Source organism: Microbacterium sp. GQ128 (assembly GCF_059758615.1).
The window spans coordinates 1,191,551-1,247,143 of record NZ_JCAXDY010000001.1; the positions used below are offsets into that span (position 1 = coordinate 1,191,551).

The 55,593-nt window shown below is 69.1% G+C and carries 52 protein-coding genes and 1 riboswitch (1 of these 53 running past the window's edge); of the genes, 29 read left to right on the forward strand and 23 right to left on the reverse strand.

The window, feature by feature from the left end; all coding sequences use genetic code 11:
- Window positions 1-322: the 5' portion of a GntR family transcriptional regulator gene (locus AC6CHX_RS05745; protein WP_498271963.1), read on the reverse strand. The gene continues 77 nt to the left of window position 1, outside the view; 322 of the gene's 399 nt are visible here — the first part of the coding sequence; the start codon lies at window positions 320-322; the stop codon falls past the left edge of the window.
- A gap of 108 nt (window positions 323-430) precedes the next feature.
- Here AC6CHX_RS05745 and AC6CHX_RS05750 point away from each other — a divergent pair, with 108 nt between their 5' ends.
- Window positions 431-904 carry a PaaI family thioesterase gene (locus AC6CHX_RS05750; RefSeq protein WP_498271964.1) on the forward strand — a complete coding sequence of 158 codons (474 nt, stop codon included), beginning with the start codon at window positions 431-433 and terminating at the stop codon, window positions 902-904.
- 31 nt (window positions 905-935) lie between these two features.
- Here the strand turns inward: AC6CHX_RS05750 and AC6CHX_RS05755 are convergent, their stop codons facing one another.
- The 4 genes from AC6CHX_RS05755 to AC6CHX_RS05770 form a co-directional block, all read right to left on the reverse strand.
- Window positions 936-1,442, reverse strand: coding sequence for a hypothetical protein (locus tag AC6CHX_RS05755; protein WP_498271965.1), 507 nt, complete (start codon window positions 1,440-1,442; stop codon window positions 936-938).
- Between the two features lie 160 nt (window positions 1,443-1,602).
- Window positions 1,603-2,010, reverse strand: a complete 408-nt coding sequence (locus AC6CHX_RS05760; protein WP_498271966.1) for a hypothetical protein — start codon at window positions 2,008-2,010, stop codon at window positions 1,603-1,605.
- 101 nt (window positions 2,011-2,111) lie between these two features.
- Window positions 2,112-3,770, reverse strand: a complete 1,659-nt coding sequence (locus AC6CHX_RS05765; RefSeq protein WP_498271967.1) for a hypothetical protein — start codon at window positions 3,768-3,770, stop codon at window positions 2,112-2,114.
- Window positions 3,767-4,099 (reverse strand): hypothetical protein, encoded by a 333-nt coding sequence (locus AC6CHX_RS05770; protein WP_498271968.1) that lies wholly within the window; start codon window positions 4,097-4,099, stop codon window positions 3,767-3,769. Before AC6CHX_RS05770 ends, AC6CHX_RS05765 begins: the two co-directional genes overlap by 4 nt.
- Before the next feature lie 98 nt (window positions 4,100-4,197).
- On the opposite strand from AC6CHX_RS05770, the gene AC6CHX_RS05775 reads away from it, so the two are divergent.
- Complete coding sequence (locus AC6CHX_RS05775; RefSeq protein ID WP_498271969.1) at window positions 4,198-5,427, forward strand: APC family permease; 1,230 nt, start codon at window positions 4,198-4,200, stop codon at window positions 5,425-5,427.
- Window positions 5,428-5,429: 2 nt separating this feature from the next.
- Here the strand turns inward: AC6CHX_RS05775 and AC6CHX_RS05780 are convergent, their stop codons facing one another.
- Window positions 5,430-6,224 carry an AraC family transcriptional regulator gene (locus AC6CHX_RS05780; RefSeq protein ID WP_498271970.1) on the reverse strand — a complete coding sequence of 265 codons (795 nt, stop codon included), beginning with the start codon at window positions 6,222-6,224 and terminating at the stop codon, window positions 5,430-5,432.
- Window positions 6,225-6,310: 86 nt separating this feature from the next.
- Here AC6CHX_RS05780 and AC6CHX_RS05785 point away from each other — a divergent pair, with 86 nt between their 5' ends.
- On the forward strand, window positions 6,311-6,853 hold the full coding sequence (locus tag AC6CHX_RS05785) for a VOC family protein (protein ID WP_498271971.1): 543 nt from the start codon (window positions 6,311-6,313) through the stop codon (window positions 6,851-6,853).
- On the opposite strand, the gene AC6CHX_RS05790 is transcribed toward AC6CHX_RS05785, so the two are convergent.
- The 4 genes from AC6CHX_RS05790 to nhaA form a co-directional block, all read right to left on the reverse strand.
- Entirely contained in the window at window positions 6,822-7,628 is an 807-nt protein-coding gene (locus AC6CHX_RS05790; RefSeq protein ID WP_498271972.1) for an SGNH/GDSL hydrolase family protein, read from the reverse strand. The two genes, AC6CHX_RS05785 and AC6CHX_RS05790, sit on opposite strands and share 32 nt — an antisense overlap.
- 202 nt (window positions 7,629-7,830) lie before the next feature.
- Window positions 7,831-9,081: a histidine--tRNA ligase gene (hisS, locus tag AC6CHX_RS05795; protein WP_498272035.1), complete on the reverse strand. Its 1,251-nt coding sequence runs from the start codon at window positions 9,079-9,081 to the stop codon at window positions 7,831-7,833.
- 64 nt (window positions 9,082-9,145) lie between these two features.
- Window positions 9,146-9,751, reverse strand: a complete 606-nt coding sequence (locus AC6CHX_RS05800; RefSeq protein ID WP_498272036.1) for a nucleoside triphosphate pyrophosphohydrolase — start codon at window positions 9,749-9,751, stop codon at window positions 9,146-9,148.
- 106 nt (window positions 9,752-9,857) lie between these two features.
- Complete coding sequence (nhaA, locus tag AC6CHX_RS05805) at window positions 9,858-11,027, reverse strand: Na+/H+ antiporter NhaA (RefSeq protein ID WP_498271973.1); 1,170 nt, start codon at window positions 11,025-11,027, stop codon at window positions 9,858-9,860.
- Between the two features lie 113 nt (window positions 11,028-11,140).
- Between nhaA and AC6CHX_RS05810 the strand changes: the two genes are divergently transcribed.
- On the forward strand, window positions 11,141-13,852 hold the full coding sequence (locus AC6CHX_RS05810) for a phosphoenolpyruvate carboxylase (protein ID WP_498271974.1): 2,712 nt from the start codon (window positions 11,141-11,143) through the stop codon (window positions 13,850-13,852).
- 133 nt (window positions 13,853-13,985) lie between these two features.
- Window positions 13,986-15,356, forward strand: coding sequence for an NADP-specific glutamate dehydrogenase (gene gdhA / locus AC6CHX_RS05815; RefSeq protein ID WP_498271975.1), 1,371 nt, complete (start codon window positions 13,986-13,988; stop codon window positions 15,354-15,356).
- 125 nt (window positions 15,357-15,481) lie between these two features.
- On the opposite strand, the gene AC6CHX_RS05820 is transcribed toward gdhA, so the two are convergent.
- Together AC6CHX_RS05820 and mfd are read right to left on the reverse strand one after the other, a co-directional pair.
- Window positions 15,482-16,096 carry a gamma carbonic anhydrase family protein gene (locus tag AC6CHX_RS05820; RefSeq protein WP_498271976.1) on the reverse strand — a complete coding sequence of 205 codons (615 nt, stop codon included), beginning with the start codon at window positions 16,094-16,096 and terminating at the stop codon, window positions 15,482-15,484.
- 46 nt (window positions 16,097-16,142) lie between these two features.
- Window positions 16,143-19,730 carry a transcription-repair coupling factor gene (gene mfd / locus AC6CHX_RS05825; RefSeq protein WP_498271977.1) on the reverse strand — a complete coding sequence of 1,196 codons (3,588 nt, stop codon included), beginning with the start codon at window positions 19,728-19,730 and terminating at the stop codon, window positions 16,143-16,145.
- A gap of 208 nt (window positions 19,731-19,938) precedes the next feature.
- Here mfd and AC6CHX_RS05830 point away from each other — a divergent pair, with 208 nt between their 5' ends.
- From AC6CHX_RS05830 to AC6CHX_RS05860, 7 genes are all read left to right on the forward strand, one after another.
- On the forward strand, window positions 19,939-20,502 hold the full coding sequence (locus AC6CHX_RS05830) for a GNAT family N-acetyltransferase (RefSeq protein WP_498271978.1): 564 nt from the start codon (window positions 19,939-19,941) through the stop codon (window positions 20,500-20,502).
- 70 nt (window positions 20,503-20,572) lie between these two features.
- On the forward strand, window positions 20,573-21,436 hold the full coding sequence (locus AC6CHX_RS05835; protein WP_498271979.1) for an Fpg/Nei family DNA glycosylase: 864 nt from the start codon (window positions 20,573-20,575) through the stop codon (window positions 21,434-21,436).
- Between the two features lie 68 nt (window positions 21,437-21,504).
- A riboswitch (FMN riboswitch) is annotated at window positions 21,505-21,649 on the forward strand.
- Between the two features lie 63 nt (window positions 21,650-21,712).
- The gene (gene ribD / locus AC6CHX_RS05840; protein WP_498271980.1) at window positions 21,713-22,756 is read left to right on the forward strand and encodes a bifunctional diaminohydroxyphosphoribosylaminopyrimidine deaminase/5-amino-6-(5-phosphoribosylamino)uracil reductase RibD; all 1,044 of its coding nucleotides are present in this window, start codon (window positions 21,713-21,715) and stop codon (window positions 22,754-22,756) included.
- Window positions 22,756-23,385 (forward strand): riboflavin synthase, encoded by a 630-nt coding sequence (locus AC6CHX_RS05845; protein WP_498271981.1) that lies wholly within the window; start codon window positions 22,756-22,758, stop codon window positions 23,383-23,385. Before ribD ends, AC6CHX_RS05845 begins: the two co-directional genes overlap by 1 nt.
- A complete protein-coding gene (gene ribA, locus AC6CHX_RS05850; RefSeq protein ID WP_376104289.1) occupies window positions 23,382-24,650 on the forward strand; it encodes a GTP cyclohydrolase II in 1,269 nt (422 codons plus the stop codon). The genes AC6CHX_RS05845 and ribA overlap by 4 nt, the downstream gene beginning before the upstream one ends.
- Window positions 24,647-25,120 (forward strand): 6,7-dimethyl-8-ribityllumazine synthase, encoded by a 474-nt coding sequence (ribH, locus tag AC6CHX_RS05855; protein WP_136043479.1) that lies wholly within the window; start codon window positions 24,647-24,649, stop codon window positions 25,118-25,120. Before ribA ends, ribH begins: the two co-directional genes overlap by 4 nt.
- Window positions 25,121-25,294: 174 nt before the next feature.
- A complete protein-coding gene (locus tag AC6CHX_RS05860) occupies window positions 25,295-25,648 on the forward strand; it encodes a Fe-S protein (RefSeq protein WP_452325891.1) in 354 nt (117 codons plus the stop codon).
- Window positions 25,649-25,707: 59 nt separating this feature from the next.
- Here the strand turns inward: AC6CHX_RS05860 and AC6CHX_RS05865 are convergent, their stop codons facing one another.
- Window positions 25,708-26,694 (reverse strand): LacI family DNA-binding transcriptional regulator, encoded by a 987-nt coding sequence (locus AC6CHX_RS05865; RefSeq protein ID WP_498272037.1) that lies wholly within the window; start codon window positions 26,692-26,694, stop codon window positions 25,708-25,710.
- Between the two features lie 159 nt (window positions 26,695-26,853).
- Between AC6CHX_RS05865 and AC6CHX_RS05870 the strand changes: the two genes are divergently transcribed.
- The 4 genes from AC6CHX_RS05870 to AC6CHX_RS05885 all read left to right on the forward strand — a co-directional run bounded on the left by AC6CHX_RS05870 (window position 26,854) and on the right by AC6CHX_RS05885 (window position 31,918).
- Window positions 26,854-27,771 carry a carbohydrate ABC transporter permease gene (locus tag AC6CHX_RS05870; protein ID WP_498271982.1) on the forward strand — a complete coding sequence of 306 codons (918 nt, stop codon included), beginning with the start codon at window positions 26,854-26,856 and terminating at the stop codon, window positions 27,769-27,771.
- A gap of 46 nt (window positions 27,772-27,817) precedes the next feature.
- The gene (locus AC6CHX_RS05875; RefSeq protein ID WP_498272038.1) at window positions 27,818-28,663 is read left to right on the forward strand and encodes a carbohydrate ABC transporter permease; all 846 of its coding nucleotides are present in this window, start codon (window positions 27,818-27,820) and stop codon (window positions 28,661-28,663) included.
- A gap of 66 nt (window positions 28,664-28,729) precedes the next feature.
- Window positions 28,730-30,103: an ABC transporter substrate-binding protein gene (locus AC6CHX_RS05880; protein WP_498271983.1), complete on the forward strand. Its 1,374-nt coding sequence runs from the start codon at window positions 28,730-28,732 to the stop codon at window positions 30,101-30,103.
- Between the two features lie 66 nt (window positions 30,104-30,169).
- Window positions 30,170-31,918 (forward strand): glycoside hydrolase family 35 protein, encoded by a 1,749-nt coding sequence (locus AC6CHX_RS05885; protein ID WP_498271984.1) that lies wholly within the window; start codon window positions 30,170-30,172, stop codon window positions 31,916-31,918.
- On the opposite strand, the gene AC6CHX_RS05890 is transcribed toward AC6CHX_RS05885, so the two are convergent.
- Together AC6CHX_RS05890 and AC6CHX_RS05895 are read right to left on the reverse strand one after the other, a co-directional pair.
- On the reverse strand, window positions 31,905-32,384 hold the full coding sequence (locus AC6CHX_RS05890) for a GAF domain-containing protein (RefSeq protein WP_498271985.1): 480 nt from the start codon (window positions 32,382-32,384) through the stop codon (window positions 31,905-31,907). The two genes, AC6CHX_RS05885 and AC6CHX_RS05890, sit on opposite strands and share 14 nt — an antisense overlap.
- Before the next feature lie 26 nt (window positions 32,385-32,410).
- Window positions 32,411-32,905 (reverse strand): metallophosphoesterase family protein, encoded by a 495-nt coding sequence (locus tag AC6CHX_RS05895; RefSeq protein WP_498271986.1) that lies wholly within the window; start codon window positions 32,903-32,905, stop codon window positions 32,411-32,413.
- A gap of 144 nt (window positions 32,906-33,049) precedes the next feature.
- Here AC6CHX_RS05895 and AC6CHX_RS05900 point away from each other — a divergent pair, with 144 nt between their 5' ends.
- Window positions 33,050-34,510: an MFS transporter gene (locus AC6CHX_RS05900; protein WP_136043472.1), complete on the forward strand. Its 1,461-nt coding sequence runs from the start codon at window positions 33,050-33,052 to the stop codon at window positions 34,508-34,510.
- An 83-nt stretch (window positions 34,511-34,593) separates the two neighbouring features.
- Here AC6CHX_RS05900 and AC6CHX_RS05905 read toward each other — a convergent pair whose 3' ends face one another.
- Complete coding sequence (locus tag AC6CHX_RS05905; RefSeq protein ID WP_498271987.1) at window positions 34,594-34,956, reverse strand: type II toxin-antitoxin system VapC family toxin; 363 nt, start codon at window positions 34,954-34,956, stop codon at window positions 34,594-34,596.
- Window positions 34,957-35,028: 72 nt separating this feature from the next.
- Between AC6CHX_RS05905 and AC6CHX_RS05910 the strand changes: the two genes are divergently transcribed.
- Complete coding sequence (locus AC6CHX_RS05910; protein WP_452325898.1) at window positions 35,029-35,235, forward strand: AsnC family protein; 207 nt, start codon at window positions 35,029-35,031, stop codon at window positions 35,233-35,235.
- A gap of 97 nt (window positions 35,236-35,332) precedes the next feature.
- On the forward strand, window positions 35,333-37,219 hold the full coding sequence (locus AC6CHX_RS05915) for an ABC transporter ATP-binding protein (protein ID WP_498271988.1): 1,887 nt from the start codon (window positions 35,333-35,335) through the stop codon (window positions 37,217-37,219).
- 224 nt (window positions 37,220-37,443) lie between these two features.
- Here the strand turns inward: AC6CHX_RS05915 and AC6CHX_RS05920 are convergent, their stop codons facing one another.
- Window positions 37,444-39,306, reverse strand: a complete 1,863-nt coding sequence (locus AC6CHX_RS05920) for a phosphoenolpyruvate carboxykinase (GTP) (protein ID WP_498271989.1) — start codon at window positions 39,304-39,306, stop codon at window positions 37,444-37,446.
- A 112-nt stretch (window positions 39,307-39,418) separates the two neighbouring features.
- On the opposite strand from AC6CHX_RS05920, the gene AC6CHX_RS05925 reads away from it, so the two are divergent.
- Window positions 39,419-40,861 (forward strand): helix-turn-helix domain-containing protein, encoded by a 1,443-nt coding sequence (locus tag AC6CHX_RS05925; protein WP_498271990.1) that lies wholly within the window; start codon window positions 39,419-39,421, stop codon window positions 40,859-40,861.
- 44 nt (window positions 40,862-40,905) lie between these two features.
- Here the strand turns inward: AC6CHX_RS05925 and AC6CHX_RS05930 are convergent, their stop codons facing one another.
- The 5 genes from AC6CHX_RS05930 to AC6CHX_RS05950 form a co-directional block, all read right to left on the reverse strand.
- The gene (locus AC6CHX_RS05930) at window positions 40,906-41,952 is read right to left on the reverse strand and encodes a winged helix DNA-binding domain-containing protein (protein ID WP_498271991.1); all 1,047 of its coding nucleotides are present in this window, start codon (window positions 41,950-41,952) and stop codon (window positions 40,906-40,908) included.
- A 336-nt stretch (window positions 41,953-42,288) separates the two neighbouring features.
- Complete coding sequence (locus AC6CHX_RS05935; protein WP_498271992.1) at window positions 42,289-43,737, reverse strand: glyceraldehyde-3-phosphate dehydrogenase; 1,449 nt, start codon at window positions 43,735-43,737, stop codon at window positions 42,289-42,291.
- A 150-nt stretch (window positions 43,738-43,887) separates the two neighbouring features.
- On the reverse strand, window positions 43,888-44,553 hold the full coding sequence (locus tag AC6CHX_RS05940) for an SDR family oxidoreductase (RefSeq protein WP_498271993.1): 666 nt from the start codon (window positions 44,551-44,553) through the stop codon (window positions 43,888-43,890).
- Window positions 44,554-44,640: 87 nt separating this feature from the next.
- The gene (gene murQ, locus AC6CHX_RS05945; protein WP_498271994.1) at window positions 44,641-45,576 is read right to left on the reverse strand and encodes an N-acetylmuramic acid 6-phosphate etherase; all 936 of its coding nucleotides are present in this window, start codon (window positions 45,574-45,576) and stop codon (window positions 44,641-44,643) included.
- Window positions 45,566-46,462, reverse strand: coding sequence for an N-acetylglucosamine kinase (locus AC6CHX_RS05950; RefSeq protein WP_498271995.1), 897 nt, complete (start codon window positions 46,460-46,462; stop codon window positions 45,566-45,568). Before AC6CHX_RS05950 ends, murQ begins: the two co-directional genes overlap by 11 nt.
- Window positions 46,463-46,596: 134 nt before the next feature.
- Here AC6CHX_RS05950 and AC6CHX_RS05955 point away from each other — a divergent pair, with 134 nt between their 5' ends.
- The 6 genes from AC6CHX_RS05955 (at window position 46,597) to AC6CHX_RS05980 (ending at window position 52,553) form a co-directional block, all read left to right on the forward strand.
- Window positions 46,597-47,454, forward strand: a complete 858-nt coding sequence (locus tag AC6CHX_RS05955; protein ID WP_498271996.1) for a MurR/RpiR family transcriptional regulator — start codon at window positions 46,597-46,599, stop codon at window positions 47,452-47,454.
- A gap of 158 nt (window positions 47,455-47,612) precedes the next feature.
- Complete coding sequence (locus AC6CHX_RS05960; protein ID WP_498271997.1) at window positions 47,613-48,602, forward strand: GNAT family N-acetyltransferase; 990 nt, start codon at window positions 47,613-47,615, stop codon at window positions 48,600-48,602.
- Window positions 48,595-49,287: a PIG-L deacetylase family protein gene (locus AC6CHX_RS05965; RefSeq protein ID WP_498271998.1), complete on the forward strand. Its 693-nt coding sequence runs from the start codon at window positions 48,595-48,597 to the stop codon at window positions 49,285-49,287. The genes AC6CHX_RS05960 and AC6CHX_RS05965 overlap by 8 nt, the downstream gene beginning before the upstream one ends.
- A gap of 40 nt (window positions 49,288-49,327) precedes the next feature.
- Window positions 49,328-50,644: an extracellular solute-binding protein gene (locus AC6CHX_RS05970; RefSeq protein WP_498271999.1), complete on the forward strand. Its 1,317-nt coding sequence runs from the start codon at window positions 49,328-49,330 to the stop codon at window positions 50,642-50,644.
- Between the two features lie 56 nt (window positions 50,645-50,700).
- Window positions 50,701-51,636: a carbohydrate ABC transporter permease gene (locus AC6CHX_RS05975; protein WP_498272000.1), complete on the forward strand. Its 936-nt coding sequence runs from the start codon at window positions 50,701-50,703 to the stop codon at window positions 51,634-51,636.
- A complete protein-coding gene (locus AC6CHX_RS05980; RefSeq protein ID WP_498272001.1) occupies window positions 51,633-52,553 on the forward strand; it encodes a carbohydrate ABC transporter permease in 921 nt (306 codons plus the stop codon). The genes AC6CHX_RS05975 and AC6CHX_RS05980 overlap by 4 nt, the downstream gene beginning before the upstream one ends.
- Window positions 52,554-52,556: 3 nt before the next feature.
- Here the strand turns inward: AC6CHX_RS05980 and AC6CHX_RS05985 are convergent, their stop codons facing one another.
- Window positions 52,557-53,699 carry a DUF998 domain-containing protein gene (locus AC6CHX_RS05985; RefSeq protein ID WP_498272002.1) on the reverse strand — a complete coding sequence of 381 codons (1,143 nt, stop codon included), beginning with the start codon at window positions 53,697-53,699 and terminating at the stop codon, window positions 52,557-52,559.
- 69 nt (window positions 53,700-53,768) lie between these two features.
- On the opposite strand from AC6CHX_RS05985, the gene AC6CHX_RS05990 reads away from it, so the two are divergent.
- The 3 genes from AC6CHX_RS05990 to AC6CHX_RS06000 are packed head-to-tail and all read left to right on the forward strand — an operon-like array spanning window position 53,769 to window position 55,225.
- Window positions 53,769-54,419 carry an HAD-IA family hydrolase gene (locus tag AC6CHX_RS05990; RefSeq protein ID WP_498272003.1) on the forward strand — a complete coding sequence of 217 codons (651 nt, stop codon included), beginning with the start codon at window positions 53,769-53,771 and terminating at the stop codon, window positions 54,417-54,419.
- A gap of 48 nt (window positions 54,420-54,467) precedes the next feature.
- Complete coding sequence (locus tag AC6CHX_RS05995; RefSeq protein WP_498272004.1) at window positions 54,468-54,824, forward strand: YidH family protein; 357 nt, start codon at window positions 54,468-54,470, stop codon at window positions 54,822-54,824.
- Window positions 54,821-55,225, forward strand: a complete 405-nt coding sequence (locus AC6CHX_RS06000; protein WP_498272005.1) for a DUF202 domain-containing protein — start codon at window positions 54,821-54,823, stop codon at window positions 55,223-55,225. The genes AC6CHX_RS05995 and AC6CHX_RS06000 overlap by 4 nt, the downstream gene beginning before the upstream one ends.
- The last annotated feature ends 368 nt before the right edge of the window (window positions 55,226-55,593 follow it).

The following is a 55,593-nucleotide window of genomic DNA, read 5'->3' on the forward strand; positions in this document are numbered from 1 at the left end:
CGAGCGTGTCGGCGGACACCCCGAGAGCTGCGGCACGACGCACCAGTTCATCGATGTCGTGCGCGAGCTCGGCGAGCGGCGCAGCCGAGCTCGCGATGACGGCCCCCCTACCTCGACGCAGGTCGACGAGACCTTCGTCGCGCAGCCGTTGGTAGGCGTGCAGAACGGTGTGCTGGTTGATGTCCAGCGCCTCGGCGACATCTCGCGCCGCGGGAAGGCGGTCTCCGGGCGCGAGGACTCCGGCGAGGATGTCGGAGCGCACGGACGCCGCCACCTGGTCGTACAGCGCGCGGGGGCTGTCGGGATCGACGCGGATGAGCATCCGACCCTCCTTCTCCGGTATCGCTAGTTATTCTATACGAACTAGAACAACTGTAGCTACCCTCCAGACGTCTTCGTCGCCCTCGCCCACGTCCGCCACACTGACGGAATGCGCATCACGCCCCGCCGCCTCGCCCTCGGTATGAGCCTGTGGATTCCGAACCTCTTCAGCGGCATCCGCGTCCGTCGCTTCAGTGAAGACTGGACGCACGCCACCGTCGAGCTGCACGTGAACGTCTTCACCCGCAACTACGTCAAGACCGCGTTCGGCGGCTCGATGTCGGCGATGACCGACCCGTACTTCTTCATGCTCGTCATCCATCAGCTCGGACGCGACCATGTGGTGTGGGACACCCGTGGCGAGATCGAGTTCCTGAAGCCCGGACGCGGCGTGCTCACCGCGGAGTTCGAGGTGTCGAAGGAGAAGGCGGAGGAGATCCGTGAGCGCGCCCGCGGCGGGGCCAAGGTGCTCGAGTGGTTCGAGACGGTGATCACGGACCGCGAGGGCGACGTGGTCGCGAAGGTCCGCCGCGAGGTGTACATCCGGGAGAAGAAGCGGGTCACGGCGTCGTCCCGGGGCTGACCGGGGCGTGGAGGCGCCGGCGGGTCGGCCGTCAGAACGTGCCGCCCTGGTAGACGCCCTCCGGCAGCGTGAAGCACTCCGAACCCGAAGCGATGCGGATCGTGTGCGGCTCTCCCTCGCTGAAGATGTAGTTCTCCACCGAACCAGGCAGCGTCAGTTGCACGCTGTACGTGTCAGTGACATCGACCCAAGACTCGACGGAGAACCGGCCTTCATCTCGCGCATCTGATTCCAACTGCTTCACCACCTCAGTCGCATCAGCCTCGGAGACGAGCACCACGGTCGTAGATCCTGCCCAATGGTGCCGCGCTTCGTCACAGGAGAACAGCGTTCCGTCCGGCTTCTGATCGACGCTGGCGACGACGTCATCAGGAATCAACGACGCGATCTCCAACTCCATCGCCTGCGCGTCGGCCTTTGCCTTATCTGCCGTCTCTTTGCTCTCCTGTCCGGGTCGCTCCGCCAGGAAAGCGCATCCACCCAAGATCGCCGAGCACACCGCAACGACGCCAATGGCCTGCCACCACGACGCTCTCATCCGCGCACCAGCTCTTCCATGTACTTCAGGGCTTTGTCGTTATCCATCAGCATCCCGATGTCATCGAGCGGCACGTACATCGCCTCGGCATCCCCGACCCGGACAGCGCGAGAAGGCCGCCGACTCGGAGCGATCTCAGGTCATGGATGTGAGACGGACATCAGAACGTCCCCCCGGGATACACGCCTTCCGGCAGCGTGAAGCACTTGGAACCTGAATCGATGTCGATAGTCCCCTCTTCAATACCTTCACCGAAGATGAAGTTCGCAGCGGTCTCGGGGGACGTCAGCTGCACGGTGTACTCGCCGGCAGGGTCGACCCAGCTCCTCATCTCGAAGCGGTCGTCGTCTGCCATTTGAGCCTCAACGCCCTTGACGACCATTTCGACGTCCGTGCCTGGCACCAGAGCAACCGTTGTGAGACCTTTCCACCGGTGTTGCGCATCCTCGCAAGAGAACAGCGTTCCTTCTGGCTTCTGGACGACATTTGCCACAACATCCGCAGGAATCAACGCCGCAATCTCAAGCTCCATCGCCTGCGCCTCAGATTTCGCTTCTTCCAACGTCACGGGACTCCCATCGTCAGCAGGCGTTTGAGCGGCGGGCGCACAACCTGAGAGCACCGTCGCGCAAAGCAACGCGACGGCAACAGCCCGCCACCCGCTGCCTCTCATCTGGCCACCAGCTTCTTCAGATACTTCAAGGCCTCATCATTGGCGTCACTGTTCGTCGCGATCAGGTTGTGATTGTCCATCAGCACCCCGATGTCATCGAGCGGCACATACACCGATGGATGTCCGCTGGATGGCACAGCTGCCGACTCTGCCAGTTCGTCATCATGCGGCCCTTCGTAGTATTCGCCGTGCTCGAAAGCCGGGTGCTCACGTGGATTGTTCCCGTCCCACACGATCCCAAGTCCCTGCCCGGACTGCAGGATGTCGCGATAGGAGAGGTCTGTGTACGTCGTGCCCTGCCCTGGCTTCCACGATTCGGGCATCCCCGCCCCGGAGAGCGAGATCACCTTGTCGTAGTCTGCCCCAGCGACCTCGGAGCTCGTGACGTTCGACAGCCCCCAGCTGTGTCCGAGAGCATCCTGCTCCGCCGCCACCAGGAGCGGATCCGCACGCATCCCCGCCTCGAACCGCGCAAGCTGTCGCCCTGCCGCGAGCGCGCGGTCCGCATCGTTCGCCTCGCCGATGCGGAACATGTCGATGCCGCCGACGTCGGTGTTCTCCCCCGGGAAAGGTCCGTCCTTATAGACGAACGCGACGGTGCCCGGCACCTGGCCAGCGAGGTATCCGGCGATCTGCTGCGCGCCACCCCGGTAGAAATCCCCAAGACTCGTGAAGGTTCCCGGCACGTACGTGATCACCTTCTCCGTCTCGGGCGAGGGTGTTCCGATCATCTCGACGATCCGTGAGGAATCACGATCGTAGAGGTAGAGCTGAACGGGGTCGTCGTCGCTCATCACCTGTCTCAGGTAGGCGATCTCGCTGCGCAGGAAAGCCGCGCGCTCGTCCGAGATCCCTTCGACGGCGAGATCCGCCTCGGCCTCCGCGATCCAGCCGGGCGCGTTGAGGCGGTTGGCGGCCACGCGGACGAGCGCGGGAATCCCGTCCATCGCGCCCACGATCTCCGAATGCGCGTTGATCACCTCGTCCTGCAATTCCGGCCGAGACAGCCACAGGCGCAGCACCTCCTCCGGCGTGTCGGCGGAGAGGAGCGCGTCGAGGAAGTCCCTCGCCTCGAGGGTGACCGGCGCGCTCTCCGACGGGACCAGTGCCCGCACGGCAGCGTCGTACGCCTCTTCCCAGGCCCCGAAGTGTCGTTCGTACTCGACCCAGAGCTCGTTCAACTCCTCCTCGGCTCGATCGCGTGCTCCGATCTGCTCCGTCGCCTCATCTTCCGCCTTTTCCAGGGCCGCGGGGTCGTCGAGCCTCGACGCGGCCACCGCACCGCGCCCGGCACTGTCAGCGGCCCTTCCCAGCGTTTCATGCTGGGCGTGCGCATTCTCGATCTCCTCGATCAGCGCGTTCGCCTTCGGGGCGTGCGCGTCGTGCGCCTTCGCATACGCCGTCAGGGCCTCGGCGAGCGTCTGAGCGAGCGCGACGTCCGGGCCGATCACCGACAGGATCGCCGCAGCGTCCTCGCGGGCGCCGGAGACGGCCTTTCCCACGCCGGCACACCCCGTCGTCCGCGCCGCCGCCCCGCGAAGCGCGCTGAGATGCTCGGCGACGACCTCGAACTGATCGACCCACCGAGACATCGTGCCCACATCGCCCTTGATCTTCTCGAGCGGGTATCCACGGTTCGGCGAACCAAGACTCATGGCTGTTCCTGACCGGTGAGCTCGACGTCGAGGTCGGAGTACCGGTCGGTGATGTTCGTAAGAGTCGTCCTCAGGGCCTCACTCGCGTCTTGATGTGCAAGCGTCGCCTCACGGAGTGCGTCTACCTGCCTGTCCATCGCAGACTTCAGCGAATAGCGGCCGAGCGGTGCGTCGACGCCGGTATCACCCGCCAGGTTCGAAGCATCCGTCTGCAAGACGAACACGGCGTCGGCGAGATCGAAAGCCGCCGCCCGCAATTCGTCATAGAACACCTGTACTTCCGACATGAAGACACCCCCCGGTATCCATCCAAAATCACCTTCCCCCATGGCTTCCCCGCCCGAGGGAGGACGTGGAAGCCAGCATAAGCGACCGGCCGCGGTGCGTCCGTCACCCGCCGTTCACCGCGGACTGTCACCATGGACGGATGCCCCTCGCTCGCCGGCTGACGCTCGGAGACGCCGTCGCCATCGGCCTCGGCTCCATGATCGGCGCCGGAGTGTTCGCCGTGTGGGCTCCGGCGATCGGGGCCGCCGGCAGCGGAATCCTCATCGCACTCGCGATAGCCGCGGTCGTCGCGTACTGCAACGCGACCGCATCGGCGCAGCTCGCCGCAGCACATCCCGTCGCGGGTGGCACGTATGCGTACGCCCGAGCCGAGATCGGCCCGTGGTGGGGATTCGTCGCCGGCTGGAGCTTCGTCATCGGCAAGATCGCGAGCTGCGCCGCCATGGCGATGACCTTCGCCGCCTACGCCGCACCCGCGGGGTGGCAGGTGCCGGTCGCCGTGGTCGCCGTCGCCGCGCTGGCCGTCGTGAACTGCTTCGGCGTGACCCGGACCGCGCTGCTCACGCGCATCCTGGTCGTCTGCTCGCTGCTCGGGATCGCCGTCGCGGTCGGATTCGGGCTCGGCGCCGCACCGACAGCCGCACCGAGCCCGCTGCCCGACGCCACCGTCTACGGCGTGCTGCAGGGGGCCGGGCTGCTGTTCTTCGCGTTCGCCGGATATGCACGCATCGCGACCATGGGTGAGGAGGTGGTCGACCCGGCGAAGACCATCCCGCGCGCGATCGTCCTCGCCCTCGGCGGAGCCGTCGTCGTCTACACCCTGGTCTGCGTCGCGGTCGTCCTGGTCCTCGGCGCCGATGCGAGCGGATCGACGGCGCCCCTGGTCGACCTGCTCGATGCGGCGGACGCCTCGGCGTGGGATCCGGTCATCCGCGTGGCGGCGGCCGCCGCGTCACTGGGTGCGCTGCTGGCGCTGCTGACCGGCATCGGGCGCACGACGCTGGCGATGGCCAGGGAGGGTGACGTCCCGAGGTTTCTCGCAAAGATCGACGAGCGCCATCACGTGCCGCAGCGCGCCGAGATCGCGATCGCCGTCATCGTGATCGTCATCGTGCTGCTCGCCGACCTTCGCGGCGCGATCGGCTTCTCGTCATTCGGAGTGCTGCTGTATTACCTCATCGCCAACGCGTCGGCCTTCCGGCAGCGGGGATCGGCACGCCGCCACCCCCGCGCGCTGCAGGTCGTCGGCGCGCTCGGGTGCCTCGTGCTGGTCGCAACCCTCCCCGTGTTGGCCTCCGCCATCGGAGCAGGGGTGGTCATGCTCGGCGTGGGATACCGGATGCTGCGGCTCCGACTCGCGCGCGTCTGAGGTCAGAGGCTCGACTCCGAGCGGTACGTGCGAGGCGCGATCCCGAGGACGGCCTGGAAGTCGCGCGTGAGATGGGCGTGATCCGCGTACCCGAGATCAGCGGCGATCGACGCGAGGTCGACGTCCGGCTGCTCCCGCACGCGCACGGCCGCCTCCTGCAGTCGCCGTCGTCGGACCATCGCGCCCGGGGAGAGGCCGACGTGACGATGGGTCATCCGCTGAAGAGTGCGGACCGACACCGCGAGGCGCGCGGCCGCCTCCTCCGGGGTGAGCGCGGCCCCCTCCCCCATCAGGATCTCCATGAGCGCGTTGGCCTGGCGGGCCGGCTCCTCGACCGGACTGACCCGCGCCGCGAGCCACCGGGCGAAGATCTCGACCGCCCGTTCGCGATGCCCGTCTCCGGAGCCCATCGCGACCACCACGGCGGCCTGCAGTTCGGCGACCTCGCCAACCCGGGCATCCAGGGCTCGCTCACCGTCGACCAGCGCGGTGGGGTCATCGATCAGGGCGGCGACGGCGGCGGGGCGCAGCAGGGCACCCACGGCCCAACCTTCTCCGCGCAGGTCGCGGTGCGACAGCCGCGTCGTCGCCCCCGACAGTGTCACGGCCTCGGCGTCGACGACGAGATTGAGCGCCGGATAGGCGACGACCTCTTGGCGCGACGATCGGCCGGGCTCGATGTCCCACTCCGGGATCCAGAACCAGGCGACCAGATCCGCCACCGCGGCCGGTGCCGGAAGGCGGTGGAACTCGGGCAGGCGGGCGGGGTAGAGCACGCCTCGGGTCGGGTTCACCATGCGCCCAGCGTAGGCGCCGGCACCGACGTCGGGAGGTTGTCGCGGATGTTCAAGTCGTGGGTGCTCCCCCGCCCTAGCGTGGCGGCATGAGCAACGACACCCCCCTGACAGATACCCCCATGACCGGCGCGACCGGGACGTACACGACCGACGGGCGCCCGAACAGCGCGACCTCCCTCACGCCGTTCCTGGCGATCCCCGATGCGAAACAGGCGATCGAGTTCTACCGCGACGTGTTCGGCGCCAGGGTCATCGACCTGACCGAGTTCGGCGGCGTGGTCGCACACGCAGACCTCGACTTCGGGCTCGGCATCCTCCAGCTCGGCGAACCGAACCCCGAGTACCACCTCGTCCGCTCCCCCGAAGGCGACGACGACTGCTACTCGATGGGCCTGTACGTGCCCGACGTCGATGCGGTCGTGGCGAAGGCCGTCGCCGCCGGAGCCACCGTGCGCGAGGCACCGGCACCGTTCGTCTCGGGCGACCGGTTCGCGAGCATCCGCGACCCGTTCGGCGTGCGCTGGTCCGTGATGACCCGTGTCGAGGACATCTCCGACGAGGAGAGCAGTCGACGGGTGGCCGAATGGGCCGCCTCGTTCAGCGCGGCGCCCGCCGACGGCGCGAGCTGAGCGACCCCTCCGCCGCACGGCATACGGCCGGAAGCAGGGCCTCGGCGGTGCGCCGGTAGCCGAGAGCACTCGGGTGGAAGCGGTCGAGGCTGAACATCGCCTCCGGCTCGTCGAAGAACATCGGCCCCACCGCGCGGCGCAGATCGACCGGCTCGGCGCCCGCCCGTCGCGCCGTCTCGTCCTGAATCTCGGCGAGACGGCGTGACAGGCTCGACGCGATCCGGCGGAGAGGCTGCGGAACGGCGCGGAGAGCACCGAGGTCGGGGCAGGTGCCGACGACGACCTCGGTACCGGTCTCCCGCAGTCGCCGGATCGCCTCGTGCAGATGCTGTGCCGACAGCGCCACGGGCAGCCGGTGCGTGACATCGTTCCCACCCACGACGATCACGGCCAGGTGCGGGCGGTAGTCGGCGGGGAGCGCGTCGAGCTGCGCGGGAAGGTCGGGCGACTCCGACCCGACGACCGCGGCGGTGCGCAACCGGACGGGACGGTGCATCCGGCGTCCCGTCGCCTTCGCCAGACGACCGCCGAGCGTCTCCTTGCGGTGCTCCGCGCCGAGGCCGGCGGCGATGGAGTCGCCGAGCATGAGCAGATCGAGGGGCTCACCGTCGAGTGCGCGCCGCCAGACGCGGTCCGCATCGAGCGACTCCTCCCCCAGCGGCTTCCCGATCCGCTTCCGCGCGATGGCGGCCTGCTGAACCAGGGCGAAACGGGTTCCGCCCAGCACGGCCGCGAGGACGAGCGTCACGAGGGCGAGGGTGCGGATACGGCTCACGCCCCGATTCCACCCCGCCGGAGTGAACGCGCCGTGAACGCGTCGCGGGGGCTTTCCGTCCGTCCGTGTTCATTCGTCGGGAGATCGCACGGATGTCGGACGGAACCTCGGCGATTCTCCCGACAACCGTGCATTCTCCTGACAGGTGGACCGGGTGGACCGGGTGGACCGGGTGCACCGGAGCGAGCGCGACAGGCCCGCGTCAGGAGAGCGGCTTGACCTCCAGCTCGCCGGCGCCCGCGGACACGGTCGCGAAGGCCGTGTATCCGTCGGCGGCCGAGCGCTCGAGCAGCGCCTTGACGTTCTTCGTGCGTCGCTCGAGCCGGACCCGGGCACCGCCCGCGATGAGCACTGCCTTGTGGCGGACGAGCTCGTGCACCGGCACGTCGGCATCGTGGATCAGCACGACCGCCTGCGCGGCGGCGTCGTCCTCATCGGCGATCAGGTCGACCAGGCGCTCGAAGCCCAGCGAGAACCCGACCGCGGGGACCTGCTGCCCGAGGAAACGCCCGATCATGCCGTCGTAGCGCCCGCCGCCGCCGAGCGAGTACCCGACGGAGGGGTGCGCGAGCTCGAAGATCGTGCCCGTGTAGTAGCCCATGCCGCGCACGAGGAACGGGTCGAAGACGAGCGGGATGTCGGACTGACCACGCCCCGCAGCCACCGCCTCGCCGATGCCGACCAGGTGCTCGACCAGCTCAGCCGGCGCACCATCGGGCAGCGCCTTGCGGATCTGGCGCTCCCCGAACGGGTTGTACTCCATCGTCTGCGGGCGACGCAGGAAGGCATCGAACGCGTCGGCGGCCGCGGTCGACGCACTGCGCTCGCGCAGCTCGGTCGCCACGCCCTCGGGGCCGATCTTGTCGAGCTTGTCGATCGTGATGAGCACCCCCGGGCGCTCCTCTGCGGTGAAACCGAAGCTGTCCAGCATCCAGTCCAGAACGCGGCGGTCGTTGATGCGCACCGTCGCACCCTCGAGGCCCAGCGCGTCCACCGCGTCCAGCGACGCGACCATCAGCTCGGCCTCGGCCCGCGCGGAGTCGTCGCCCATGATGTCGATGTCGCACTGGACGAACTGCCGGTAGCGGCCCTTCTGCGGGCGCTCCGCACGCCAGACCGGACCGATCTGGATCGAGCGGAAGACGGTGGGCAGCTGTCCGCGGTTGCTCGCGTAGAAACGAGCGAGCGGCACGGTGAGGTCGTAGCGGAGGCCGAGGTCCGAGAGCGCAGCCGGGTCGTCGGCGGCCGCGCGGATCGCGTCGGCGTCGAGGCCGCGCCGCAGGATGTTGTACGAGAGTTTCTCGTTGTCGCCGCCGATCCCGGCATGCAGGCGGTCGTAGTCCTCGACGACGGGCGTCTCGATCTCGTCGAATCCGTGCGCGAGGTAGCGGTCGCGGATGACGGAGAGCACACGCTCTCGGCGGGCCTTGTCGGCGGGGAGGATGTCGCGCATGCCGCGCGGCGGGTTCACAGTAGCCACGGCTCCATCTTCCCAGGTCGGGCACCCCGACCGTGCGTCAGGCGCCGGCTTCGGCCGCCCGCACCTCGTCTTCGAGCACGCGGAGCCGTTCGCGCAGTGCCCGTTCCGCGTCCCACCCCTCGGCGCGGGCTGTCGCCACGAGCGCGAGCAGCGCATCGCCGAGCTCGGCTTCGGATGCCGGGGGCACGGCGGTCGGAACCGGCGCGACCGTCACACCGACACCGGCCGCGCGCCCGGAGAGCTTCTGCGCGAGCGCGAGCGCCGGCATCCCCCGCGGCACCCCGTCGAGCACGCTGCGACGCGTGCGCTTCTCGGCAGCCTTCGCGGCGTTCCAGTGCACCAGCACCTGCTCGGGGGTCTCGGCCACCTCTCCCGCGAAGACGTGCGGATGCCGGCGGACCATCTTCTCGGTCAGGGTGCGTGCCACGTCGTCGATGTCGAACGGGTCTTCCGGGTCCTGCGCCGCGATCGCCGCGTGGAACAGCACCTGCCAGAGCAGATCGCCGAGCTCTTCACGGAGGTCGTCGCGGGTGCCCGACTCGACCGCATCGATCACCTCGTGCGACTCCTCGATCAGGTACGGCACGAGGTCGCGGTGCGTGATCTGCTGCGACCACACGCAGCGGTCGCGGACCGCGTGCATGGTGTCGGCGGCGGTACGGAGCGGGTCCGCCCCCTCGGCACGGGACTCAGACTCGGGCTGCGCGTTCACGCGTCCTCCTTCGATCGGTCCGGGTTCCGCGCCGCGTTCACGACGAGGCGGATGCGACCCGACGGTACCAGCGGGCACGCAGCGACACGATGAACGCGGAGAGCACGAGAGCGATCAGCGAGCCGACGAGCACACCGAGGATCGCCTGGTCACGGATGCCGCCGTCGCTCGCGAAGGCGAGGTTGGCCAGGAGCAGCGAGACCGTGAAGCCGATGCCGCCGAGGGCCCCGGCCGCGAGGATGTCGGCGAACGGCAGCGCCGGCTCCGCCCCCTTCGGGCGGATGCGCATCGCGATCCAGCCGAACAGCGAGATGCCGACGATCTTGCCGACCGGCAGTGCGACGACGATTGCCCAGAACGCCGGCGACAGTTGCGTGAGCGAGAGGGCGGGGATCACGACGAACGCAGCGACGAAGGCGAACACCGGGAGGATCACGCCGTTCACGGTCGGCTCCAGCGCGTGGCGGGTACGCCCCGCGGGGACCGGCGACATGACGAGCCCGAGCAGGACGCCGGCGATCGTGGCATGGATGCCGGAGGACGCCACGAGGCCCCAGGTGACGAGGCCGACCACGACCATGGCGATCGCGATCAGCGCGTGCCCCTTCGCGTGCAGGAGGCGGCTGAGCGCCCAGAACACGGCGACACCGACGACCGCGAGACCCAGCTGCAGCCACTGCACGTCGTCGGCGAACAGCACCGCGATGAAGATGATGCCGATGATGTCGTCGAGGATCGCCAGGGCGAGGAGGAAGACGCGCACCCGCGAGGGTAGGCCCTTGCCGAACATCGCCAGCACGCCGAGCGCGAAGGCGATGTCGGTCGCGGTCGGGATCGGCCACCCGGATGCGGTGGAGCTGTCGCCACCCGCGATCAGCAGGTACACCGCGATCGGCACGAGCACTCCACCGGCCGCGGCGATCGCGGGCTGCACGGCCTTGCGCGGCGAATCGAGCTCACCATGAGTGAGTTCATGACGCAGCTCGATGGCCACCACGAGGAAGAAGACCGCGAGAAGACCGTCGGACACCCAGTGCGAGATCGACAGGTCGAGATCGGTGCCCGGCACCGCGATGTGGAAGTCGAGGAACGCCGCCAACGCGTCGTGCGTCGGCAGGTTCGCGAGCAGCAGGCCGAGGCCGGCGGCGACGAGAAGGAGGACGGCGGGGAACTGCTGACCGCGGAGGGGGTTCGCTGAGATGCGCATCCCCTCCATCGTAGGTCGCCGGGATATCGCCGCGCTCGCGGTCTCGCTCCGCCCCTCCGGCTCCGGGCGTCATGCGTGCAGGACACCCCCACCGCCCGGGATACTCTCGAAGGGTGACCCCCGCACACTCTTTCTCCGAGCCCACGAACACCGAGGCGATCCGTGTGATCGGCCGATTCGAAGCCGGTCGCGGCACGCCGGACGCGATGCGCACCGATGTCAGGATGCTCGGGCAGCTGCTCGGGCAGGTCCTGCGCGAAGCCGGTGGCGACGGCCTCTTCGAAGACGTCGAGCGTCTGCGACTCGCGACGATCCAGGCGTACGACGAGGAGACGCCCGACGCGTTCGAGCGCGCCGCGGCCATCGCCGAATCGTTCACGATCGCCAGGGCCGACGAGGTCGCCCGCGCCTTCACCTGCTACTTCCACCTCGTGAACCTGGCCGAGGAGCATCAGCGCGTGCGAGTGCTGCGCGAGCGCGCCGGTCAGCCGGTCCCTTCGACGGGCTCAGGGACCCAGGGTCAGACGGCCGACACCGTCGCGACCGCCTACGCCCGACTGCGCAGCGAGGTCGGTGATGACGAAGCCCGCCGCCGCCTGGACGGCCTCCGCTTCCACCCGGTGTTCACCGCGCACCCGACCGAGGCCCGCCGCCGTGCAGTGTCCTCGAGCATCCGCCGCCTGTCCGAGCTGCTCACCCAGCACGACGCGGCGAGCGCCGGCGGGTCGGAGGAGCACCGCGCCCGCCGCCGGATGCTGGAGGAGATCGACACGCTCTGGCGCACCGCTCCGCTGCGGTCGCAGAAGCCCTCCCCGACGGACGAGGTCCGCACCGTGATGGGCGTGTTCGACGAGACGCTCTTCACGACGGTGCCCCACGTGTACCGCCGCATCGACGACGCCCTCCGCGGCGAGGAATCCGGATCCAGCGCCCCGGTGGTGCCCGCGTTCGTGCGCATCGGCTCCTGGGTCGGCGGCGACCGAGACGGCAACCCGTTCGTCACGGCATCCGTCACACGCGAGGCCTCGCAGATCGCGGCCGACCACGTCCTCCGCGGGCTCGAGCGTGCGCTCGACCGCATCGGCCGGACCCTCACTCTCTCCGCGGACGACACCCCGCCGAGCGCCGAGGTCACTGCACTCTGGGAGCGATTCGCGTCGGCCGAGCCGGAGCTCGCCGCCGAACTCGCGACCCGCTCCCCTGACGAGCCCCACCGGCGCGTGCTGCTCGTCCTCTCCCGCCGCGTCGCCGCGACCCGCCACGGAGATTCCACGCAGGGCTACGCCCGCCCCGAGGAGCTGCTCGAAGACCTGCGGACCGTGCAGTCCTCGCTCGCGGCCGCCGGCGCGAAGCGCCATGCCTTCGGTGGCGTGCAGCATCTGATCTGGCAGGTCGAGACGTACGGCTTCCACCTCACCGAGCTCGAGGTGCGTCAGCACTCGCAGGTGCACGCGAAGGCCCTGGCCGAGCTCGACGCGGGTGAGGCCATCAGCGCCCAGACCGAGGAGGTGCTGGAGGTCTTCCGCGCGATCGCGGACATCCAGCGCGACCGCGGCCTGCGGGCGGCCGGACGCTACGTCGTCTCCTTCACCCAGGCCGCTTCGGATCTTGCCAACGTGCACCGCCTCGCCCGGTACGCGCTCGGCGACGACGCTCCGGTGCTCGACGTCGTACCGCTGTTCGAGACGTTCGCCGACCTTCAGGCGGCACCCGGAATCCTGGCCGAGGCCGTGACGTTCCCCGAGTTCCGCGAGCGCATGGCCGCCACCGGCAACCGCCTCGAGGTCATGCTCGGGTACTCGGACTCGTCGAAGGATGTCGGTCCCGTCGCCGCGAACCTCGCGCTGTACGAGGCGCAGGAGAAGATCGCACGCTGGGCGCAGGAGTCCGAGATCGAGCTGACGCTCTTCCACGGTCGCGGCGGCGCCCTCGGACGCGGCGGCGGCCCCGCCAACTCCGCGATCCTCGCCCAGCCGCCGCATTCGGTCGACGGCCGGTTCAAGCTCACGGAGCAGGGTGAGGTCATCTTCGCGCGCTACGGCGAGCCGGCCATCGCGATGCGGCACATCGACCAGGTCGCCGCCGCCACTCTGCTCGCGTCGTCGCCCACCGAGGAGCAGCGCACCAGCCGCGCGGCCGAGCGCTACGCGGAGGTCGCCTCGATCATGGATGCCGCCTCCCGCGAGCGCTTCTTCTCGCTCGTGAAGGCCGACGGGTTCGCGCCCTGGTTCGCCACGGTCACCCCGATGGAGGAGATCGGCCTGCTCGCGCTCGGCTCGCGTCCCGCTCGTCGCGGACTGTCGGTCGAGTCCCTCGAGGATCTGCGGGCCATCCCGTGGGTGTTCGCGTGGACGCAGGCCCGCATCAACCTGGCCGGCTGGTTCGGTCTGGGCACCGCCCTGGACGCCGTGGGCGATGAGGAGCTGCTCATCGAGGCATACCGCGAGTGGCCGCTGCTTCGCACCATGATCGACAATGTCGCGATGAGCCTCGCCAAGACCGACGAGCGCATCGCCCGCCAGTACCTGGCACTCGGCGACCGCGATGACCTGGCACAGCTCGTCCTCGACGAGCTCGCCATCACGCGACGCTGGGTGATCCGTCTCACCGGCGGCGAGCGCCTGTTGGAGAACAAGCCTGTTCTCCAGCGTGCCGTGCAGCTGCGCAGCCCTTACGTCGACGCACTCTCGCTGCTGCAGCTGCGCGCTCTGCGGGCACTGCGCTCGGCCGAAGGCCCCACCGGGTCAGGCGCCGATGCCGAACAGCAGCGCCTGCTCCTGCTCTCGGTCAGCGGTGTCGCCGCCGGCCTGCAGAACACCGGGTGACCGATATGCCGTCTGGCCGGGTGCGCGATCCGCATTCGGCCGGCCGCTAGAGTGAAACCTCCGCCGACTCCGGCGACGCCTCACGCGACACGATCGCCTGCACCACAATCCCCCATCAGAAAGTCTCTTCCGCGTGACCGCTACGATTCCCGCCGACTTCCATCCGCTCGCCGCCTCCGTGCAGCCCGTGTTCGACACGGTGCTGTCCCGCAGCCCGCACGAGCCGGAGTTCCACCAGGCCGTCCACGAGGTGCTGCACTCGATCGCACCCGTTCTGGAGCGACGCCCGGAATACGTCGACGGCGGCATCCTCGAGCGCCTCGTCGAACCCGAACGACAGATCCTCTTCCGCGTGCCGTGGATCGACGACGCCGGCAAGCTGCAGGTCAATCGCGGCTACCGCATCCAGTTCTCCTCGGTCCTAGGCCCGTACAAGGGCGGACTGCGCTTCCACCCCTCGGTGAACCTGTCGATCATCAAGTTCCTCGGCTTCGAGCAGATCTTCAAGAACGCGCTCACCGGTCAGGGCATCGGCGGCGGCAAGGGCGGGTCCGACTTCGACCCGCACGGCCGCTCCGACGCCGAGGTCATGCGCTTCTGCCAGTCGTTCATGAATGAGCTCTACCGCCACCTGGGCGAGCACACCGACGTCCCCGCGGGCGACATCGGCGTCGGCGGCCGCGAGATCGGCTACCTCTTCGGCCAGTACCGCAAGGTCACCAACCGCCACGAGTCGGGCATGTTCACCGGCAAGGGCACCGGTTGGGGCGGCGCCGAGGTGCGCACCGAAGCGACCGGCTACGGGGCGGTGTTCTTCGCGCAGGAGATGCTCGCCGTGCACAACGACTCCCTCACCGGCAAGCGCGTCGGCATCTCGGGCTCGGGGAACGTCGCCATCTACGCGATCCAGAAGGCCACCCAGCTCGGAGCGACCGCCGTCACGGCCTCCGACTCGTCCGGCTACGTCATCGACGACGCCGGCATCGACGTCGACCTGCTCCGTCAGCTCAAGGAGGTCGAGCGCGCCCGCATCGTCGAGTACGCCAACCGTCGTCCGAGCGCGCGCTTCGTCGAGGGTGGCAGCGTCTGGGAGGTCCCTGTCGACATCGCCGTCCCCTCCGCCACACAGAACGAGGTGAGTCTCGCGGATGCCGAGGCACTGATCGCCAACGGCGTCCGTGCCGTGTCCGAGGGTGCGAACATGCCCTGTGTTCCCGACGCCGTCGAGGCCTTCCAGAAGGCGGGCGTGCTGTTCGCCCCGGGCAAGGCCGCGAACGCCGGCGGTGTCGCGACCTCGGCGCTCGAGATGAGCCAGAACGCCTCGCGGCAGCGCTGGACCTTCGCCGACAGCGAGAACAAGCTGCGCGAGATCATGGCCGACATCCACGACGCCGCCTTCGACGCGGCAGAGCGTCACGACGTCGGCGGCGACTACGTGGCCGGAGCCAACATCGCCGGCTTCGAGCGCGTCGCCGCCGCGATGCTCGCTCAGGGCGTCATCTGATCCGAACTCGACCTCTCCCTCACCCGCTCTCGCGCGCGCTCACTCCGTGAGGGGTCATGACACGCCGCGAGTCCGCACGAGGATGGGGCGTGTCTTGACCCCTCACGGAAGGACGGCGAGCGACCTCAGCGGGTGGGGGCGTCGGGGATAGGGCGATCGTTGGCATGCCGGGCGAGCGAGCTCCCGTAGCGCTCGGTGAGCTGCACCATCAGGTCGGGGGTGTCGCGGTCGACGCCGAACACATGACCGGGGAAGTCGAGCTCGGGCTGCGCCGCCGCGATCTCCTGATCCCGGTCGGGTGAGAGCAGCTGCACGGGGTCGCCGACGGCCACCCATCCGATCGGGACCACTGTTCCCTCGGGGAGCACGGCGCGACGATGCACGATCGCGTTGACCCGCACCTCGCAGCGGGCCCCCACGAGGGCGCCGTTGAAGACACGGGCGCCGGACGCGAAGAAGACCTCCTCGCCCACCGTCGCCCCGGCGATGCTCGCCAGCGTGCCGATCAGCGTGTGCGCGCCGATATGGACCGCATTGGCCGCGGTGGCGCGGATCAGCGCGTTCTCCATCACGATCACGTTCTCGCCGAGGGTGATCGGTCCGCCCTCGGCCGTGATCACGGCGCCGTGCAGCACCTGGCAGCCCGGCCCCACCTCCACGTCGCCGGAGATGACGGCGGTGGGGGCGATGACGGCGGTGTCATGGATGCGGGGGCGAGCCCCGAGGTGCTCGTACAACATGCGGCCAGACTAGTCCCGCCACAGCCGCGAAAGCAGCCGCCGCACGCTACTCGACTTTGACCGGCTCCGGGAAGATCGCGGTGAAAAGCTGCTCGACCCATTCGAGGAGCTGTGCGTCGGGCAACGGTTCGAGACCGACCCCGACCGCGGCGGGAACCGTCGGCATCGGCACGACCAGCGCCTCTCCCCCGGCCACGAGCTTCGCCTTCGGATACAGCCGCTGCAGCCGCACCTTGATCGAGTCCTCGAGCCGCGCCGGCGCGATGCGCAGGTTCGAGCCCATGACCACCACGTCCGTCAGTCCGGCCCGCGCGGCCCGACGACGCAGCCGTGAGATCGCCAGCAGTCCCTCGACCTCTTCCGGCGGCGTGCCGTAGCGGTCGACGAGCTCTTCGATCACGAGGTCGATGGCGCCGTCCTTCGCCGTGGCCGCCGAGGCCGCCGACAGCTTCTGGTACGCCTCGAGACGCAGCCGCTCGCTGTCGATGTAGTACTCGGGGATGCGCGCGTCCAGCGGCAGCTCGAGCCGCAGCTCCTGCCCCGTCTCGACCTCGTCGCCGCGGAACGTCGCCACGGCCTCGCCGATCATGCGGAGGTAGAGGTCGAAGCCGACGCCGGCGATGTGCCCGGCCTGCTCGGCGCCGAGCATGTTGCCCGCGCCGCGGAGCTCGAGGTCCTTCAGCGCGACCTGCATGCCCGAACCGAGCTCGTTGTTGACCGCGATGGTCTGCAGACGGTCGGCCGCGGTCTCGGAGAGCGGCTTCATCTCGTCGTACAGGAAGTACGCGTACGCCCGCTCACGCCCTCGCCCGACCCGACCGCGGAGCTGGTGCAGCTGGCTGAGCCCGTACTTGTCGGCACGGTCGATGATGATGGTGTTCGCGTTCGAGATGTCGAGGCCGGTCTCGATGATGGTGGTCGAGACGAGCACGTCGAACTTGCGCTCCCAGAAGTCGTCGACGACCTGCTCGAGCTGGTGCTCGCCCAGCTGCCCGTGCGCGACGGCGATGCGCGCCTCTGGCACGAGTTCCGCCAGCTGCGCCGCGACGCGCTGGATCGACTGCACGCGGTTGTGCACGAAGAAGACCTGACCCTCGCGCAGGATCTCCCGCCGGATGGCCGCGGCGATCTGCTTGTCGCTGCGGGGGCCGACGAACGAGAGGATCGGATGCCGGTCCTCGGGCGGCGTCGCGAGTGTGGACATCTCGCGGATACCCGTGACCGCCATCTCCAGCGTGCGCGGGATCGGGGTGGCGCTCATGGCGAGGATGTCGACGTTGGTCTTCAGCTTCTTCAGCGCGTCCTTGTGCTCGACGCCGAACCGCTGCTCCTCGTCGATGATCATCAGCCCGAGGTCCTTGAAGATGACTCCCTCCGTCAGGATGCGGTGGGTGCCGATGATCATGTCGACCGACCCCTCCAGCAGCCCCTGGAGGGTGAGGCGGACCTCCTTGTCGGTCTGGAACCGCGACAGCGCGCGCACCTTCACCGGGAAGCCGGCGAAGCGCTCGGTGAAGGTCTCCATGTGCTGCTTGACCAGGAGGGTCGTCGGCACGAGCATCGCGACCTGCTTGCCGTCCTGGATCGCCTTGAACGCCGCGCGCACGGCGACCTCGGTCTTTCCGAAGCCGACGTCGCCGGAGAGCAACCGGTCCATCGGGATCGGCCGCTCCATGTCGGCCTTGATCTCGTCGATCGTCTGCAGCTGGTCCTGCGTCTCGGCGAACGGGAACGCCTCTTCGAGCTCGCGCTGCCAGGGCGTGTCCGGGCCGAATGCGTGACCCTTGGCGCTCATGCGCGCCGAATACAGCTTGACGAGCTCGACGGCGATGTCGCGCACGGCCTTGCGGGCCTTGCCCTTGGCCTGCGACCAGTCGCTGCCGCCCATCTTCGAGAGGGTCGGGGCCTCACCGCCGACGTACTTCGAGAGGGAGTCGAGCTGATCCGTGGGGACGTACAGCTTGTCGCCCGGGTAACCGCGCTTGGACGGCGCGTATTCGAGGATGAGGTAGTCGCGCACGGACTTCGTGGCGTTGCGGCCGCCGGTGGACACCTCGCGCTGCGTCATCTCGACGAACCGCCCGATGCCGTGGGTGGCATGCACCACGAAGTCGCCCTGCTTCAGCTGCAGCGGGTCGACGACGTTCTTCCGCCGTGAGGCGAGCTTCTTGACGACCCGCTGGTCGCCACCGATCGTCCGCCCGTAGAACTCGTTGTCGGTGAGGACGGCGAGCTTCGCCTCCGGCACCTGGAATCCGGCTTCGACGGACCCCGTGACCAGGGTCGCGACACCCGCCTCCGGCGCATCGGTGAGACTCTCGACGACGCGAGCCGCGAGGCCCCGGTCGGACAGCACGTCGCGTGCGCGGTCGACCAGGCCGCTGCCGGCGGCGATCACCACCACGCGCCAGCCGTCGGTGACCTTGGCCTCGACGAACGAGATCGCCCCGTCGACGTTGCCGTGGAACGACGGGATGATGGCGGCGCCGAGGGTGGCGGCATCCGCATCGGAGGCCGCATCGCCGTCGCCGACGCTGATGCCGAAGGGGCTCAGCTGCCACCAGACACCACCCCGGTCGCGCACGACCTCGCGCAGTTCGGCGATCGTGAGGAAGTCGCCCGCCCCGAGGTCGATGGGCGCCGACGCACCGGACGTGGCCGCGCTCCAGGCGGCATCGAGGAACTCGCGGTTCGTGTCGCCCAGAGTGATCGCGCGCGCGGTGGAGCGGTCGGGGTCGACGACGGCCGTCGCCGCCCCCGCCGGCAAGTACTCGGCCAGGGACTTCAGCGGGCCCGCGACCGCGGGCAGGAGCGATTCCATGCCCTCGACCGGGATGCCCTCGGCCATCTTCTCGAGCATGCCCCTGATCGCGGGGAAGCCCTCGATCAGGCCACGCGCTCGGTCGCGGACGTCGGCGGTCAGCAGCAGTTCGCGGCTGGGCGGAAGGTCGACGCCGGCCACGTCGCCCGGGAGCGAGCGCTGATCGGCGACGGAAAAGGCGCGGATCTGGTCGATCTCGTCGCCGAAGAACTCGACGCGGAACGGGTGCTCCGAGACGGGAGGGAAGACGTCGAGGATGCCGCCGCGCACGGCGAACTCACCACGACGCGACACCATGTCGACGCGGGAATAGGCGCGCTCCACGAGCTGCTCGACCACGCGATCGAGTTCGTTGCCCCTGCTGCCGACGGAGAGCTCGAGCGGCGCGACCTCCCCGAGGTTGCCCGCGATCGGCTGCAGCGCCGCGCGCACCGAGGCGACGATCACGAGCGGGTGGTCGCCCGACCACTCGGCGATGCGGCGCAGGGTCTGCAGGCGCTGGCCGACCGTGTCGACGCTGGGGCTCAGGCGCTCGTGCGGCAGCGTCTCCCAGGCCGGGAAGGTCAGGATGTCGGCATCGGGAAGGTAGGCGTGCATCGCCAGCGCCAGGCTCTCGGCGCGGCGCCCCGTGGGGACGACGGCGAGGAGCGCCGGGGGGTGCCCGGCCGCCGCGCGCTTGCCGAGCAGACCGGCGAGCGTTGGCGCATCGAGACCGTCGACCAGGCCGAGGTCGGCATCGGTGTGCGCCCACTGCAGGGCGTCACGGTACAGAGACGCCTCTTCCAAGGCGCGCAGAATCCCCGGAACAGTCACCGGATAAGACTAGTCGCGCCCACGGACACTCCGGCCCGCCGCCCCTCCCTCCCTTCCCTCCCCCTCCCCCTTTCCCCCTCCCTCCCCTCTCGGATGCCGAGCCACCCCCTTGCGTCCGAGCCGCCCCCTTGTGTGAGCACACAAGGGGACGGTTCGCACCGAAAGGGGTGCTTCGCGGGACGAGAGGCGCGCTCAATAGGCTGTCGGGATGGAATCCGTCACTCTGACCACCGAACGCCTCGTCCTGCATGCACCGACCGAAGCGGACATCGATGCGATCACGGAGGCGTGCCAGGACCCGGAGATCGCGCGCTGGACGACGGTTCCGAGTCCCTACAACCGCGAGGATGCCGAGCACTTCGTGCGTCTCGTCGCGGGATCGTGGGCCGAAGGCTCAGAGGCCGTCTGGGGCATGTACGCCGACGACGAGCTCGTGGGCATGATCGGTCTGCACGGAATCGCAGCCCACTTCGCGGGCGCATCCGCCGAGCTCGGGTACTGGGTGACCCCGGCCGCTCGGGGCAAAGGCCATCTCTCCGAAGCAGCCCGCGCCGTGATCGACTGGGGATTCGCCGAGCTCGGGCTGGTCCGCATCCGCTGGCAGGCCGTCGCCGGAAACATCCCCTCGGCGCGTGCCGCCCGCGCGCTCGGCTTCCGCTACGAGGGCCTGCAGCGGCGCGCACTCACGAGCCCGCGCGGTCGCGACGACGGCTGGATCGCGGGCCTGCTGCACGATGACGACCGCGCACCGGTGGACTGGCCGATCCTCTGAGGCGCGATCGCCGCGACCCGGAGCGTCGGCGCCAGGTGACAGTGTCGGCGGCCGGTGACAGGATGAACGCATGCCGGAGATGCCGGAAGTCCAGGGCCTGACCACGTTCCTCGCCGACCGTGCCGTGGGGCGCACCATCACCCGCGCGACCGTGTCGGCGATCGCCGCGTTGAAGACGTACGATCCCCCGATCACCGCGTTGCAGGGCGCCACCATCACGGCGTCCGCTCGACTCGGCAAGTTCGTCGTGCTGTCCTGCGGCGACGAGCTGCACCTCGTGTTCCACCTCGCGAAGGCCGGGTGGCTCCGCTGGTACGAGGCACTCCCGACCACGCTCATCAAACCCGGCAAGTCGCCGATCGCCCTGCGGATCGCCCTCGACGACGGCAGCGGGTTCGATCTGACCGAGGCCGGAACGAAGAAGTCGCTGGCCGTGTACGTCGTCCGCGACCCGCAGGAGGTTCCCGGCATCGCACGGCTCGGCCCCGATCCGCTCGACGACTCGTTCACCCGTGACGCGTTCGCCGCGCTGCTGGAGGATCGGCGGATGCAGATCAAGGGGTTGCTGCGCGATCAGGCGGTGATCGCGGGGATCGGCAACGCCTACTCCGACGAGATCCTGCATGCCGCCCGGATGTCGCCGTATGCGATCGCCGGGAAGCTCGACGATGCGGAGATCGACCGCCTGTACGGGGCGATGCGCGAGACGCTCACCGAGGCGGTCGCCGAAGCATCGGGCAAGCCGCCGGCCGACCTCAAAGACGCCAAGCGCCGCGGGATGCAGGTGCACGCGCGCCGCGGCGAGACCTGTCCCGTGTGCGGTGACACGGTCCGCAGCGTGTTCTTCGCCGACCGCTCGCTGGAGTACTGCCCCACCTGCCAGACCGGCGGCAAGGTGCTCGCCGATCGGCGACTCTCTCGACTGCTGAAGTAATCGCGCCCCTGCCGGTCCATGTCTTGGAATGAAATGTGCGCAGATGCGTTGAGTACACTCAGAGCAACAACGTGCTCCGGGGTCGGTGGGAATCCGAACCGGCGGTGACAGTCCGCGAGCGTCTCGAGAGATCGGGATGCCGATCCGGTGGAATTCCGGGACCGACGGTGATGCGAGGGAGACCTCGCTAGTCCGGAAGGGAGGCAGCACGAGACGCATCCGTGCGTCCGTTCCGCCATCCCTGTCTGACCCCGAAGCCTCAGAGGAGGACGAGGGATGGCAGTCAACGCGGCAGAGCGCAGCGCGATGGATCGCGCGCTCCGGCTCGCCACGCGCGGACCCCGCGGGGCGAACCCGCAGGTCGGAGCGGTCATCCTCTCCCCCGACGGCACCGTCCTCGCCGAGGGCTGGCACCACGGAGCCGGCACCCCGCACGCCGAGGTCGACGCGCTGTCCAAGCTCGCGCCCGGCGATGCCCGTGGCGCCACGGCCGTCGTGACACTCGAGCCCTGCAACCACACCGGGCGCACCGGCCCGTGCGCCGTCGCCCTGATCGAGGCGGGGGTCACCCGGGTCGTGTACGCCCTCGACGATCCCGGCGCCGAATCGGGAGGCGGGGCGGAGCGCCTGCGCGCCGCCGGCGTCGACGTCGAATCGGGCGAGCAGGCGGACGCCGCTCACGCGCTCATCGACGGCTGGCTCACGGCGCAGCGGCTGGGACGCCCGCACATCACGGTCAAGTGGGCGCAGAGCCTCGACGGCCGCGCTGCTGCTGCCGACGGTTCGAGCCAGTGGATCACCGGCCCGACCGCCCGCGCCGACGTGCACCGCCGCCGTGCGGAGGCCGACGCGATCGTCGTCGGCACCGGCACCGTGCTCTCCGACGACCCCGCGCTCACCGCCCGCGACGGCGACGAGCTGCTGCCGCACCAGCCCATCCCGGTGGTCATCGGTGCGCGCCCGACACCGACGGATGCCGCCGTGCACCGGCATCCGCACTCCCCTCTCTTCTACGAGACCCATGATCTGCAGACGGTGACCGCCGATCTGCACGCGCGTGGTATCCAGCGCGTCTTCGTCGAGGGCGGGCCGACCCTGGCCAGCGCCTTCATCGAGGCGGGTCTGGCCGACCGGGTGCTCGCCTACATCGCGCCGGTGCTGCTCGGCGGTGACAAGCTCGCCCTCCGTGACATCGGCGTCGCGTCGATCGACCAGGCGCGCCGCCTCACGATCGACGAGTGGGTACCCCTCGGGTCCGATCTGCTCGCGATCGCACACCCCACAGCACCGACAGACCCTCAGAACGAAGGAGCCGCCTGATGTTCACCGGAATCATCGAGGAGATCGGCGAGATCACCGCGATCGCGCCCGCCGGCGACGGCTGGCGCCTGACCGTGCGCGCCCCCCGCGCGGCAGCGGACGCCGTGCACGGTGAGTCGATCGCCGTCTCGGGCGTGTGCCTCACGGTCGTCGGCTCCACCGCAGACACCTTCGACACCGACGTGATGAAGCAGACGCTCGACGTCGCCGCGATCGGGTCGGCGACGATCGGCACGCGCGTCAACATCGAGAAGGCCATGCCGGTCGGCGCGCGACTGGGCGGACACATCGTGCAGGGGCACGTCGACGGAGTCGGCGAGGTGCTCGAGGTGCGACCCGGTGCCCAGTGGAGCGTTCTGCGCATCAGCCTGCCGTCCGACCTCGCCCCGCTCGTGGTCGACAAGGGCTCCATCTCGGTCGACGGGACGTCTCTGACCGTGAGTGCCGTCAGCGAGCCCGCCGACGCCTCCCCCTGGTTCGAGGTCTCGCTCATCCCGGAGACCCTCGCCGCGACCACTCTGGGCAGCCGCGCGGTCGGCGACCGCGTGAACCTCGAGACCGACATCCTCGCCCGCCACGTCGAGCGCCTGCTCGCGTTCCGTGCCGCACCGGAAGGAGGCTCGCGATGAGCCTTTCCACCATCGCCGAGGCCCTGGAGGCGCTGCGCGCCGGGCGCCCCGTGCTCGTCGCCGACGACGAGAACCGCGAGAACGAGGGCGACGTGATCCTGTCGGCCGAACTCGCCACGCCCGAGTGGGTGGCGTGGACGGTGCGCTGGTCGTCCGGCTTCATCTGCGCCCCGATGCCGACCGATCTCGCCGATCACCTGAACCTGCCGCCGATGGTGGCCGCCAGCGAAGACGCCCGCTCCACCGCCTACACCGTGAGCGTGGACGCCGCCGAGGGCGTCACGACCGGCATCAGCGCCCACGACCGCGCGCACACGCTGAACGTGCTGGCGAACCCGGGCTCGACGGCGACCAGCATCATCCGTCCGGGCCATGTGCTGCCGCTGCGCGCAGTCGACGGCGGCGTGCGGGAGCGCAGCGGGCACACCGAGGCCGCCGTCGAGCTGATGAAGCTCGCGGGCCTGCGGCCGGTCGGCGCGATCGCCGAGGTGGTCGCCGAAGACGGCAGCATGATGCGCCTGCCCGGCCTGATCGACTTGGGCGCTCGCGACGGGGTGCCGGTCATCACGATCGAGCAGCTCATCGCGCACCTCAACGAGATCGACCCCGAAGGCGCCACGCCCTCGGCGCACCGCGGGCGCCGCGTGAGCCTGCGCGCCGACGCCACGGTCCCCACCACCCACGGGAGTTTCCGTTTCCTCGCCTACAAGGACCGGGTCACGGGCACCGACCACATCGCCGTCGTCTCGGGCGAGCTGGGCGAGACGGCTCTCGTGCGCGTGCACTCGGAGTGCCTGACCGGCGAGGCGTTCGGCTCGCTGAAGTGCGAGTGCGGACCGCAGCTGGATTCGGCGCTCGATGCGATCGAGAAGCAGGGCGGCGTCGTCATCTACATGCGCGGGCACGAGGGTCGCGGCATCGGCCTCATCAACAAGCTGCGGGCGTACAGCCTGCAGGAGGAGGGCCTCGACACGGTCGACGCGAACCTCGCCCTCGGGCTGCCGGCCGATGCGCGCGACTACGCCGCGGCGGCGGGCATCCTCGCCGATCTGGGCGTGTCGAAGGTGCGGCTGCTGACCAACAACACCGACAAGGTGGAGCAGCTGCGCGAGCTCGGGCTCGACGTCATCGAGCAGGTGCCCCTGATCGTGGGCGTCGGACCGAACAACCACCAGTACCTGGAGACCAAGCGTGACCGGATGGGTCACATCATCGGCGAAGCGGAACTCGCAGAGGCGCTCGCCCACGGGAAGGACGAGAAATGAGCGGCGCAGGAGCACCCGAGACCGGCAACATCGATGGACGCGGCCTGAACGTCGTGATCGTCGCCGGCACCTGGCATGAGACGATCTCGAACGGCCTGATCGCCGGTGCGGAGCGCGTGCTGAACGACGCTCAGGCCACGCACCGCCTCGTGCGGGTGCCCGGCTCCTTCGAGCTCGCCCTCGCCGCGCAGGCCGCATTCGCCGGCGGCGCCGATGCGGTCGTCGCACTCGGCGTCATCATCCGCGGCGGCACACCGCACTTCGAGTACGTGTCGGCCGCGACCACCGACGGCCTCACCCGTGTCGCGCTCGACGCCGGCAAGCCGGTCGGTTTCGGCGTGCTGACCCTCGACGACGAGCAGCAGGGTCTCGACCGGGCCGGGCTCGAGGGCTCCAAGGAAGACAAGGGTGCCGAGGCGGCCGACGCCGCACTGCGCACCGCGCTCGTGGTCCGGGAGCTGCGCGGCTGAGTCGGCCGTCCACCTGTCGGGAGAATGACCGGGCGTAGGGGCGAAATTGGCGTTTCCGCCCGACATCCGTGCAATCTCTCCCGACAGGTGGCCCCAGGCGAGCCCGCCGCACACCTGCGCAGGCCAGCCTGACCTTGCTAGCGCGGACCGACCCGCACCTCCTACGGTGAGGGCATGGAGACTCTGCGCCACATCGTGCTGTTCGTCCATCTCATCGGCTTCGCCGTGCTCTTCGGAGCGTGGGCGGCTCAGGCGTTCGGCGGCAAGCGCCAGATCACCAAGATCATGGACTACGGCCTGGCCATCGCCGGTGTCGCGGGCCTCGCGCTGGCTGCTCCGTGGGGCATCGAGTACGACCTCAACTACGTCAAGATCGGCGTGAAGCTCGTCGTGCTGCTCATCATCGGCGCCCTGCTGGGCATCGGCTCCGCACGCCAGAAGCGCGGCGCGACCGTGCCGCCCGCCGTGTTCTGGCTGATCGGCATCCTGGCCCTCCTGAATGCGGGCCTCGCCGTCATCTGGCGCTGAGCCTCCCGCGTCCGCTGAACGTCCGCGCCTCTGCTGAGGCCTCCCGAGTCCGCTGAGTCTCAGCGCTTCCGCGGCGCCGCCGTGCTCTCCCGGACGACGAGTTCGGTGCTCACCAGCGGCGTCTGCTGTCGCCCGGTGCCGTCGAGCTCGGCGAGCAGGGCGTCCACCGCGAGTGCGCCGACCCGTTCGGGGTGCTGCTGCACGGTCGTGAGGGGCGGCCACAGCTGCGCCGCGTCCGGCAATCCGTCGAATCCGACGAGGCTGACATCGCCGGGCACGTCGCGTCCGGCCTCACGGAATGCGCGGAGCACGCCGATCGCCATCTGGTCGTTCGCCGCGAACACCGCCGTGACGCCGTCGATCTCCCGGAGTGCGAGCCCCGCCGCATAGCCCGAGGCCGCCGACCAGTCGCCCTGCAGCGGCTCGGGCACGGATCGTCCGTGTTGCTCGAGGGTCTCCTGCCAGGCCTCACGACGTCGCTCCGCCGAGTACGACCGCGAGGGGCCGGTGACGTGCCACACCGTGTCGTGGCCGAGTTCGAGCAGATGCTCGGTGGCCAGTCGCGCCCCCTGAGCCTGGTCGGTGTCGACGAACGGATGCGTCTCACCGCGGTTCGAGTCGACGAACACCACGGGCAGCGCCTCAGGGATCTCGATGTCGGCCTCGTCGAGCTGGTGCGCCTCGATCACGATGATGATGCCGTCGACCGCGTGCTCCTCCAGTCGCCGGAACGCACCGGCCACGGTCTCGCCGGCACTCGACTCCACGGGGATGAGGGTCAGGGCATAGCCGAGTTGCGCGGCGCGCACGGCGATGGCGTCGAGCGTGCGCTGGTTGCCATAGGAGCTGAACGAGAACATCACGACGCCGATGGTGCGGAACCGCCCTGATCTCAGTGCACGAGCGGCGCTGTTGGGTCGATAGCCGAGGCTGTGCATCGCGGCTTCGACGCGCTCGCGGGTGGCGGCGCCGACGTAGCCCCTGGCATTCACGACGCGCGAGACCGTCTGCCCGGAGACACCTGCCTCCCGCGCGACGTCTTCCATCGAGGGCTCACGACGACGTGTCGACGTCTCCGTCGGTTGCGCTGGGATCACGATCACCCATCCCCTCATATGTTGACGTTGACACACTAGCAGCGCATCGAATATGTTGACGTTGACACACGGCGCACGCTGCGCCCGGAACGTAAGAAGGAATCGTCGATGACGACTGAAACCCCCGTAGCCCTGGGCGCCCCCGGCGTCCGGCGCCGCGACAAGCGCGACTGGAAGGGCTGGGCCTTCGTCGGCCCGTTCATGGTCGTCTTCGCCCTGGTGTTCCTGACACCGCTCGCCTACGCGCTGTACCTGAGCTTCTTCCAGGAGAAGCTCATCGGCGGCAACGCCTTCGTCGGGCTGGACAACTACGTCCGCGCGCTCACCGACCCGCAGTTCTGGGAGGCGTTCGGCCGCGTGCTGATCTTCCTCGTGGTGCAGGTGCCGATCATGCTGCTCCTCGCGCTCGGCGCCGCACTCGCCCTCGACAGCGCCCGTCTGCGCGGCGCATCGTTCTTCCGCATCCTGATCTTCCTGCCCTACGCCGTCCCCGCCGTCGTGGCGGTGCTGATGTGGGGCTACATCTACGGCGATCAGTTCGGCCTCACGAGCAACATCAACGACTTCCTCGGCGTCGACGCCATCACGCCGTTCGCCAAGGAATGGATGCTGCTCTCGATCGGCAACGTCGTGACGTGGGAGTTCGTCGGCTACAACATGCTGATCTTCTACTCATCGCTCAAGACCATCCCGACCGACATGTACGAGGCCGCCTCCCTCGACGGCGCGGGGGCATGGCGCACGATCTTCTCCATCAAGATCCCCTCCGTGCGCGGCGCGCTCGTGATCGCGACGATCTTCTCGATCATCGGCAGCTTCCAGCTCTTCAACGAGCCGAACATCCTGCGTCCCCTGGCTCCGAACGTGATCACCACGTTCTTCACGCCGAACATGTACGCCTACAACCTGTCGTTCGCCGGACAGCAGTTCAACTACGCCGCCACGATCGCCATCATCATGGGCATCATCACCGCGGTCATCGCCTACGTCGTGCAGCTGCGCGGCTCGAAGTCGGAGGTGCGCTGACATGGCTCTCCCCCTCGCCCGCCCCTCCCGCCGACGCCACGATCCGATGAATCCGCGCAAGTCCAACACGCTGTTGATCGTCATGATCGTCTACGCGCTGTACACGCTCGTGCCGCTGGTCTGGCTGCTGTTCAGCTCCACCAAGACCCAGGCCGGGCTCTTCAGCTCCTTCGGCCTCTGGTTCGCCGACGACTTCGCGTTCTTCGACAACCTCGTCGCCACGTTCTCGTACCGCGACGGCATCTTCCTCCGCTGGCTCGGCAACACGCTCCTGTACGTCGTGGTCGGCGCGGGCGGTGCGACGCTGCTCGCCACCATGGCCGGATACGGTCTCGCGAAGTTCCGCTTCCCCGGCAGGCGCGCGGTCTTCGCCATCGTCCTCGGCGCGGTGGCTGTGCCCGGCACGGCACTCGCCGTCCCGACGTTCCTGCTGTTCAGTGAGCTGGGCCTGACCAACACCCCCTGGGCCGTGATCATCCCCTCACTCATCAGCCCCTTCGGGCTGTACCTGATCTGGGTGTTCGCCACCGAGTCCGTGCCGACCGAGCTGCTGGAGGCCGCGCGCATCGACGGCGCCGGAGAGTTCCGCACCTTCTTCACGATCTCGATGCGGCTGCTCGCACCCGGCATCGTGACGGTCGCGCTGTTCACGGTCGTGGCGACCTGGAACAACTACTTCCTGCCCCTGATCATGCTCTCGGATCCGGCGTGGTACCCGCTCACGGTCGGCCTGAACCAGTGGAGCGCGCAGGCCATCGGCGCGGGCTCGCAGCCGATCTACAACCTCGTGATCATGGGCTCGCTCCTCACGATCATCCCGATCGTCATCGCCTTCCTGCTGCTGCAGCGCTTCTGGCAGTCAGGTCTCACCGCGGGAAGCGTCAAGCAGTAGCCCCGCACTCCTTCCTCACCCCCTCGCGATCCGATGCTGGATCGCACCTCCCGAAAGGACACAGCAATGAAGCACCTTCCCTCACCCGCACGGCGCGCCCTCGCGGTGCTCGCCGCAGGAACCGTGGCAGCGCTGACGCTGGCCGGCTGCAGCACCGGCAGCGACGCCGGCAGCGGTTCCGACGGCGGCTCCGGCTCCGACGGCGGCTCCGGCTCCTTCGACTCCGTCGAGGCCGCTCTCGAGAAGGGCGGCGAGATCACGTACTGGTCGTGGACCCCCTCTGCCGAGGCCCAGGTCAAGGCGTTCCAGAAGGAGTACCCGAACGTCAAGGTCAACCTGGTGAACGCCGGGACCAACAACGAGGAGTACACCAAGCTGCAGAACGCGATCAAGGCGGGCTCCGGCGCCCCCGACGTCGTGCAGGTGGAGTACTACGCCTTCCCCCAGTTCGCGCTGACCGACGCGTTCGCCGACCTGTCGAAGTACGGCTTCGCCGACTTCGAGGACGACTACACCGCGTCCACCTGGAACTCGGTCACCAGCGGCGACGCGATCTACGGCCTGCCGCAGGACTCCGGCCCCATGGCGCTGTTCTACAACAAGACCGTGTTCGACGCCGCGGGCGTCGAGGTGCCGACCACCTGGGACGAGTACTACGAGGCGGCGAAGAAGATCCACGCCGCGAACCCGGATGCCTACATCACCAACGACACCGGCGACGCCGGCTTCGCGACCTCCATGATCTGGCAGGCCGGAGGCAAGCCGTTCGAGACCTCGGGCACCGACGTCACGATCGACCTGCAGGACGAGGGATCGAAGAAGTGGACGGAGAACTGGAACCGCCTCGTCGAGGAGGATCTGGTCGCGCCCTACGGCAGCTGGAGCGACGAGTGGTTCCGCGGCCTCGGTGACGGCAGCCTCGCGACCCTCGTGATCGGCGCCTGGATGCCCGGCAACCTCATCACCGGCGCCCCCGACGGGGCCGGTGACTGGCGAGTCGCGCCGATGCCGACCTACGACGGCACCCCGGCGAGCGCCGAGAACGGCGGTGGCGGTCAGGCCGTCACGTCGCAGAGCAAGAACCCGGAACTCGCGGCCGGCTTCCTGTGGTGGCTGAACAACTCGGAGGAGAGCATCTCGATCTTCCTCGAGTCCGGCGGCTTCCCGTCGACGACCGCCGAGCTGTCCAGCGAGGAGTTCCTCGCCGATGCACCCGAGTACTTCGGCGGACAGAAGATCAACGAGGTCCTCGCGGCCGCGGCCGACGACGTCGTCGAGGACTGGAATTACCTGCCCTACCAGGTGTACGCGAACAGCATCTTCGGCGACACCGTCGGCCAGTCGTACCAGAACGGCACCGACCTGAACGAGGGCCTCACCGCCTGGCAGGACGCGCTGGTCGAGTACGGCAACGCACAGGGCTTCACCGTCAACAAGTAACACCCGCGGCTGAGCCGGCCCCCGGGCGGGGCCGGCTCAGCTCCTCGATCGAAAGCACTCCGACACGTGACCACGTTCTCTCTCGGCGACACCGACTTCCTCCGCGACGGTCAGCCGCATCAGGTGATCTCCGGCGCCATCCACTACTTCCGCGTGCACCCGGACCTGTGGCAGGACCGCATCCGCAAGGCACGGCTGATGGGCCTGAACACGATCGAGACGTATGTCGCCTGGAACGCGCATGAGCCCCGGCGCGGCGAGTGGGACGCGACCGGATGGCACGACCTCGGACGCTTCCTCGACCTCGTTCATGCCGAAGGCCTGGATGCGATCGTGCGCCCCGGTCCCTACATCTGCGCCGAGTGGCACAACGGCGGGCTGCCGGTGTGGCTGACGGGGAGCATGGATGATCTGCGTTCATCCGCGCCCGACTTCCTCGTCGAGGTGAGCGCCTATCTGCGCCGCGTGTACGACATCGTCGCGCCGCGCCAGATCGACCGGGGCGGCCCCGTCGTGCTCGTGCAGATCGAGAACGAGTACGGCGCCTACGGCTCGGACGAGGCCTACCTCGAAGCGCTGGTCGCCGTCACACGGGACGCCGGCATCACGGTGCCGCTGACCACCGTGGATCAGCCCGTCGATCAGATGCTGAGCGACGGCAGCCTTCCCGAGCTGCACAAGACCGGATCCTTCGGATCGCGCAGTGCAGAACGCCTCGCCACCCTGCGCCGCCATCAACCGACCGGGCCTCTGATGTGCTCGGAGTTCTGGGACGGCTGGTTCGACTGGTGGGGCGGAGTGCACCACACGACCGATGTCGCCGCTGCGGCAGCCGATCTCGATGCCCTCCTCGCGGCGGGGGCCTCGGTCAACATCTACATGTTCCACGGCGGAACGAACTTCGGTCTCAGCAACGGCGCGAACGACAAGGGCCGCTACCTGCCGCTCGTGACGTCCTACGACTACGACGCGCCGCTCGACGAGGCCGGCAACCCCACGGAGAAGTTCTTCGCCTTCCGAGAGGTGATCGCGAAGTACGCCCCGGTGCCGGACGACCTGCCGGCACCCGCGAGCACCGCACCCGCCTTCGACGTCCCGCTCTCCCCCGCCGGGGCGTGGACGGATGCCGCCGGATCCGGTGCGGTCGCGGGCCGGCCGCAGACCTTCGACGCCCTCGGACATCTGAGCGCCCTGGTGCGGTACGACGTAGACCTTCCGGACAGGAACGGCGGTCTCCTCCTCATCGACGAGGTGCGCGACCTCGCCTGGGTCAGCGTCGACGGTGTGGCCGTCGGCACGCTCTCCCGGACACGGCACGACCGTGCGCTCCGCATTCCGGCCGGCCGCACCTTGAGCGTCCTGGTCGAGGACCAGGGCCGGGTGAACTACGACCACCGGCTCGGCGAGGAGAAGGGACTGATCGGCGAGATCACTCTCGACGGCGTTGCCGTGACCGGGTGGCGCTCGACACCGATCGACGTCACCGCCATCGCCGACGCCATCGCCGACGCACTCACCTCGGATTCCGCGCGCGGCGAGCTGCCCGGTGGCCCCACCGCCTGGACCGCCGCGTTCGACCTGGACACCGCGAGCGACCTCTTTCTCGACACCGCGTCGTGGAGCAAGGGATACGCATTCGTCAACGGCTTCTTCCTCGGCCGCTACTGGCGCAACGGGCCGCAGCGCACGCTCTACGTGCCCGCTCCTGCGACGCGCCCCGGCGGCAACCGGCTCGTGGTCCTGGAGCTCGAGCAGATCCTGACGCCCACCGCCTGTTTCGTCGACGCACCGGCACTCGGCGTCACGGAGGAGTGAGTCGGGAGCGACCTCCGCTGCGAGACCAGAGCGCGATCGATTCCTCCCCGACATCGGCATCATTGATCCGCTGCCAGTTGCGCCCTCCCCTGGCGAAGGTCGCACGCACGGCGGAGGGGACGTCGGCGGGTGGCGTCGGTGCATCGAGCCATCGGCACGGCCTGACGTGCACGAGGTCGACGTCTCGCGCTGCCGGGTCGGTGTCGTAGCGCCACGGCCCGTCGAGCATGCCCAGCCACGCGAGCCCCTCGTCGTCACGTGTCCAGACGAACGCCCCATCCGGTGCCGCCGCGAATCGCTCGAGGCGTCGAGCCATCCGCTCGCCGTAGGCGGAATCGACCGAGACGAGCGCGTCCGCGAAGGAGGCGGGCGCTGCGTCCAGCACACCGCCCACGCCGCAGACGCCGACCGCGAGTGCGCGCTCGACGGCGGGTCCGTCGGGTACCCGGTCGTCCCGCGAGCGCATCGGAGCGCGGTAGACAGGCGGACGATTCACAGCGCCACCAGCATCGCATCCACGGCAGTGCCCTCGATCGTGACCCACATCATGGTGCACGCCGGCTGCCGACGGCGGTCCGTGGGCGACCCGGGGTTGAGCAGTCGCATGCCCGAGGGCGACACGGTGTCCCACGGGATGTGCGAGTGCCCGAAGACCAGGAGGTCGATCCCGGGGTACGCCTGATCCATCCGCTCCTCGCGCTTGCGGGACTCCCCCGTCTCGTGCACGACGGCGATCTCGACAGCCTCGACCGTGAACCGGGCGACCTCGGGCAGCCGCGCGCGCAGCTCGGGCCCGTCATTGTTACCGTACACACCGTGCAGCACCCGCGACCGCGCCGCGAGCAGATCGAGCGTGGCCTCGTCGACCCAGTCGCCCGCGTGCACGACCACGTCGGCCTCGTCGACCGCCTGCAGCACCGCGTCGGGCAGACGCCGGGCCCGTTTCGGCACGTGCGTGTCGGCCAGAAGCAGCATCCTCGTCGTCATCGTTCCCCCGCCTTTCGCCGCCTCCGACTCTATGCAACGGCATCGCTCGCCGGATGACACGCGAAACGCGTACACAGCCAACACTCAGGGAGGCGTAAACTCACCGAGTCCCCGGTATACCAAGGGGCTGAACGGAGGAGCCTCATGAGTACTGCCACTGCGCCCGCGAACCCGCGCTCGCGCGTCATCACGGCGAGCCTGGTCGGGACGACGATCGAGTTCTACGACTTCTACGCGTATGCGACAGCAGCCGTGCTCGTCTTCCCGGTGCTGTTCTTCCCGACCGGGGACGACACCACCTCGCTCCTCTCGTCGTTCGCGGTCTTCGGTGCCGCGATGGTCGCTCGTCCCATCGGCGCCGTCGTGTTCGGTCACTTCGGCGACAAGTTCGGTCGCAAAGCAACCCTGGTGGCATCGCTGCTGACGATGGGTATCGCGACCTTCGTGATCGGTCTGCTCCCCACCTACCAGGACATCGGCTGGTGGGCGGCGCTCCTGCTGCTGATCCTGCGTCTCGCCCAGGGCTTCGCACTCGGTGGCGAGTGGTCGGGCGCGGCTCTGGTGGCCACCGAGAACGCCCCGAAGGGCAAGCGCGCCTGGTACGGCACCTTCCCGCAGCTGGGCGCACCGCTCGGCTTCATCATCGCCAACTTCCTCTTCCTCTCGATCAACTGGCTGCTGCCGCACTCCGAGAATCCGGCGCTCAAGTCCGAGGCATTCCTCTCCTGGGGCTGGCGCATCCCGTTCCTGTTCTCGGCTGTCATGGTCATCATCGGTCTGTGGGTGCGACTCAAGCTCGTCGAGTCCGACACGTTCAAGAAGGCCGAGACGAAGGGCGTGATCCGCAAGCTCCCGCTCGCGACCGTGTTCCGTCACCACTGGAAGCAGCTCATCCTCGGCACGTTCATCATGCTGGCGACGTACGTGCTGTTCTATCTGATGACGAACTTCACGCTCGCCTACGGCACCAAGCCCGCGTCGCTCGAGACCGCCTCGGCCGCCGCGAAAGCCGCAGCCGAAGCGACGGGCGCCCCGTTCGACCCGACCAAGTTCGCCGCGCAGTTCTATCCCGGCCTCGGCTTCGGCTACACCGACTTCGTGCTGATGCAGATCATCGGCGTGGTGTTCTTCGGCATCTTCACGCTGCTCTCCGGCCCGATCGCCGACGCGGTCGGACGCCGGAAGCTGCTGCTCTGGGTCACCGGCGCCATCATCGTGTTCGGCTTCACGTTCAACACGTTCCTCCTCCCCGCCGTCGACCCGAAGTTCACCGGTGCACTCGCCCAGGCGTTCCTCGTGTTCGGGTTCATGCTCATGGGGGCGACATTCGGACCGATGGGCGCCCTGCTCCCCGAACTGTTCCCGACGAACGTGCGGTACACGGGGTCGGCGATCGCCTACAACGTGTCGTCGATCCTCGGCGCGGCCGTGGCACCTCTGATCGCGCTCTGGCTGTGGGCGCTCGGCGACGGCGCGCCGTGGCTGGTGGGCCTGTACCTGTCCGCGATGGGTGTGCTGACCTTCATCGCACTGCTCCTCTCCCCGGAGACGAAGGACCACGACTACGACGACGACCTCGGGGTCGCCGCCGCCGTCGAGCTCTGATCACGGAGAGCGGCAGCCGCCGGCGTCGGCGTCGGGGCTGCCGCTCCCGCAGGACTCAGATCAGCACGCGGGCGTGACGCCCGTCAGAGGACGATGACCTCGCAGTAGCGCGCCGCCGTCTTCGAGAGCTTCCGGTCGAGCGTGAGCAGCGGAATGCCGAGGGCCTCGGCAAGCGCGACATACCCGGCGTCGTAGGCGGTGAGATCGTCTCGCAGCATCCAGATCCGCGGTATCAGTCGACGCAGCGGGTGCCGCGTGATCTGCAGCTCACCGAAGAGGTCGAGCGCCTCCCGTGCACGGTGGGCGGGCAGACCGTCGTGGAGCGTCTGCCGCCGCAGCACCGACAGCACCTCGATGTCGAGTCCGGCGTGCGCGTGGAAGTCGTCACCGTGCACCCAGTCACTTGCGCCCAGCAGCGCATCGATCGCCGCGGAGGCATCGAGCACGACCGCGGTGCCGCGTCAACAAGTATTGACTTTCATGCCTCTGTCAACAAGTATTGACGCAGGAGGTCCATCATGAAGCTACCCACCGCGATCGCGCAGGACGATGGCAGCGAGCCGCTGGCCGCACTGCACAGGCTCGCAGAGACGCGCAAGGAGATCGCCCGCGCCGAAGAGGCGAACGTGCGCCGCGCCAGGAACCTCGGGTACTCCTGGCAGGCGATCGCGAGCGCGCTCGGCGTGAGCAAGCAGGCCGCGCACCGGCGGTTCGGTCGCTCCTGACGCCGACCCCGGCACCGCACACCCCTTACAGCCCGCCCATAGGATTCGGCCGCGCACGAAGTACGGTCGAAGTACCATCTCCAGATCGAGGTCCCGCATGTCCGGTTCGGCGACAGCACGCCGCCGCGGACGTGGCGCACAGCCCGAAGGCCCGCGCGCCACCTTCCGCCAGCTCCTCCCCTTCCTCTTCGAACACAAGCGCACCCTCATCGTGGTCGCCGTACTCAGCGTCGTCGGTGCCGCCACGTCTCTCGTGCAACCCCTGCTCGTGGGCCAGGTCATCGAGGCGGTGCAGTCCGACACCGGCATCGGAATCCTCGTGTGGCTGCTGGTCGGCTTCGTGATCGTGTCGTCCGTCATCTCCGGCTTCCAGCACTATCTGCTTCAGCGCACCGGCACCGCGGTCGTGTTCTCGAGTCGCCGCAAGCTGATCGCCCGCATCCTGCACCTGCCGACCTCCGAGTTCGACGCCCGCCGCACCGGCGACCTCGTCTCGCGCGTCGGCACCGACACGACCCTCCTCTACGCCGTGCTCACGCAGGGCCTCGCAGATGCCGTCGGCAGCGCCGTGCTGTTCCTCGGCGCACTGATCGCGATGCTCGTGATCGACCCGATCCTGCTGCTGCTCATCGTGGTCGTCATCGGCATCTCCGTCACGGTCGTCGTGCTGCTCAGCGGCCGCATCCGCACCGCCTCGACCGCCCAGCAGGAGAAGGTCGGCGAGCTCGCCTCCGGTGTGGAGCGCGCGGTCGGCTCGATCCGCACCATCCGCGCCTCGGGGGCCACCGAGCGCGAGACGGCCGCGGTGTCGGAGCTCGCCTCCGACGCATACGGCATCGGCGTGCGCATCGCCAAGATCTCGTCGATGGTCGTACCCGTCTCCGGCATCGCTCTGCAGCTGTCGCTGCTGGTGGTGCTCGGCGTCGGCGGGTTCCGGGTGGCCGCCGGCGCGATCACCATCGCGTCGCTGATCTCGTTCATCATGTTCCTGTTCCTGCTCGTGATGCCGCTCGCCACGACCTTCGGCGCCATCACCTCGGTGAACCAGGCACTCGGCGCGCTCGGGCGCATCCAGGAGGTGCTCGACCTGCCGACGGAGTCACAGGACGACGAGGCCATTGCCGCGGCGCTGCCTCGCGAGGACGCAGCATCCGGAGCACCGGCCATCGAGTTCCGCGACGTGCGCTTCCACTACCCCGCGAACGTCGTGGCAGCCCGCCAGGCCGCGGCCAAGGAAGCACGGAACCTGCTCGCCGACGCGCATCTGGAATCCGCCGAGGACGCGGCGCCGACGGTGCAGGACCACGAGGTGCTCCGCGGAGTCTCGTTCGCCGTTCCGCACGGTTCCCGCGTCGCCCTCGTCGGCCCCAGCGGTGCCGGCAAGAGCACGATCCTCTCGCTCATCGAGCGCTTCTACGACCCGACCGGCGGATCGATCCGCCTGCACGGTCACGATGCGCGTACCTACCCGCGCGACGACCTCCGCGCCAACTTCGGATACGTCGAGCAGGATGCGCCCACTCTTGCCGGCACACTCGCCGAGAACCTGCGTCTCGCCTCACCCGAAGCCTCCGACGCCGACTGCGAGCGCGTGCTGCGTGCCGTGAACCTCGGCGACGTGCTCGAGCGCAACCCGCTCGGCATCGAGGCACCCGTCGGCGAGGACGGAGTGATGCTCTCCGGCGGTGAGCGTCAGCGCCTCGCGATCGCCCGCGCCCTGCTCACCGACTCACCGATCCTGCTGCTCGACGAATCGACGTCATCGCTCGACGGTGTGAACGAGCAGCGGATGCGCGAGGCCATCGATGCCGTCTCCACCGACCGCACGCTCATCGTCATCGCGCACCGCCTTTCGACCGTCGTCGACAGCGATCTGATCGTGGTGCTGCAGGACGGCGTCGTGGTCGGTCAGGGCACGCACGCCGAGCTCGTCGAGACGACACCGCTCTATCGCGACCTGGCCCGGCACCAGCTGCTCACCTGACGCACGCCGTTCCCGCCGAAACCCCGGGTTCACGCCGACGCCCCGACCTACTCACCGCAGCAACACGGGGTCTCGGCGATAGAGCGGGGTCTCGGCGATGGGGCGGAGCACACGCAACACGAAGGCGGGACGTCGGAGACCACTCAGCCATGGGTTCGTCTCTGATGTCCCGCCTTCGCGGGTGTGAGGGTGCCGGCTCCCCCGAACCGGCACCGGTCTGGGGGCTACGCCTTCGCGAGGCGGTAGCGCAGCGATGCCAGCTCGGCGCGCAGCGCCGCCGGAACCTTGTCGCCGAAGGTGTCGTAGAACTCCTCGGTCAGGTCGACCTCGGTCTGCCACGCCTCGGCATCGACGGCGAACAGCTCGTCGAGGTCGGCGGCGGGGATGTCGAGCCCGTCGAGGTTGAGGTCTTCCACGCGCGGCAGGCGTCCGATCGGGCTGTCGACCGCGGGGACGTCACCCGCGATGCGGCGGATGATCCAGTCGACGACACGCGAGTTGTCGCCGAAGCCGGGCCACAGGAACCGGCCGTCGTCGCCGCGGCGGAACCAGTTCACCTGGAAGATGCGCGGCGCCCGGTCGAAGCGCAGACCGCGGCCGACCTTCAGCCAGTGACCGAAGTAGTCGGCCATGTTGTACCCGCAGAACGGGAGCATCGCGAACGGGTCGCGGCGGAGCTCACCGACCGTGCCCTCGGCGGCAGCCGTGCGCTCGGACGAGATGTTCGAGCCGAGGAAGACGCCGTGCGTCCAGTCGGTGGCCTCGACCACGAGCGGGACGTTGCTGGCGCGGCGTCCGCCGAACAGGATGACGTCGAGCGGCACGGCCTCTTCCCAGTCGTCGGAGATCTGCGGGCACTGCGCCGCCGACACCGTGAAGCGGGAGTTGGGGTGCGCCGCCGGCCGACCGGAGTCGGGCGTCCACTCGTTGCCCTCCCAGTCGACGAGGTTCGCGGGCGCCTCGTCGGTCAGACCCTCCCACCACACGTCGCCGTCCGGGCGGAGCGCGACGTTCGTGAAGATCGTGTTGCCCCACAGCGTCTCGACCGCCGTGACGTTGGTCGACTCGCCGGTGCCGGGTGCGACGCCGAAGAAGCCGGCCTCGGGGTTGATCGCCCACAGGCGACCGTCTTCGCCCGGACGGATCCAGGCGATGTCGTCGCCGAGGGTCTCGACCTTCCACCCGGGGATGGTGGGTCGGAGCATGGCGAGGTTCGTCTTGCCGCACGCCGACGGGAACGCGGCAGCGACGTGGTACGCCTTGCCCTGCGGGTCGATCACGCGGATGAGCAGCATGTGCTCGGCGAGCCAGCCCTCGTCACGGGCGATGACCGAGGCGATGCGCAGGGCGAAGCACTTCTTCGCGAGGATCGCGTTGCCGCCGTAGCCCGAACCGTAGGAGTACACCTCGAGCGTCTCGGGGAAGTGGACGATGTACTTGTCGTCGTTGCAGGGCCACTCGGCATCCTGCTCGCCCGGGCCGAGAGGGGCGCCGACCGTGTGCACCGTCTTGACCCAGGGCGCGCCCTCGGCGATCTGACGCGTGACGGCGTCGCCGACGCGGGTCATGATGCCGATCGAGGCGACCGCGTAGGCGCTGTCGGTGATCTGCACGCCGATGTGCGAGAGCGGTCCGCCGACGCGTCCCATCGAGAACGGCACGACGTACATCGTGCGCCCGCGCATCGAACCCTCGAAGATCTCGTCCATCTTGGTGTGCATCTCGGCGGGGTCCGCCCAGTTGTTCGTGGGGCCGGCATCCTCTTCGCGCTCGGAGGCGATGAAGGTGCGCCCCTCGGTGCGGGCCACGTCGCTGGGGTGCGAGCGGGCGAGGTAGGAGCCGGGACGCCACTCGGGGTTGAGCTTGATGAGCTTGCCCTCGTCGACCAGGCCGCGCAGCAGCCAGTCGTTCTCGGCGCGGGAGCCGTCGACCCAGTGCACGGAGTCGGGCTGGGTGAGCGCACGGATCTCCTCGACCCACGCGGCCAGCTCGGCCATGGCAGGGGTGTCATACGTCGGAGCCGCGCCGAACGTACGCGTCGGTGCGACGGGAGACGTGCGGGGGGTGAAGACTTCGGCGAAGGCCATGACGTGTGCTCCTTTGAACTGTGGGGCGTTGCACCTATCTTCTTCCGCTTCCAGCCGGACTTTCGGACAAATCGAGCGATAAGAACCGTAATTCTTTCGCTACACTCAAGGAATGGCGTCCTCCGGCATTCACCTCACGACTCTCGGCCACCGCATCCGACACCACCGGCTGGAGAAGGGGTTCACCCTCGACGAGCTCGGCGCACTGGTCGGCGTCGCCGGATCTCAGCTGAGCCTGATCGAGAACGGCAAGCGCGAACCCAAGCTGTCGCTGCTGCAGGCGATCGCGCACGCCACGAGCACCGAGGTGACCGACCTCATCTCGGGTGAGCCGCCGAACCGTCGCGCCGCCCTCGAGATCGAGCTCGAGCGCGCGCAGGAGAGTCCGGTCTTCCGCCAGCTCGGCGTCGCGCCGGTGCGCGTGACCAAGGGCATGAGCGACGAGACGATCGAGTCGGTCCTCGGACTGCACCGCGAATTGCAGCGCCGCGAGCGCGAAGCCATCGCCACCCCGGAGGAGGCGCGGCGCGCGAACACCGAGATGCGGCTGCGCATGCGCGCGCAGAACAACTACCTCCCCGAGATCGAGAAGCTGGCGGAGAAGCATCTGAAGGCCGCCGGTCACGTGCAGGGCGCGCTCACCCACCGCACGGTGAGCATCATGGCCGAGAAGCTCGGCTTCGAACTGATCTACGTGAACGACCTGCCGCATTCCACCCGATCGGTCACCGACCTCGAGAACGGGCGGATCTACCTTCCCCCGGCGTCGATCCCCGGCGGACACGGCCTGCGCTCGATGGCGCTGCAGGCCATGGCGCACCGCTACCTCGGGCACACGCCGCCGACCGACTACGCCGACTTCCTCCAGCAGCGGCTCGAGATCAACTACTTCGCCGCGTGCTGCCTGATGCCGGAGACGGCCGCCGTGGCGTTCCTGCAGCAGGCCAAGAAGGATCGCAACCTCGCGGTCGAGGACTTCCGCGACGCATTCGGAGTGACGCACGAGGGTGCGGGCATGCGCATGACGAACCTGCTCACGCAGCACCTCGGGATGTCCCTGCACTTCCTCCGCGTGGACGCCACGGGCGCGATCACCCGCGTCTACGAGAACGACGACCTGCCGCTGCCGATGGACGTGACCGGCGCGGTGGAGGGACAGCGGGTGTGCCGCAAGTTCCAGGCGCGCGCCGCGTTCACGCAGCAGAACCGCACCACGGAGCACCACCAGTACACCGATACCCCCTCCGGCACGTTCTGGTGCTCGACGCAGACCGGCTCGTCGAGTGAGGGGGAGTTCTCCATCACGGTCGGCGTGCCGTTCGACGACGCGCGCTGGTGGCGCGGCCGTGAGACCAGCGATCGCGCCGTGTCGACCTGCCCCGACGAGTCCTGCTGCCGGCGACCCTCGGCCGAACTCACCGAGCGCTGGAACGGCAAGGCGTGGCCGAGCGCCCGCGTGCACACACACATGTTCTCGCCTCTCCCCCGCGGCGCGTTCCCCGGCGTGGACGACAACGAGGTCTACAACTTCCTCGGTCGGCACGCGAGTGAGTAATCGTGCCTCCCCGCCGGCAGCTTGCTCCGTCGCCGGCGGGGCGCTCAGTCGCCGGCGAAGTGGGCGAATCGCGCCAGCGCAGCTTCCACGGCTGCCGGATCTGCGGGTTGCACGAACAGCTCCGGTGGCAGGTCGCGGGTCGCGCTCGCGTGCGTCCAGCATCCGATGACGCGTCCCTGCTCGACGATCGTCGCCCGCACCATCCCGTTCTTGCCCGGGCCGACGATGGCGAGGTGCTCGGGCGCGCACACGGTCGTGCGGTCGGCATAGGAGATGTAGTACTCGTCGAACGCGGGGAGGGCGTGGACCGTCGCCGCGCCTGTCGCGCGCCGCGGGCGCTGGAGCGACACGAACAGCCCCTCTTCCACCTCATCGACCCGCCCCGCCGCGCGCTCGACCGCCTCGCGTGACTGACCGAGAGTGAGTCCCGACCACCAGGCGAAGTCGGTGACGCCCGCCGGTCCGTGTCCGTCGATGTACCGCACGAACAGCTCGGCGAGCGGGTCCGATGGACGCGTGTGCTCCCGGATGTGCTCCTCCACCAGCAGGAATCGCTGGTCTCTGGTGATGCCCGTCCGCGTCGCGACAGGGCCCTGGCAGAGGAGGCCGTCGATCGTGAGGGTGAAGAGCAGGTGGATGCCGCGCTGCCCCGTGGGATCGATGCCGACGCCCTCGAGGATCTCGAACACCTCGGCGCGTGTGCGTCCGCCGTCGCGGAGCTGCGGCATCAGCGCGCGCACCGCCGTCGCGACCATGTCGTCATCGATGCCCAGCTGGCGGTGACGGGAGGCCGCCTGCTGCCGCTGCCGGGCAGCGGTGACATCGAGTATCCAGCCCAGGTCACGTGCCGGAACGATGTGCAGCGTGCCGCGCATCGTCCAGCCCCGCACCAGGTCGCCGCGATCGAAGGCGCGATCGACATCCCGGAGTCGCACCTGTCCTCGGGTGCGCGCGGCGAGCGCCCAGCGGCCCGCGGTGAAGTCCTGACTCTGCACCGCGAGCATGTGGTGCGCCGCATCCGTCACCGTGCGCGTGGGTGCGCTCAGACGATGCGATCGGAGGCGCTCGGCGAGCAGGGGCACGGTCTTCATGCCCCCATCATGCCGGGCGCCACCGACGCGGCGCAGCCTTTCTCGCGCACCGCCCACCTCGATCCATACTTCCTGCGCGACCCAGCCCTTTCTGTGCGAGCCACCCCTCTACGTGCGCACGAAAAGGGGTGGCTCGGGCGCAAAGGGGTGGCTCGCGTGGAGCGAAGGGAAGTAAGGGAAGGGCCCGGCCCCGGCCCGGTGACGAGCCTCCTCCCCTACTTCCTGCGCGACCCGGCCCCTTCTGTGCGAGCCACCCCGCTTAGTGCGTACGAAAGGGGGCGGCTCGGCCGAAAAGGGGTGGCTCGATCTCAGAGAGGGCCGAGGGGGCGAGGCGCCTCAGCCCTGCAGCGTCACCTCACGACGCTCCGGCAGCACGATCGGGTGCGACCCCGCCATGACCTCGAGCACGCGGATCACCTGGCACGAGTAGCCGAACTCGTTGTCGTACCAGACGTAGAGGATCAGGGTGTCCTCGTCGGCGATCGTGGCGAGGCCGTCGACGATGCCGGCGCGGTGCGAGCCGACGAAGTCGGTGGAGACGACGTCGGGGCTCTCGACGTAGTCGATCTGCTGGCGCAGCTTCGAGTGCAGCGAGACCCGGCGCAGGTAGTCGTTGACCTGGTCCTTCGTGGCCGGACGCTCGATGGTCAAGTGCAGCACCGCGAGCGACACGTCGGGGGTGGGCACCCGGATCGAGCTGCCGGTGAGCTTGCCCTCCAGCTGCGGCAGCGCCTTGGCGACGGCCTTGGCGGCGCCGGTCTCGGTGATGACCATGTTGAGCACCGCCGAGCGGCCGCGGCGGTCGCCCTTGTGGAAGTTGTCGATCAGGTTCTGGTCGTTCGTGAACGAGTGCACCGTCTCGACGTGCCCCTTGACCACGCCGTAGGCCTCGTCGATCGCGGCGAGCACCGGGGTGATGGCGTTCGTCGTGCAGGAGGCCGCGGAGAGGATGCGATCGGAGTCGGCGATCGTCTCGTCGTTGATGCCGTGCACGATGTTCTTGAGCGGGCTCTTGCCCGGGGCGGTGAGCAGCACGCGGGCGACGCCCGTCGAACGCAGGTGCTGCGAGAGGCCTTCCTCGTCGCGCCAGCGTCCGGTGTTGTCGACGACGATCGCGTCCTGTATGCCGTGGGCGGTGTAGTCGATGGATGCCGGGTCGTCGGAGTAGATCACCTGGATGCGGGTGCCGTTCGCGATGATCTGCTCGGCCTCTTCGTCGACGGTCACGGAGCCGGCGAAGCGTCCGTGCACCGAATCGCGCAGCAGCAGCGAGGCGCGCTTCGCGAGGTCGTTCTCCGCACCGCGGCGGACGACGATCGCGCGCAGCCGCAGTCCGCTGCCGCCGCCGGTGTGGGCGATGAGGATGCGGGCGAGGAGGCGCCCGATGCGTCCGAAGCCGTACAGCACCACATCGGTGGGCTCGGCGGCGACGGCTCCCATGGCGGGTGCGAGCTCCTCGGCGAGGTAGGCATCCAGCGGCTGGTCGCTCTCGGCGTGCCCGGCGACGAGGCGCGCGACATCGAGGGATGACGCACCGGGGGCGAGGGCGTGGATCGCCTCCAGCACGGCGAGGGTGTCTTCGATGGGGAGGCGCTCGTGTCCGAGCTGGGCGACGCGCTCGTGCACCTCGACCAGTCCCGTCGCCGAGAGTCCGAGCAGTCGGTGCCCGTGCAGCGAGGTGACCACATCGTGTTCGCGTCGAAGCGCCCCGATGAGCGGGATCATCCGCTCCGCCAGCTCTTCGCTCTCAGCCCAGTCGTCGCGGTGTGCCGCGGAATCGTTCATCTGCATCCTTGCATGTGTGAGCGCGCGCCGAGATCGCCGGCGCGCGAATGTGCCGGGTGGATCGGGGGATGCCACCAGCGTACAAGCCGCGAGATGGCGCGCCGAATCGGCGGCGCGCGCGTTGACGGGAGGCGTGCCGAGCGCGCTCGGTCAGTACTGCGCCGAGAACGCCCCGTCCGATTTCAGCAGCTGTCCCGAGATCCAGCGGCCCTCGTCCGACACGAGGAACTCCACCACCGCGGCTACGTCGGCGGGCTGTCCGAGCCGCCCGAGCGGCGTCATGCCGCCCAGGCTCGTGCGCGTCTCGTCGTCCATCCACCCGGTGTCGATGGGTCCGGGATTCAGCACGTTCGCCGAGATGCCGCGCGGACCCAGCTCGCGGGCTGCCGAGATGACCAGACGGTCGAGAGCGCCCTTCGATGCGCCGTACGGGAGGTTTCCCGTCACGTGATCGCTGGTGAGTGCCAGGACTACTCCCCCTTCGTCGCCCACCTGCCGCGCGAAGGCCGCGATCAGCAGCAGGCTGGCCCGTGCGTTCACGGCGACGTGCAGATCGAAGCTCTCGGCCGTGGTGTCGAGGATGCCGGATTGCGCGTCGTGCGCATGGCTGAGGATGAGCGCGGAGATCGGGCCGTGCGCGGCCACGACCTCGGCGACCAGAGCTTCCGGCGCTTCCGGGGTGGACAGGTCGGCGGGATGGTCGGCGTCGCGGAGGTCGCTCGTCACGACGGTCCAGCCGGCTGCGCGCAGGCGGGGAACGATGCCGGCGGCGATGCTGTTCGCGCGGGCGGCGCCGGTGATCAGAGCGAGGGGCATCCCGTCACGCTATCGGACCACCGGCAGCGCGTCAGCACGGCTCGCTCACGCGCCGAGGCACACCACGACGGCCGCGATCGCACCGACTCAGGCGAGAGCGGCGATCGCGTCGCGCAGCACGCCGTCGGCCTCGTCGAGCGCAGCCGCCGCCTCCTGCGGGGTGGCGTCGACCGCCAGCATCAGCAGCGCCCGCTTGACCGAGCCGTCGGCTCCCTGCAGCGCGGTGGCCGCGACGTCGATGTCGACATCGGCGAGCTGCGACACGGTGCGGATGGAGCGCGCGTGGAGCTTCTCGTTCGTGGCGAGCAGATCCACCATCACCCCGCGGTAGGTCTTGCCGAGCTTGATCATCGACAGGGTCGTGAGCATGTTCACGACGAGCTTCTGCGCGGTGCCGGCCTTGAGTCGCGTGGACCCGGAGATGAACTCGGGCCCGGTCACGACCTCGATGGCGACGTCGGCCACCGCCCCGATCTCGGAGTGCGCGTTCGAGGCGATCGCCGCCGTGAACGCGCCGACGCTACGGGCGTAGTTCAGGCCGCCGACCACGTACGGAGTGCGTCCGGAAGCCGAGATGCCGACCACCGTGTCATCGACGGAGAGTCCGAGCTCACGCAGCGACTCCCCTGCGGCGGCCTCATCGTCCTCCGCGTTCTCCACGGCCGAGCGGATCGCGGTCTCGCCGCCGGCGATCAGTCCGACCACCATCGACGGATCCGTGCCGAAGGTGGGCGGGCACTCGCTGGCGTCCAGGACGCCGATGCGCCCTGCCGTTCCGGCGCCGATGTAGATCAGTCGACCGCCGCGCCGAAAGCGTTCGGTGACGGCATCGACGACCGCGGCGATCTCTTCCGCCCGCTCGGCGACGGCCTCGGGGACCCGGCGGTCCTCGGCGTTCATCCGACGCACGAGCTCGGCCGTGCTCAACAGGTCGAGGTCTCCCCGCTCGGTCGTCGACGCCTCGGTGCCGAGACTCTCGAGCACGGAGAGGAGGGAGGCGAGGCGGGAGTGGTCATTCGGCACGGTGGACGAACCTTTCGTGAGGGAGGTCGGTGCGGCGTGCGAGCAGCAGCGCACCGTCGAGGGCATCGCCGGCGGCGGGGACGACCCGGCGGCCGGCAGCGTGCAAGGAGGAGATGAGCGACTCCCGGAACCACGCATGGTCGGTGAGGCCGCCGTGCAGCGCGACGTCGCGCGTCCGTGCGGACGCGGCGACGGCGGTGGCCGTGAGCAGGCGCACGGCCTCCGTCGCGATCTGATGGGCGACGGGGTCGCCGGCCTCCGCGGCGTCGAGCACGAGAGGGGCCAGGGAACCGAGGCGCCGGGCGACCGAACCGCCCTCGGCGATCCAGGAGACCACGTCGCCTGCGGGACGGATGCGCTCTGCCACTGCTTCGCTCAGTCGAGTCTCGGGCGCGAGCCCGACGGCCGCGCGCTGCACGGCTCTTGCGGCTTCGCGGCCGAGCCACGATCCGCTGCCGAAGTCACCGATGTCGGGCCCCCAGCCGTCGACCAGGCGGATGCCGTCTGCGTCGGCGCCGAGCGCCGCCGCACCCGTGCCCGCGATCAGCAGCACACCGGGCGAACCGCCGAGCGCACCGGCGTGCGCCGTGACGACGTCGGACGCGACGGCGACGCGCGCATGCACGGCGGCGGCGAGCGCGGCCGCGAGCGCCAGTGCGGCATCGGGTGCGACCCAGGCACCGGCTGCACCGACGCCGAGAAGCCTGGGAGCGGCGTCCTGGTCGAGCAGGGGAAGGATCGAGGCGACGGCCTGCTCGACGCCCTGTGGCGTCGCGAGTCCCGGGGCGCCGGTGCCTGAGCGTACGACGCGCTGCTCGCCGTCGACCAGGACGCGGCAGCGGGTCTTGCCGAGGTCGACCGCGGCGGTCGGCGGGGCGCTGCTCATCTCTCTCCTCGCTGTGACATGCGAAACACTTCGAAAAGAGTCTACATCGGATCTAGACTTACTGAAAAGAATTTACCAGGCGCTGTGCAGGGGGCCACGACATACTGAGACTCCCACATCTCTGGAGGAACCGGATGAGCATTCAGTCGACGATCGAGGCAGCAGCCGCGACGCTGCCCCCGTCTCTCGCCCGCGTCGCCGCAGCGATCCGGGAGAATCCGTCGGTCGTCATCGATATGACCATCAACGAGCTCGCCGAGGAGTGCCGCACCTCGGTGGCTTCGGTCGTGCGCTTCTGCCGCGCGATCGGATTCAGCGGCTACGCACCGCTGCGCATGGCACTCGCGACCGAGTTGGGCAAGGAAGCCGCGCAGTTCTCGGCGCGCGGCGCCTTCGGGTCCGAGATCTCCGACGAGGACACGCTCAGCGAAGCGGTGTCCAAGCTCGCGGCTCTCGAGCTGCTGGCGATCGAGGAGACCGTCGCCCGACTCGACTTCGACGTCTTGGAGGCCGCGATCGACGCGGTGGACCAGGCCGACCGCATCCTGATCTTCGGCATCGGGGCGAGCCAGTTCGTCGCAGAAGACCTCGCGCACAAGCTCCTCCGCGTGGGTCGGAACGCCCATGTCCCCTCGGACCCCCATGAGGCGATCGCCGCGACCGTGCTGCAGACCTCGCCCACGGTCGCCATCGGGTTCTCGCACGCCGGGTCGACCGCCGAGACGGTGCGCTTCCTGGAGACGGCTCGCGCCAACGGCGCCGCGACCATCGCGGTCACATCAGCCAAGGACTCCCCTCTCGCCGCCGCCGCCGATCACGCACTGTTCACAGAGGTGCGCGAGTCCACTTTCCGCGCCGGGGCGATGGTCAGCCGGATCGCGCAGCTCGCCCTCGTCGACTGCCTCTTCGTCGGCATCGCGAAGCGACGTTTCAGCGAGACGGTCGACGCCCTGCGCCGGACTCGCGAGGCGACCCGCGCCCTGCGCGACTGACTCTGCACGACGCGACCGCGGTCGCGCCCGACCACCTCCGGCCGCTCCTCTGCCGGCACCGGAAACCGTCATATTTCCGTGATGTAAACGAACTACGAAAGTCTCGACAAGTCTGAACATTCTTGCCATACTGGGCCTCACCCGATGGCGAGAGGACGATGACGTTGACGCACGAGCACGGCACCACGACGGTGCGCCCCTTCCGCCCCGGTGAGAGTGCCGCTCTCGCCGAGGCCTGGACACGATCCGCCCCACAGGACGGGATCACCCCCGCGCGCCTGCGCGATCTGGTCCTGCTGGACCGGAACTTCGATGCGGACGGCCTCCTCATCGCCGAGTGCGACGGCGCCATCGTCGGCGCGGCCTATGCCGTCCGCCGCCGCGTGGCGCACCACGCCGACGACCTCCAGCCGGAAACCGGATGGATCCCGTTCTTCTTCGTGGTCCCCGAGCAGCGCGGTCACGGTCTGGGACGTGCTCTGTTGAGCAGGGCGATCGACTGGCTGCGCTCGCACGGTAGGACCGAGGTGATCTTCTCCGCCTACACGCCGAACTACGTGCTGCCTGGCCTCGACGCTGCCCGCTACCCCGCCGCGTCGGCTCTGCTCGCCTCGCTGGGGTTCTCCCTCATCGAGCGCCCGAGCGCGATGGACCGGTCGCTGATCGGCTACCAGATGCCTGAGGAGGTCCGCACCCGGGTCGACGCGCTCCGCGCCGACGGCTGGTACCTCGGAACGCCGAGCGACGACGATCTCGTACCCCTGATCCGCATCGCCGGCGACGCCTTCAACTCCGATTGGGCGCGCGCGATCCGTGAAGGCGTGCTCGGCGGGCTGCCGCTCGAACGCATCCTCATCGCCAAGAACCCCCAGGGCACGATGCTCGGTTGGGCGATGCACGGCACCTACGAGTCGGTGATCGAGCGCTTCGGACCGTTCGGGGTGCTCCCCGACAGCCGCGGAACGGGGCTCGGCAAGGCGCTGCTCCACCTGACCCTGGAGCGGATGACCGCGCTCGGCGCGCACAGCGCCTGGTTCCTCTGGGCCGACGAGGGCTCGACCGCCTCCGCGCTCTACGCCAAGACCGGGTTCGCCGCGACCCGCACATTCGACATCCTGCGCGCAGAGATCGGAGAGAGCAATGTCTAACACCGTCATCGCCGTCGGCGGCCACATCGGCGACATGGAGCTGACCGCGGGCCCCACCCTCGCGAAGGTCGTCCTCGAGGGCGGCCGCGCCATCATCGTCGACTGCACCTACGGCGAGCGCGGGCACCCGACCGTCGCCCCGAGCGTCTACCGCGAGCAGAAACTCCACGAGGCCCGCTTCTTCGCCGAGACGATCGGCGCCGAGCTGATCACGCTCGACTACTCCGACGGGTTCCTCCCCGACGATGAGGCGGTCGCCGAGCAGATCGCCGAGATCATCCGCTCCACCAAGCCCGACGTCCTGATCACGCACTGGATCCACTCGATGCACCGGGATCACGAGCGTGCCGCGCAGGCCGCCCTGCGCGGCGCCTTCCTGGCCTCCATCCCGCTGGAGGAGATCGAGGCCGAGCGCCATTCGGTGCCCCGGATCCTGCACGCCGAGAACTGGGAGGACATGGAGGGGTTCGAGGCGGACACGTTCTTCGGCATCCCCGACGAGGCGTTCGATCTGTGGCTCACCGGAATCCAGGAACACGCTTTCGCACGCGGCGAGACCTACGGCTTCCGGTTCATCGACTACTACTCCGCACTGATGCAGGTCAAGGGCTGCCTCGTCGGCGAGCGGCGCGCAGCCGCATTCCGCTCCGCGGGGGCGGAGAAATTCACCCTCGCAGGCCCGTGATCATCCTTTCCCACCCGATACGCACAGAAACGAAGGAACCATGAAGAAATCACTTCTCGCGGTCACCGCTCTGGGTCTCGCGACGACGCTGACCCTCGCCGGCTGCTCCGGCTCTTCCGGAGGCTCCAGCGACGCCGACGGCGCCCAGGAACTCACCTTCCTCACGCACTGGGGCCCCGACCAGGTCGCGATGCTGGAGGCCGCCGGGGCGGCGTTCACCGAAGACCACCCCGACATCACCGTCAAGGTGCAGGCCGTGCCCTTCGGCAACCTGCTCTCGACGCTCCGCACGCAGGGCGCGTCCGCGGACGGCCCGGCGATCGTGGGCATCTACGACGCGTGGCTGCCCGAGCTGGTGCGCGACGGCCTCGCCGCCGCCGCGCCCACCGACGTCGCCGACGAAGTCACCGAGAACTGGCCGGCCGGCGTCGTCTCGGCGGCGAGCAACGGCGGCGATGTGTACGGCATCCCGAACGAGATCGACCTGTACCAGCTCAACTACAACACCGCGCTGTTCGACGCGGCGGGCATCGCCGAGCCTCCGGCCGACTGGGACGCCCTGGTCGAGGATTCCGCGAAGCTCACCACCGGCGACCAGCAGGGCTTCGGCCTCATCACCGGGTGGAACTCCGGCGTGGTCCATCCGTTCCTGTCGCTTCTCGCCTCGAACGGCGGTTCGTTCCTGAACGAAGACGGGACGGCTTCGGAGCTGACCAGTCCCGAAGCGCTCGAGACCGCGGAGCTGTACGAGAAGCTGATCGCCGACGGGTCGAGCGACCCGAGGAAGTCGACGGCGAACGCCAACACCACCGGCCCGTACCTCGATGCCTTCGTGAACGGGCAGACCGGCATGATCGTCATGGCCAACTGGTGGGAGAGCGCGCTCCGCGACGGCATGGGTGATGACTTCGAGAACGTCGCCACCGCGCCGATCCCGGTCGGCCCCAGCGGCGATGAGTCATCGTCGATCTCGTACTCCTGGATGACCATGGTGAACGGCAAGGCCTCGGACGCGCGTCAGAAGGCCGCGTGGGAGTTCCTCACCTACCTCAACGGCCCGGACTCCGGCGAAGCCGGTTCCTCGGCGATGGCCGACATCCTGCTGTCGATGGGGATCCTCCCGACGCGGTCCTCCGACCTGGAAGCCCACGCCACCGAGCTGGAGACGCCGTTCCTGTCGTCGTATGTGACAGCTCTGGAGAACGCGACCCCGTTCCCGACCGTGCTCGGCGGACCGGCCGCCACCGATGCCCTGCAGCGACAGCTGGAGGCACTCGTGAACGGTCAGGTCGACGCGAAGACAGCGATGGAGAACGCGTCCCACGACGTCGACGCCGCGCTCACCGCCGCACAGTGACACCCCGGCGGGGAGGCGGCTCCGTCCGCCTCCCCGCCCCCTCCGAAAGGCCTGACTTGACGACCCTCGAACGCCCCGCCGTCGCGCCGCCCGTCGCGCGCGCCCCGAAGCGCCGGAGCATCGCCTCCACCCGACGCTGGTCGGCGCTGTTCCTCAGCCCGGCTCTGCTCATCATCGGCGTCTTCACACTCATCCCCACGCTGATGACGGTGTGGATCAGCTTCCACCGCTGGTCGATGTTCACACCCATCACCGAGATGACGTGGGTGGGGCTCGACAACTACTCCGGGCTGTTCGCCGATGCGACCAGGGTGCAGGCCCTCGGCAACACCGCACTGTACGTGCTGCTGTCGATCGTCATCACGGTTCCGATCGCGCTGTTGATCGCCCTGCTGCTGTACTTCCCGCGGCTCAGGGGCAAAGGCATCGTGCGGGTGCTGCTCTTCGCGACGTATGTGATCCCGACGATCGCGATCGTCATCATCTGGAGCAACATCTACGCTCCGGGCTACGGGCCCCTGAGCACCATGGTCGCCGCGGTCGGCATCGATCCGCCTGGCTGGCTGAGCGACCCGCAATGGGCGCTGGTGTCGCTGGTGATCTTCAACGTCTGGCAGATGCTGGGCTACTACGTCATCCTCCTCATCGCAGGTCTCACGCAGATCTCCGAGGACCTCTACGAGGCGGCGCGCATCGACGGTGCGGGCATCGTCCGCCAGACCTGGTCGATCACGATCCCGATGCTGCGTCCGTCGCTGGTGTTCGTGGTGCTGATGACCTTCATCAACTCGATCCAGGTGTTCGATCCGATCTACCTCCTCACCCAGGGCGGGCCGGCCAACTCGACCAACATGGTCTCGTTCGAGATCCAGCGCACCGCGTTCCAGTACGGCATGGCCGGGGAGTCCTCGGCGCTCGCGGTCTCGCTGTTCCTGATGATCATCGCGGTCGGCGGGGTCCTCGGCATCGTCATGAAGGGACGCACGCGATGAGTGTTCAGACCCAGGCATCGACCCCCGACACTACGCTGCCACGGGCTCCGAAGTCGGCGATGGCGCCGCCCGCTCGGCGTCCGGTTCCGATGCGGCGGCGACTGTCGACGGCCGGGCTCTACCTGCTGCTCGCGATCGTCGCCCTGGTGCCGCTGTTCCCGCTGTACTGGTTGGTGATCTCCGCGTTGAAGTCGCCCGCGGAGTTCTCCCAGATCCCGCCGACCTGGTTCCCGACCGACCCGACGCTCGATCAGGCCGCGACCGCGCTGACGGCGGTGCCGTTCATGCAGTCCATGATGAACAGCCTCATCATCGCGGGCGGCAGCACGATCAGCGTTCTCGTGACCAGCATCCTCGCCGGCTACGTGTTCGCTAAGCACACGTTCAAGGGACGCGACCTGCTGTTCTGGGCCATCGTCGCGACCATGTTCCTCCCCCCGATCGTGACTCTGGTGCCGCTGTACTACCTCGTCAACAGCATGGGCCTCTCCGACACCTATCTCGGCGTGATGCTGCCATGGTTGGCGAACGCGTTCGGCATCTTCCTGATGCGCCAGTTCATCCGCGACATCCCGGACGAGCTCATCGAGGCCGCGAGGATGGACGGCGCCGGCGAGTTCCGGATCGTCTGGCAGTTCGTCGTACCGCTGCTCAAGCCCGCGATAGTCACCCTCGCGGTGTTCATGTTCGTCTACGCATGGAACAACTTCATCTGGCCGCTCTCGATCCTGCGTTCGGAGGCGCTCTACCCGGTGGTCCTGACCCTGAACCGGCTCATGTCCTACACGATGAGCTTCGAGTATCAGAACGTGGTGCTCGCCGGCGCGATCATCGCGTCGCTTCCGACGCTCCTGGTCTTCCTGGTCACGCAGCGGGTGTTCGTCGCCGGAATCGCGGCCAGTGGCGTGAAGGGCTGACGCTCACGCCATGGCTCCCGGCACCGTGCCGCCCGCCCGCCCGACCTCGTCGATGCGGGCGGGCGGCATCGTTCCGATCGAGCCCGCCGTGCGCAGGAACACGATGATCCAGCTGAAGATCAGCACGGCGGCGATGAGTTCGACGGCGGTGAGGTTGTAGTAGCCGACCGCGAAGAATGCGGCCAGAAGGATGATCACCAGCACGAAGGCCCAGCCGAAGGCCACGAACACCTTCGGGATGCTGGGCAGCAGCCACGGCAGCCCCACCACGATGACTCCGAAGACGACGGTCATGCCCGTGGCGACGGTGTTGTGCAGGAGGAAGAACTCGTCGACGGGGAACAGCCCGACGCACGCGAGGAAGATCCCCAGGAGGATCAGACCTCCCCGCACGAGGAACCGTCCACGGCGGTCGGCGGGGTCGTCGGCGGGGAGTCCGGCTGTCGCGTAGCGGGCGATGGTCGTCACCATGACACCGGCGATGATCAGTGTCGCGTTGAAGGCGACCGACGAGCTGTTGCTGCTCATCCCGAGCGCCGACAGGTTGTCGCGCCACCAGTGCACGTCGCTGGAGGCGAGCATGCTGGCGAATGCACCGACCACCAGGAAGACCGCGAGCACCAGAGAGAGGACCATCGGGGTCAGGGCGACAGCGCTGAGGAAGGACACGTAGCCGGTCAGGACGAACGCGACCGCCACCAGTACCGCGCCGGGGAAGGCGAAGACCGGCGCATCCGTGAAACTCCGCTCGAGCAGCTCGGCGACGCCGAGCCAGCCGAGGTAGGCGATCGCCGCGTGCGCGAACGCGATGGCGGCGAGGTCGTACCAGCGCAGTCGGTCGCCCGGCACGGTGAAGCCGTCGCGGACGGCGCCCGGATCGACCTCTTCCGGCCGCACCGCGATGCGCCCGAGCGCGAAGGAGACGGCCGCGGTGATCGCCCCGCCGAACGCGGCGAAGACACCGATCGAACCGCTGCCGCTGATCGCCAGCTCGTGGCCCCAGAACACCGGGAGCGCGATGACGAAGCCGATCACGAGGAAGCCCGCGCCGACGATCAGTGCGGTCGCCTCGAACACGGCATCGGCCGTGTCGGGACCCCGCACCTGCCGAAGTACCTGCACGACTCTCTTCGCGAGCGCATTCATCGTCCGTGCCTCCCGGTCCACATCATAGAAGTCGGCGGTGTCGCAACCGGCCGGCACTAGCCTGGATAGGTGCCTCAGACTCTCGCCGCCCGCGCCGTCCTTCTCGACATGGACGGAACCCTCGTCGATTCGACTGCTGTCGTGGAGCGGCTCTGGCTCGCCTGGGCGGAGCCGCACGGCATCGACCCCGAGACGGTGCTCCGTGTCGTGCACGGCCGACAGGGCCACCAGAGCATGGCGATCATGCTGCCCGACCGCGACCACGCCATCAATCTCCACGAGAACGAGATCATGCTCGCCACCGAGGCCGGCGACGTCGACGGGGTGATCGAGATCCCGGGCGCTCGAGCGCTGCTCGAGGCGCTGCAGCCGTTCCCGCACGCGATCGTCACCTCCGCCAACGTGTCTCTCATGACCGCGCGGATGCAGGCCGCCGGACTCACCGTCCCCGAGCGCCGCGTGACCGCGGAAGACGTGTCCGCTTCCAAGCCCGATCCGGAGGGGTTCGTCCGCGCTGCGGGTCTGCTCGGGATCGATCCTGCCGACTGCATCGTGTTCGAGGACTCGGGCGCGGGGATCCAGGCGGGTCTCGCGGCGGGCATGCGGGTCGTCGGGGTCGGGAAGCACGCAGCGGCGCACAACCCGACGGTCCTGGTGACGGACCTTTCCCAGGTGGCCGTGGCCCCCACCGCGAATGGGTTCGAGATCACGATCTCCTGACGAGAATCCCTCCCTCGACCGCCGCACCTCGGCCGCTACGATGAGGCGATGCGACGTTTCCCCGCCTCGGTGTACGGCATCGGCGAAGAACCCGATCCGCGTTTCTCCCTGGCGAACGAGCGCACTTTCCTCGCTTGGACGCGCACCGGGCTCGCGCTGATCGCGGGTGGCGTCGCTCTCGAAGTCCTGGGGCTCGACCTGCATGCCGGGTTCCGCCTCGCCGCCTCGCTTCTGCTCATGCTCGCAGGCACGGCGGTCGCTCCACTCGCCTGGTGGGAGTGGATGCGCGCAGAGCGGGCTCTGCGGCAGTCACGCCCGCTCCCGGGAGCCTTCTCGGCGATCGTGCTGGCGGTCGTCGTGACGATCGTGGGTCTGCTCGTGCTGGCCGGAGTGCTCTGGCGGTGACCGATCAGGGGCAGACCGCCCAGGGGCCGTTCGATCCGGGACTGCAGCCGGAACGGACCGAGCTCGCGTGGCGGCGGACTGCGCTCGCGATCGCGATCGGCTCCGTCGTGTCCTTGCGGATCTTCCCGCTCCTGCTGCCCGCCGGCGCCGCAGCGTGGGGGTTCGCTCCGGGTGTGATCGGTATCGGCGCCGCGTGCGCCTTCTGGGTGGCCGCCCGACGCCGACAGCTGCAGACGACCGGCGCGCTGCAGTCCTCGACACCCCCGGAACGCTCGACACCGCCGGGTCCCTCGGGCGCGGCGATGCCCGGAGGCGGGATGCTTCTCGCCTTCACGATGCTCGCCACTGGCTTCGGTCTCGTGTCCCTCGCCATCGTCGCGGTGTCACTTCTCGTTCCCTAGATCGCGTTGCGAAGGGTTGGACGGCGACGGCCGTCACTGAAACCCTCCCGTGGGTTAGGCGTTTGCCCGCCATCCGAGGACGCTTCGTCCTCCCCCTTCATGCCGGCACCGAGGCGTCACACCCGCAATGGAAAAGAGCGCCCGTCGTGTCGCGACGAGGTCGTCGGTCGCGTCGCAGGTCGTCGCGCCGCGGGTCGTCGCGTCGCTGGTTGTGGTGTGCGCCATTGTCGGGTGGGGTCCCACCAGGCGGGTCCGCGGACGTGGGGTGTGCCGTCCATCATGCGGATTTCCCATCCGGAGGTGGTGAGGGTGCGGTGGTGGTGCCAGCAGAGGGCGACGCCGTTGTCGGTGTGGGTGGGTCCACCTCT

Excerpts from the sequence above, each read along its gene's own strand:
- AC6CHX_RS05845 (WP_498271981.1), top strand. The coding sequence starts at position 22,756 with ATGTTCACCGGAATCATCGAGGAGATCGGCGAGATCACCGCGATCGCG.
- AC6CHX_RS05860 (WP_452325891.1), top strand. The coding sequence starts at position 25,295 with ATGGAGACTCTGCGCCACATCGTGCTGTTCGTCCATCTCATCGGCTTC.
- AC6CHX_RS05985 (WP_498272002.1), bottom strand. The coding sequence starts at position 53,699 with ATGAATGCGCTCGCGAAGAGAGTCGTGCAGGTACTTCGGCAGGTGCGG.
- AC6CHX_RS05775 (WP_498271969.1), top strand. The coding sequence starts at position 4,198 with ATGCCCCTCGCTCGCCGGCTGACGCTCGGAGACGCCGTCGCCATCGGC.
- AC6CHX_RS05750 (WP_498271964.1), top strand. The coding sequence starts at position 431 with ATGCGCATCACGCCCCGCCGCCTCGCCCTCGGTATGAGCCTGTGGATT.
- AC6CHX_RS05960 (WP_498271997.1), top strand. The coding sequence starts at position 47,613 with ATGACGTTGACGCACGAGCACGGCACCACGACGGTGCGCCCCTTCCGC.
- AC6CHX_RS05780 (WP_498271970.1), bottom strand. The coding sequence starts at position 6,224 with ATGGTGAACCCGACCCGAGGCGTGCTCTACCCCGCCCGCCTGCCCGAG.
- AC6CHX_RS05970 (WP_498271999.1), top strand. The coding sequence starts at position 49,328 with ATGAAGAAATCACTTCTCGCGGTCACCGCTCTGGGTCTCGCGACGACG.
- AC6CHX_RS05910 (WP_452325898.1), top strand. The coding sequence starts at position 35,029 with ATGAAGCTACCCACCGCGATCGCGCAGGACGATGGCAGCGAGCCGCTG.
- AC6CHX_RS05935 (WP_498271992.1), bottom strand. The coding sequence starts at position 43,737 with ATGAACGATTCCGCGGCACACCGCGACGACTGGGCTGAGAGCGAAGAG.
- hisS (WP_498272035.1), bottom strand. The coding sequence starts at position 9,081 with ATGCGCGACATCCTCCCCGCCGACAAGGCCCGCCGAGAGCGTGTGCTC.
- AC6CHX_RS05955 (WP_498271996.1), top strand. The coding sequence starts at position 46,597 with ATGAGCATTCAGTCGACGATCGAGGCAGCAGCCGCGACGCTGCCCCCG.
- AC6CHX_RS05900 (WP_136043472.1), top strand. The coding sequence starts at position 33,050 with ATGAGTACTGCCACTGCGCCCGCGAACCCGCGCTCGCGCGTCATCACG.
- AC6CHX_RS05800 (WP_498272036.1), bottom strand. The coding sequence starts at position 9,751 with ATGCACGCGGTCCGCGACCGCTGCGTGTGGTCGCAGCAGATCACGCAC.
- AC6CHX_RS05890 (WP_498271985.1), bottom strand. The coding sequence starts at position 32,384 with ATGCGCTCGCGGGACGACCGGGTACCCGACGGACCCGCCGTCGAGCGC.
- AC6CHX_RS05875 (WP_498272038.1), top strand. The coding sequence starts at position 27,818 with ATGAATCCGCGCAAGTCCAACACGCTGTTGATCGTCATGATCGTCTAC.
- AC6CHX_RS05940 (WP_498271993.1), bottom strand. The coding sequence starts at position 44,553 with ATGCCCCTCGCTCTGATCACCGGCGCCGCCCGCGCGAACAGCATCGCC.
- ribA (WP_376104289.1), top strand. The coding sequence starts at position 23,382 with ATGAGCCTTTCCACCATCGCCGAGGCCCTGGAGGCGCTGCGCGCCGGG.
- AC6CHX_RS05870 (WP_498271982.1), top strand. The coding sequence starts at position 26,854 with ATGACGACTGAAACCCCCGTAGCCCTGGGCGCCCCCGGCGTCCGGCGC.
- AC6CHX_RS05770 (WP_498271968.1), bottom strand. The coding sequence starts at position 4,099 with ATGGGGGAAGGTGATTTTGGATGGATACCGGGGGGTGTCTTCATGTCG.
- AC6CHX_RS05755 (WP_498271965.1), bottom strand. The coding sequence starts at position 1,442 with ATGAGAGCGTCGTGGTGGCAGGCCATTGGCGTCGTTGCGGTGTGCTCG.
- AC6CHX_RS05925 (WP_498271990.1), top strand. The coding sequence starts at position 39,419 with ATGGCGTCCTCCGGCATTCACCTCACGACTCTCGGCCACCGCATCCGA.
- nhaA (WP_498271973.1), bottom strand. The coding sequence starts at position 11,027 with ATGCGCATCTCAGCGAACCCCCTCCGCGGTCAGCAGTTCCCCGCCGTC.
- AC6CHX_RS05995 (WP_498272004.1), top strand. The coding sequence starts at position 54,468 with ATGCGACGTTTCCCCGCCTCGGTGTACGGCATCGGCGAAGAACCCGAT.
- AC6CHX_RS05980 (WP_498272001.1), top strand. The coding sequence starts at position 51,633 with ATGAGTGTTCAGACCCAGGCATCGACCCCCGACACTACGCTGCCACGG.
- AC6CHX_RS05880 (WP_498271983.1), top strand. The coding sequence starts at position 28,730 with ATGAAGCACCTTCCCTCACCCGCACGGCGCGCCCTCGCGGTGCTCGCC.
- ribD (WP_498271980.1), top strand. The coding sequence starts at position 21,713 with ATGGCAGTCAACGCGGCAGAGCGCAGCGCGATGGATCGCGCGCTCCGG.
- AC6CHX_RS05915 (WP_498271988.1), top strand. The coding sequence starts at position 35,333 with ATGTCCGGTTCGGCGACAGCACGCCGCCGCGGACGTGGCGCACAGCCC.
- AC6CHX_RS05865 (WP_498272037.1), bottom strand. The coding sequence starts at position 26,694 with ATGGAAGACGTCGCGCGGGAGGCAGGTGTCTCCGGGCAGACGGTCTCG.
- AC6CHX_RS05835 (WP_498271979.1), top strand. The coding sequence starts at position 20,573 with ATGCCGGAGATGCCGGAAGTCCAGGGCCTGACCACGTTCCTCGCCGAC.
- AC6CHX_RS05920 (WP_498271989.1), bottom strand. The coding sequence starts at position 39,306 with ATGGCCTTCGCCGAAGTCTTCACCCCCCGCACGTCTCCCGTCGCACCG.
- AC6CHX_RS05895 (WP_498271986.1), bottom strand. The coding sequence starts at position 32,905 with ATGACGACGAGGATGCTGCTTCTGGCCGACACGCACGTGCCGAAACGG.
- AC6CHX_RS05765 (WP_498271967.1), bottom strand. The coding sequence starts at position 3,770 with ATGAGTCTTGGTTCGCCGAACCGTGGATACCCGCTCGAGAAGATCAAG.
- AC6CHX_RS05965 (WP_498271998.1), top strand. The coding sequence starts at position 48,595 with ATGTCTAACACCGTCATCGCCGTCGGCGGCCACATCGGCGACATGGAG.
- AC6CHX_RS05950 (WP_498271995.1), bottom strand. The coding sequence starts at position 46,462 with ATGAGCAGCGCCCCGCCGACCGCCGCGGTCGACCTCGGCAAGACCCGC.
- AC6CHX_RS05830 (WP_498271978.1), top strand. The coding sequence starts at position 19,939 with ATGGAATCCGTCACTCTGACCACCGAACGCCTCGTCCTGCATGCACCG.
- AC6CHX_RS05785 (WP_498271971.1), top strand. The coding sequence starts at position 6,311 with ATGAGCAACGACACCCCCCTGACAGATACCCCCATGACCGGCGCGACC.
- ribH (WP_136043479.1), top strand. The coding sequence starts at position 24,647 with ATGAGCGGCGCAGGAGCACCCGAGACCGGCAACATCGATGGACGCGGC.
- AC6CHX_RS05930 (WP_498271991.1), bottom strand. The coding sequence starts at position 41,952 with ATGAAGACCGTGCCCCTGCTCGCCGAGCGCCTCCGATCGCATCGTCTG.
- AC6CHX_RS05820 (WP_498271976.1), bottom strand. The coding sequence starts at position 16,096 with ATGTTGTACGAGCACCTCGGGGCTCGCCCCCGCATCCATGACACCGCC.